The 53,527-nt window shown below is 69.6% G+C and carries 64 protein-coding genes (1 of these 64 cut by a window edge); 29 read left to right on the top strand and 35 right to left on the bottom strand.

What is annotated here, in order from left to right; translation table 11 throughout:
- The 4 genes in view from ABGA98_RS39325 to ABGA98_RS39310 are tightly spaced (at most 55 nt apart) and all read left to right on the top strand, a layout consistent with a single transcriptional unit that may run on beyond the window.
- Window positions 1–124, top strand: the 3' portion of a protein-coding gene (locus ABGA98_RS39325; protein WP_347623553.1) for a DUF58 domain-containing protein. The gene continues 761 nt to the left of window position 1, outside the view; 124 of the gene's 885 nt are visible here — the last part of the coding sequence; its start codon lies beyond the left edge, outside the window; its stop codon occupies window positions 122–124.
- A gap of 43 nt (window positions 125–167) precedes the next feature.
- Window positions 168–1,118: a VWA domain-containing protein gene (locus ABGA98_RS39320; protein ID WP_347623552.1), complete on the top strand. Its 951-nt coding sequence runs from the start codon at window positions 168–170 to the stop codon at window positions 1,116–1,118.
- Window positions 1,119–2,177, top strand: a complete 1,059-nt coding sequence (locus tag ABGA98_RS39315; protein ID WP_347623551.1) for a VWA domain-containing protein — start codon at window positions 1,119–1,121, stop codon at window positions 2,175–2,177.
- A 55-nt stretch (window positions 2,178–2,232) separates the two neighbouring features.
- Window positions 2,233–2,859: a hypothetical protein gene (locus ABGA98_RS39310; RefSeq protein ID WP_347623550.1), complete on the top strand. Its 627-nt coding sequence runs from the start codon at window positions 2,233–2,235 to the stop codon at window positions 2,857–2,859.
- 72 nt (window positions 2,860–2,931) lie between these two features.
- Here ABGA98_RS39310 and ABGA98_RS39305 read toward each other — a convergent pair whose 3' ends face one another.
- Together ABGA98_RS39305 and ABGA98_RS39300 are read right to left on the bottom strand one after the other, a co-directional pair.
- Complete coding sequence (locus tag ABGA98_RS39305) at window positions 2,932–3,336, bottom strand: RNA-binding S4 domain-containing protein (protein ID WP_347623549.1); 405 nt, start codon at window positions 3,334–3,336, stop codon at window positions 2,932–2,934.
- A 38-nt stretch (window positions 3,337–3,374) separates the two neighbouring features.
- Window positions 3,375–4,058 carry a DUF899 family protein gene (locus tag ABGA98_RS39300; RefSeq protein WP_347623548.1) on the bottom strand — a complete coding sequence of 228 codons (684 nt, stop codon included), beginning with the start codon at window positions 4,056–4,058 and terminating at the stop codon, window positions 3,375–3,377.
- A gap of 203 nt (window positions 4,059–4,261) precedes the next feature.
- Between ABGA98_RS39300 and ABGA98_RS39295 the strand changes: the two genes are divergently transcribed.
- Together ABGA98_RS39295 and ABGA98_RS39290 are read left to right on the top strand one after the other, a co-directional pair.
- Complete coding sequence (locus tag ABGA98_RS39295) at window positions 4,262–5,680, top strand: FAD-dependent oxidoreductase (RefSeq protein ID WP_347623547.1); 1,419 nt, start codon at window positions 4,262–4,264, stop codon at window positions 5,678–5,680.
- The gene (locus ABGA98_RS39290; protein ID WP_347623546.1) at window positions 5,677–6,981 is read left to right on the top strand and encodes an MFS transporter; all 1,305 of its coding nucleotides are present in this window, start codon (window positions 5,677–5,679) and stop codon (window positions 6,979–6,981) included. Before ABGA98_RS39295 ends, ABGA98_RS39290 begins: the two co-directional genes overlap by 4 nt.
- Here ABGA98_RS39290 and ABGA98_RS39285 read toward each other — a convergent pair.
- Window positions 6,947–7,930 (bottom strand): sugar-binding domain-containing protein, encoded by a 984-nt coding sequence (locus ABGA98_RS39285; protein WP_347623545.1) that lies wholly within the window; start codon window positions 7,928–7,930, stop codon window positions 6,947–6,949. The two genes, ABGA98_RS39290 and ABGA98_RS39285, sit on opposite strands and share 35 nt — an antisense overlap.
- A 111-nt stretch (window positions 7,931–8,041) precedes the next feature.
- On the opposite strand from ABGA98_RS39285, the gene ABGA98_RS39280 reads away from it, so the two are divergent.
- Complete coding sequence (locus ABGA98_RS39280; RefSeq protein ID WP_347623544.1) at window positions 8,042–8,752, top strand: TetR/AcrR family transcriptional regulator; 711 nt, start codon at window positions 8,042–8,044, stop codon at window positions 8,750–8,752.
- A gap of 13 nt (window positions 8,753–8,765) precedes the next feature.
- Here ABGA98_RS39280 and ABGA98_RS39275 read toward each other — a convergent pair whose 3' ends face one another.
- Both ABGA98_RS39275 and ABGA98_RS39270 read right to left on the bottom strand, forming a co-directional pair.
- Window positions 8,766–9,629 carry an NmrA family NAD(P)-binding protein gene (locus ABGA98_RS39275; RefSeq protein WP_347623543.1) on the bottom strand — a complete coding sequence of 288 codons (864 nt, stop codon included), beginning with the start codon at window positions 9,627–9,629 and terminating at the stop codon, window positions 8,766–8,768.
- Between the two features lie 109 nt (window positions 9,630–9,738).
- Complete coding sequence (locus ABGA98_RS39270; protein WP_347623542.1) at window positions 9,739–10,614, bottom strand: helix-turn-helix transcriptional regulator; 876 nt, start codon at window positions 10,612–10,614, stop codon at window positions 9,739–9,741.
- A 179-nt stretch (window positions 10,615–10,793) separates the two neighbouring features.
- On the opposite strand from ABGA98_RS39270, the gene ABGA98_RS39265 reads away from it, so the two are divergent.
- From ABGA98_RS39265 to ABGA98_RS39250, 4 genes are all read left to right on the top strand, one after another.
- Window positions 10,794–11,837 (top strand): alcohol dehydrogenase, encoded by a 1,044-nt coding sequence (locus tag ABGA98_RS39265; protein ID WP_347623541.1) that lies wholly within the window; start codon window positions 10,794–10,796, stop codon window positions 11,835–11,837.
- A 550-nt stretch (window positions 11,838–12,387) separates the two neighbouring features.
- Entirely contained in the window at window positions 12,388–13,509 is a 1,122-nt protein-coding gene (locus tag ABGA98_RS39260) for an XRE family transcriptional regulator (protein ID WP_347623540.1), read from the top strand.
- Window positions 13,506–14,042, top strand: coding sequence for a hypothetical protein (locus ABGA98_RS39255; RefSeq protein ID WP_347623539.1), 537 nt, complete (start codon window positions 13,506–13,508; stop codon window positions 14,040–14,042). The genes ABGA98_RS39260 and ABGA98_RS39255 overlap by 4 nt, the downstream gene beginning before the upstream one ends.
- Window positions 14,043–14,537: 495 nt before the next feature.
- Window positions 14,538–14,777, top strand: coding sequence for a hypothetical protein (locus tag ABGA98_RS39250; protein ID WP_347623538.1), 240 nt, complete (start codon window positions 14,538–14,540; stop codon window positions 14,775–14,777).
- 95 nt (window positions 14,778–14,872) lie between these two features.
- Here ABGA98_RS39250 and ABGA98_RS39245 read toward each other — a convergent pair whose 3' ends face one another.
- From ABGA98_RS39245 to ABGA98_RS39230, 4 genes are all read right to left on the bottom strand, one after another.
- The gene (locus ABGA98_RS39245) at window positions 14,873–15,607 is read right to left on the bottom strand and encodes a dienelactone hydrolase family protein (protein ID WP_347623537.1); all 735 of its coding nucleotides are present in this window, start codon (window positions 15,605–15,607) and stop codon (window positions 14,873–14,875) included.
- Between the two features lie 37 nt (window positions 15,608–15,644).
- Window positions 15,645–16,352, bottom strand: a complete 708-nt coding sequence (locus ABGA98_RS39240; RefSeq protein WP_347623536.1) for a hypothetical protein — start codon at window positions 16,350–16,352, stop codon at window positions 15,645–15,647.
- A gap of 47 nt (window positions 16,353–16,399) precedes the next feature.
- The gene (locus ABGA98_RS39235) at window positions 16,400–16,801 is read right to left on the bottom strand and encodes a peptidase inhibitor family I36 protein (protein WP_347623535.1); all 402 of its coding nucleotides are present in this window, start codon (window positions 16,799–16,801) and stop codon (window positions 16,400–16,402) included.
- A 96-nt stretch (window positions 16,802–16,897) separates the two neighbouring features.
- Window positions 16,898–17,269, bottom strand: a complete 372-nt coding sequence (locus tag ABGA98_RS39230; RefSeq protein ID WP_347623534.1) for a hypothetical protein — start codon at window positions 17,267–17,269, stop codon at window positions 16,898–16,900.
- Window positions 17,270–17,443: 174 nt separating this feature from the next.
- Here ABGA98_RS39230 and ABGA98_RS39225 point away from each other — a divergent pair, with 174 nt between their 5' ends.
- Window positions 17,444–18,277 (top strand): helix-turn-helix transcriptional regulator, encoded by an 834-nt coding sequence (locus ABGA98_RS39225; protein ID WP_347623533.1) that lies wholly within the window; start codon window positions 17,444–17,446, stop codon window positions 18,275–18,277.
- Window positions 18,278–18,308: 31 nt separating this feature from the next.
- Here ABGA98_RS39225 and ABGA98_RS39220 read toward each other — a convergent pair whose 3' ends face one another.
- A complete protein-coding gene (locus tag ABGA98_RS39220) occupies window positions 18,309–19,271 on the bottom strand; it encodes a zinc-binding dehydrogenase (protein WP_347623532.1) in 963 nt (320 codons plus the stop codon).
- Between the two features lie 75 nt (window positions 19,272–19,346).
- Window positions 19,347–19,889 (bottom strand): PadR family transcriptional regulator, encoded by a 543-nt coding sequence (locus ABGA98_RS39215; protein WP_347623531.1) that lies wholly within the window; start codon window positions 19,887–19,889, stop codon window positions 19,347–19,349.
- Window positions 19,890–19,994: 105 nt separating this feature from the next.
- Here ABGA98_RS39215 and ABGA98_RS39210 point away from each other — a divergent pair, with 105 nt between their 5' ends.
- From ABGA98_RS39210 to ABGA98_RS39195, 4 genes are all read left to right on the top strand, one after another.
- Window positions 19,995–20,825 carry an SDR family NAD(P)-dependent oxidoreductase gene (locus tag ABGA98_RS39210; RefSeq protein WP_347623530.1) on the top strand — a complete coding sequence of 277 codons (831 nt, stop codon included), beginning with the start codon at window positions 19,995–19,997 and terminating at the stop codon, window positions 20,823–20,825.
- Window positions 20,822–21,646 carry an SDR family NAD(P)-dependent oxidoreductase gene (locus ABGA98_RS39205; protein ID WP_347623529.1) on the top strand — a complete coding sequence of 275 codons (825 nt, stop codon included), beginning with the start codon at window positions 20,822–20,824 and terminating at the stop codon, window positions 21,644–21,646. The genes ABGA98_RS39210 and ABGA98_RS39205 overlap by 4 nt, the downstream gene beginning before the upstream one ends.
- A gap of 288 nt (window positions 21,647–21,934) precedes the next feature.
- Window positions 21,935–22,204, top strand: a complete 270-nt coding sequence (locus ABGA98_RS39200) for a hypothetical protein (RefSeq protein WP_347623528.1) — start codon at window positions 21,935–21,937, stop codon at window positions 22,202–22,204.
- A 174-nt stretch (window positions 22,205–22,378) separates the two neighbouring features.
- Entirely contained in the window at window positions 22,379–23,035 is a 657-nt protein-coding gene (locus tag ABGA98_RS39195; RefSeq protein ID WP_347623527.1) for a DUF2071 domain-containing protein, read from the top strand.
- Here the strand turns inward: ABGA98_RS39195 and ABGA98_RS39190 are convergent.
- Window positions 23,010–23,993: a helix-turn-helix domain-containing protein gene (locus ABGA98_RS39190; protein ID WP_347623526.1), complete on the bottom strand. Its 984-nt coding sequence runs from the start codon at window positions 23,991–23,993 to the stop codon at window positions 23,010–23,012. The two genes, ABGA98_RS39195 and ABGA98_RS39190, sit on opposite strands and share 26 nt — an antisense overlap.
- A gap of 101 nt (window positions 23,994–24,094) precedes the next feature.
- Between ABGA98_RS39190 and ABGA98_RS39185 the strand changes: the two genes are divergently transcribed.
- Window positions 24,095–25,129, top strand: coding sequence for a saccharopine dehydrogenase NADP-binding domain-containing protein (locus ABGA98_RS39185; protein ID WP_347623525.1), 1,035 nt, complete (start codon window positions 24,095–24,097; stop codon window positions 25,127–25,129).
- Between the two features lie 132 nt (window positions 25,130–25,261).
- Window positions 25,262–25,687, top strand: a complete 426-nt coding sequence (locus ABGA98_RS39180) for a hypothetical protein (protein ID WP_347623524.1) — start codon at window positions 25,262–25,264, stop codon at window positions 25,685–25,687.
- Between the two features lie 51 nt (window positions 25,688–25,738).
- Here the strand turns inward: ABGA98_RS39180 and ABGA98_RS39175 are convergent, their stop codons facing one another.
- The 3 genes from ABGA98_RS39175 to ABGA98_RS39165 all read right to left on the bottom strand — a co-directional run bounded on the left by ABGA98_RS39175 (window position 25,739) and on the right by ABGA98_RS39165 (window position 27,803).
- Window positions 25,739–26,359, bottom strand: coding sequence for a hypothetical protein (locus ABGA98_RS39175; RefSeq protein WP_347623523.1), 621 nt, complete (start codon window positions 26,357–26,359; stop codon window positions 25,739–25,741).
- 61 nt (window positions 26,360–26,420) lie between these two features.
- Entirely contained in the window at window positions 26,421–27,263 is an 843-nt protein-coding gene (locus ABGA98_RS39170) for an NAD(P)H-binding protein (protein WP_347623522.1), read from the bottom strand.
- A gap of 72 nt (window positions 27,264–27,335) precedes the next feature.
- Complete coding sequence (locus tag ABGA98_RS39165) at window positions 27,336–27,803, bottom strand: TIGR03618 family F420-dependent PPOX class oxidoreductase (RefSeq protein WP_347623521.1); 468 nt, start codon at window positions 27,801–27,803, stop codon at window positions 27,336–27,338.
- A gap of 17 nt (window positions 27,804–27,820) precedes the next feature.
- Here ABGA98_RS39165 and ABGA98_RS39160 point away from each other — a divergent pair, with 17 nt between their 5' ends.
- Complete coding sequence (locus tag ABGA98_RS39160; RefSeq protein ID WP_347623520.1) at window positions 27,821–28,177, top strand: helix-turn-helix domain-containing protein; 357 nt, start codon at window positions 27,821–27,823, stop codon at window positions 28,175–28,177.
- Between the two features lie 12 nt (window positions 28,178–28,189).
- On the opposite strand, the gene ABGA98_RS39155 is transcribed toward ABGA98_RS39160, so the two are convergent.
- Together ABGA98_RS39155 and ABGA98_RS39150 are read right to left on the bottom strand one after the other, a co-directional pair.
- Window positions 28,190–28,645, bottom strand: a complete 456-nt coding sequence (locus ABGA98_RS39155; protein WP_347623519.1) for a MarR family transcriptional regulator — start codon at window positions 28,643–28,645, stop codon at window positions 28,190–28,192.
- Window positions 28,632–29,384, bottom strand: a complete 753-nt coding sequence (locus ABGA98_RS39150; RefSeq protein ID WP_347623518.1) for an alpha/beta hydrolase — start codon at window positions 29,382–29,384, stop codon at window positions 28,632–28,634. The genes ABGA98_RS39155 and ABGA98_RS39150 overlap by 14 nt, the downstream gene beginning before the upstream one ends.
- 27 nt (window positions 29,385–29,411) lie before the next feature.
- Here ABGA98_RS39150 and ABGA98_RS39145 point away from each other — a divergent pair, with 27 nt between their 5' ends.
- The gene (locus ABGA98_RS39145) at window positions 29,412–29,594 is read left to right on the top strand and encodes a hypothetical protein (protein WP_347623517.1); all 183 of its coding nucleotides are present in this window, start codon (window positions 29,412–29,414) and stop codon (window positions 29,592–29,594) included.
- Window positions 29,595–29,625: 31 nt separating this feature from the next.
- Window positions 29,626–30,066: a hypothetical protein gene (locus tag ABGA98_RS39140; RefSeq protein WP_347623516.1), complete on the top strand. Its 441-nt coding sequence runs from the start codon at window positions 29,626–29,628 to the stop codon at window positions 30,064–30,066.
- A gap of 42 nt (window positions 30,067–30,108) precedes the next feature.
- Here ABGA98_RS39140 and ABGA98_RS39135 read toward each other — a convergent pair whose 3' ends face one another.
- Window positions 30,109–31,170, bottom strand: a complete 1,062-nt coding sequence (locus ABGA98_RS39135; protein WP_347623515.1) for a Glu/Leu/Phe/Val dehydrogenase dimerization domain-containing protein — start codon at window positions 31,168–31,170, stop codon at window positions 30,109–30,111.
- A gap of 103 nt (window positions 31,171–31,273) precedes the next feature.
- Window positions 31,274–32,707, bottom strand: a complete 1,434-nt coding sequence (locus ABGA98_RS39130; protein WP_347623514.1) for a protein kinase — start codon at window positions 32,705–32,707, stop codon at window positions 31,274–31,276.
- Between the two features lie 162 nt (window positions 32,708–32,869).
- On the opposite strand from ABGA98_RS39130, the gene ABGA98_RS39125 reads away from it, so the two are divergent.
- The 3 genes from ABGA98_RS39125 to ABGA98_RS39115 all read left to right on the top strand — a co-directional run bounded on the left by ABGA98_RS39125 (window position 32,870) and on the right by ABGA98_RS39115 (window position 35,045).
- Window positions 32,870–33,259, top strand: a complete 390-nt coding sequence (locus ABGA98_RS39125; protein ID WP_347623513.1) for a hypothetical protein — start codon at window positions 32,870–32,872, stop codon at window positions 33,257–33,259.
- 207 nt (window positions 33,260–33,466) lie between these two features.
- Window positions 33,467–34,261, top strand: a complete 795-nt coding sequence (locus tag ABGA98_RS39120) for an SDR family oxidoreductase (RefSeq protein ID WP_347623512.1) — start codon at window positions 33,467–33,469, stop codon at window positions 34,259–34,261.
- Window positions 34,262–34,316: 55 nt separating this feature from the next.
- Complete coding sequence (locus ABGA98_RS39115; protein WP_347623511.1) at window positions 34,317–35,045, top strand: SDR family oxidoreductase; 729 nt, start codon at window positions 34,317–34,319, stop codon at window positions 35,043–35,045.
- Between the two features lie 14 nt (window positions 35,046–35,059).
- Here the strand turns inward: ABGA98_RS39115 and ABGA98_RS39110 are convergent, their stop codons facing one another.
- The 6 genes from ABGA98_RS39110 to ABGA98_RS39085 form a co-directional block, all read right to left on the bottom strand.
- Window positions 35,060–35,959 (bottom strand): LysR family transcriptional regulator, encoded by a 900-nt coding sequence (locus ABGA98_RS39110; protein WP_347623510.1) that lies wholly within the window; start codon window positions 35,957–35,959, stop codon window positions 35,060–35,062.
- Window positions 35,960–36,063: 104 nt separating this feature from the next.
- Complete coding sequence (locus ABGA98_RS39105; protein ID WP_347623509.1) at window positions 36,064–36,390, bottom strand: DUF1048 domain-containing protein; 327 nt, start codon at window positions 36,388–36,390, stop codon at window positions 36,064–36,066.
- Between the two features lies 1 nt (window position 36,391).
- Complete coding sequence (locus tag ABGA98_RS39100; protein ID WP_347623508.1) at window positions 36,392–36,748, bottom strand: DUF1048 domain-containing protein; 357 nt, start codon at window positions 36,746–36,748, stop codon at window positions 36,392–36,394.
- Window positions 36,745–37,071: a PadR family transcriptional regulator gene (locus tag ABGA98_RS39095; protein ID WP_347623507.1), complete on the bottom strand. Its 327-nt coding sequence runs from the start codon at window positions 37,069–37,071 to the stop codon at window positions 36,745–36,747. Before ABGA98_RS39095 ends, ABGA98_RS39100 begins: the two co-directional genes overlap by 4 nt.
- 165 nt (window positions 37,072–37,236) lie before the next feature.
- Window positions 37,237–37,998, bottom strand: a complete 762-nt coding sequence (locus ABGA98_RS39090; protein ID WP_347623506.1) for an ABC transporter permease — start codon at window positions 37,996–37,998, stop codon at window positions 37,237–37,239.
- 10 nt (window positions 37,999–38,008) lie between these two features.
- Window positions 38,009–38,773 (bottom strand): ATP-binding cassette domain-containing protein, encoded by a 765-nt coding sequence (locus ABGA98_RS39085; RefSeq protein ID WP_347623505.1) that lies wholly within the window; start codon window positions 38,771–38,773, stop codon window positions 38,009–38,011.
- Between the two features lie 158 nt (window positions 38,774–38,931).
- On the opposite strand from ABGA98_RS39085, the gene ABGA98_RS39080 reads away from it, so the two are divergent.
- Complete coding sequence (locus ABGA98_RS39080) at window positions 38,932–39,102, top strand: hypothetical protein (RefSeq protein WP_347623504.1); 171 nt, start codon at window positions 38,932–38,934, stop codon at window positions 39,100–39,102.
- Between the two features lie 314 nt (window positions 39,103–39,416).
- Here ABGA98_RS39080 and ABGA98_RS39075 read toward each other — a convergent pair whose 3' ends face one another.
- Both ABGA98_RS39075 and ABGA98_RS39070 read right to left on the bottom strand, forming a co-directional pair.
- Entirely contained in the window at window positions 39,417–39,815 is a 399-nt protein-coding gene (locus ABGA98_RS39075) for a VOC family protein (protein ID WP_347623503.1), read from the bottom strand.
- 212 nt (window positions 39,816–40,027) lie between these two features.
- Window positions 40,028–40,486 (bottom strand): N-acetyltransferase, encoded by a 459-nt coding sequence (locus tag ABGA98_RS39070; RefSeq protein WP_347623502.1) that lies wholly within the window; start codon window positions 40,484–40,486, stop codon window positions 40,028–40,030.
- A gap of 82 nt (window positions 40,487–40,568) precedes the next feature.
- On the opposite strand from ABGA98_RS39070, the gene ABGA98_RS39065 reads away from it, so the two are divergent.
- On the top strand, window positions 40,569–40,787 hold the full coding sequence (locus tag ABGA98_RS39065; protein ID WP_347623501.1) for a hypothetical protein: 219 nt from the start codon (window positions 40,569–40,571) through the stop codon (window positions 40,785–40,787).
- Window positions 40,788–40,836: 49 nt separating this feature from the next.
- Here the strand turns inward: ABGA98_RS39065 and ABGA98_RS39060 are convergent, their stop codons facing one another.
- From ABGA98_RS39060 to ABGA98_RS39040, 5 genes are all read right to left on the bottom strand, one after another.
- Complete coding sequence (locus tag ABGA98_RS39060; RefSeq protein WP_347623500.1) at window positions 40,837–41,610, bottom strand: ZIP family zinc transporter; 774 nt, start codon at window positions 41,608–41,610, stop codon at window positions 40,837–40,839.
- 242 nt (window positions 41,611–41,852) lie between these two features.
- Window positions 41,853–43,238, bottom strand: a complete 1,386-nt coding sequence (locus ABGA98_RS39055; RefSeq protein ID WP_347623499.1) for a cytochrome b N-terminal domain-containing protein — start codon at window positions 43,236–43,238, stop codon at window positions 41,853–41,855.
- 252 nt (window positions 43,239–43,490) lie between these two features.
- Window positions 43,491–44,117 (bottom strand): peptide chain release factor H, encoded by a 627-nt coding sequence (gene prfH / locus ABGA98_RS39050; protein WP_347623498.1) that lies wholly within the window; start codon window positions 44,115–44,117, stop codon window positions 43,491–43,493.
- Window positions 44,114–45,283, bottom strand: coding sequence for an RNA ligase RtcB family protein (locus ABGA98_RS39045; protein WP_347623497.1), 1,170 nt, complete (start codon window positions 45,281–45,283; stop codon window positions 44,114–44,116). Before ABGA98_RS39045 ends, prfH begins: the two co-directional genes overlap by 4 nt.
- A 374-nt stretch (window positions 45,284–45,657) precedes the next feature.
- Window positions 45,658–46,155, bottom strand: a complete 498-nt coding sequence (locus ABGA98_RS39040; RefSeq protein WP_347623496.1) for an Lrp/AsnC family transcriptional regulator — start codon at window positions 46,153–46,155, stop codon at window positions 45,658–45,660.
- Between the two features lie 98 nt (window positions 46,156–46,253).
- Between ABGA98_RS39040 and ABGA98_RS39035 the strand changes: the two genes are divergently transcribed.
- Window positions 46,254–47,474, top strand: a complete 1,221-nt coding sequence (locus ABGA98_RS39035) for an aminotransferase class I/II-fold pyridoxal phosphate-dependent enzyme (protein WP_347623495.1) — start codon at window positions 46,254–46,256, stop codon at window positions 47,472–47,474.
- Between the two features lie 47 nt (window positions 47,475–47,521).
- Here the strand turns inward: ABGA98_RS39035 and ABGA98_RS39030 are convergent, their stop codons facing one another.
- A complete protein-coding gene (locus ABGA98_RS39030) occupies window positions 47,522–47,752 on the bottom strand; it encodes a hypothetical protein (protein WP_347623494.1) in 231 nt (76 codons plus the stop codon).
- Window positions 47,753–48,931: 1,179 nt separating this feature from the next.
- Here ABGA98_RS39030 and ABGA98_RS39025 point away from each other — a divergent pair.
- Both ABGA98_RS39025 and ABGA98_RS39020 read left to right on the top strand, forming a co-directional pair.
- Window positions 48,932–50,011: a hypothetical protein gene (locus ABGA98_RS39025; protein ID WP_347623493.1), complete on the top strand. Its 1,080-nt coding sequence runs from the start codon at window positions 48,932–48,934 to the stop codon at window positions 50,009–50,011.
- Window positions 50,012–50,137: 126 nt separating this feature from the next.
- Window positions 50,138–50,326: a hypothetical protein gene (locus tag ABGA98_RS39020; RefSeq protein ID WP_347623492.1), complete on the top strand. Its 189-nt coding sequence runs from the start codon at window positions 50,138–50,140 to the stop codon at window positions 50,324–50,326.
- 85 nt (window positions 50,327–50,411) lie between these two features.
- On the opposite strand, the gene ABGA98_RS39015 is transcribed toward ABGA98_RS39020, so the two are convergent.
- On the bottom strand, window positions 50,412–50,714 hold the full coding sequence (locus ABGA98_RS39015) for a dienelactone hydrolase family protein (RefSeq protein WP_347623491.1): 303 nt from the start codon (window positions 50,712–50,714) through the stop codon (window positions 50,412–50,414).
- A gap of 501 nt (window positions 50,715–51,215) precedes the next feature.
- Entirely contained in the window at window positions 51,216–52,622 is a 1,407-nt protein-coding gene (locus ABGA98_RS39010) for an OmpA family protein (RefSeq protein ID WP_347623490.1), read from the bottom strand.
- Window positions 52,623–53,527: the final 905 nt, after the last annotated feature.

The following is a 53,527-nucleotide window of genomic DNA, read 5'->3' as shown; positions in this document are numbered from 1 at the left end:
CGACGCCCGGCTCGCGGCCGGCATGCGCCGGGCCGGGGTGCCCGTGCACCGCGTCGACACCGACCGTGACCTGGCCGAGGCGCTCGTCGAGGTCGTCGCCCGGACCCGGGACCGGCGGACATGACCGAGGCCGCCGGGCGGCGCACGATGTCGGGGAAGGAGACCTCATGACCCTGTCCTCCCCGCTGCTGCTGGCCGTCGGGCTGCTCGTGACGGCGGCGCTCGCCTGGGCGGCCGTCGTCTCGGCGCGCCGGCGGACGGCGGCGCTGGCCGCGGCCGGGGTCGCCGTGACGGGCGGCCGGCGGGCGTACCTCGGAGCCGGGCTGACGATCGCCGGCGTCGGCGTGCTCGCGATCGCCACCGCCGGACCGGCGGCCATGGTGCCGGTGCCGCGCACCGCGGGCACCGTCATCCTCGCCATCGACGTCTCCAACAGCATGGGCGCCGGCGACGTCGCGCCCAACCGGCTGGCGGCCGCGCAGCGGGCGGCCCGCGCGTTCGTGGCGGCACAGCCCGACAGCGTCGACATCGGCGTCGTCGCGTTCGAGCGGGGCGCGCTCACCACCGCGAGGCCCGACGCCGACCACTCCGTCGCGCTCAAGGCCATCGACCGTCTCAGACTCACGGGTGGCACCTCGCTGGGCGCGGCCATCACGGCGGGGCTGTCGGCGATCACCGGCAAGCAGGTGGCCGTCGGCCGCGACGGCGAAACGCCCGACATCGGCTACTGGCCGTCGGCGACGATCGTGCTGTTCTCCGACGGCCAGAACCAGGGCGGCGACGTCGAACGCGCCGCCGAGGTGGCCCAGCGGGCGGGCGTGCACGTCCACACCGTCGGGGTCGGGACCACGGCCGGGGCGACGGTGCAGGTCGACGGCTACCACCTGCAGACCTCGCTGGAGGAGGAACCCCTCACCGTGATCGCGCAGACCACCGGCGGCGCCTACCATCCAGCCTCCGACACCGCGCGGCTCGACGGGATCGCCGACACGATCGATCTCCGGCTCACCGTCTCCGACGAGCCGCTGCCTCTCGCCGGCGGGCTGATCGGGCTCGCCCTCGTGCTGCTCACCGCGGGAGCGGCGCTCACGGTGCTCCGGTCAGGACGGGTGATCTGAATGGTGTTCTCGTGGCCGTGGGCGCTGCTGTCCGTACTGATCATCCCGCTGATCTTCGCCATCCGGTGGTGGGCGCGGCGGCGCCGGCGGCGGGCCGCCGTGCGGGTCACCTCGATCGCGCTCGTACGCAGCGCACTGCCCGGCCGTACCCGCTGGACGCGGAAGATCCCGCCGGTGTTGTTCGTCGCCGGGCTCGTGCTGCTCGTGGTCGGCGCCGCGCGGCCGCAGGCGTCGGTGCCGGTGCCGCAGACGTCGGCGACGATCCTGCTGGCGCTCGACACCTCCGGCTCCATGTGCTCCACGGACGTCGACCCCAACCGCATCACCGCCGCGAAGAAGGCCGCCGCGGAGTTCATCGAGTCGCAGCGGGGCGGGCCGCGCATCGGCCTCGTCACCTTCGCCGGCAGCGCGGGCCTGCTCGTGCCGCCAACCGACGACACGGAGTCGCTGGTCGAGGCGCTGGACGGCCTCACCGTGGGCCGCGGCACCGCGATCGGGCAGGCCATGCTGACCTCGATCGACGCGATCGCGGAGGTCGACCCGTCGGTCGCGCCCACCGGAGCGAACCCGCCCGGCGGCGGGTCAGGGTACGCCGGCGCCGCGATCGTCGTGCTCACCGACGGCGCCAACACCCAGGGCGTCGACCCGCAGACCGCCGCGCAGGAAGCGGCGTTGCGCCGCGTCCGCGTCTTCCCCATCGGCTTCGGCAGCACCGACCCGGCCCCGATGGTCTGCGAGAACACGCAGTTCGACGGCCGCGGCTGGGGCAGCTGGGGCGGCTTCAGCGGACGCGGCGGGTTCGACAGGGGCCGCAACATCCGCATGATCGACGAGCCCGCGCTCAAGCGGATCGCCGAGACCACCGGCGGCACCTACCACCGCGCCGAGAACGCCGACCAGCTCCAAAGCGCCCTCGACGCCCTGCCCGGCACCTTCACCGTCGTCACCCAGCGGGTCGACACGGCCGCCGGCTTCGCCGCCGGCGGCGCCGTCCTCATCACCGCGGCCCTGTCCCTCTCCCTCTGGTGGAACCGCCCCCGGCGCTCGGTTGCAACTTAGGTTGCCTAGCAGTCTGGGACATCATTGTTGAGGTCGCCAAGGAGCAGGAGGAGCAGTGAGCGGGCGCGACACTTACACCATCACCGCGAGTAGGAGCGATGACTGGTGGGCTCTGACCGTCTCCGGACCCGGCCTCAAGCGCGGCTATCCCACACAGGTGAAGCGCTTGGAGCAAGCGGAGGAGATGGCGCGTGACCTGGTGGCCACCATGCTGGATGTGGACGTCTCCGAGATCGACGCCGACTTCGACCTGACCGTGGCCGACGATGAAGTCGCCACAGAGTTGGAAGCCACGCTCTTGACGCGTCTCGCGGCGAGGATCGTCAGAATGAAGGCCGCCGAAGCAACGCAAGCGACAGTGGCTGATCTGGCGCGGAGAGGTTACGTTCACCGCGACATCGGCTACCTGCTGGGCATGTCACATCAGGCCGTCGGGAAGCTGTTGAACGAGACGGAGAAGGAAGAGGTCACCTCCCCCGACGCGACCGACACACCTTCCCCGGCACCGTCCTGCGAGGAGATATCTGATCGGCTGCCCATGACACGCGACACGGAAGCGTTGCTGGCGTCTTATCTGCTCGGGGCAGCCGCAGACGACCCCATGGACCGCAACCTGGACAGACTGAGGGTGCTCGGTGAGCAACTGCGCCACGGCAGACGGCGGAGGCTTACAGACGCCTGATCGCAGAGCTTCTGGGGTGGCATGGCGATCGACAAGGCCGCTGATTGCGCCTGCGCCGGCTGACCAGGTCCGTCACTCGCGGCGGCCCCGCCCCTCTGGCGCCTGGCGGCCGAGGAGCTTCTCGATGCTGCGGCGCTCGCGCTTCGTGGGGCGGCCCGCCCCACGAGCGCGTACGGCCACCGTCACGGTCTCCTCGCGGGGAGGCGGCGGGGGGCTCTTGTCGACGTAGCACTCGGCTGCCACGGGGGCGCCGACGCGCTTGGTGATGATCCGGGAGACGACCACGATGCGTTCGCGGCCCTCGTGCCGCACCCGGATCTCGTCACCGACGCGGACGGCGTGCGCGGGCTTGACCCGCACCCCGTTGACCCGGACGTGACCACCCCGGCAGGCGTCGGACGCGATCGACCGCGTCCTGGTCAGCCGCACCGACCAGATCCAGCTGTCCACCCGGGCACTCACCTGCTCGCCTGCCACCCCGACACTCTACTGAGCCGGGCGGCACCGCAGCATGCTCAGGCGGGGCCGTAGCGGGCGGCGATGTCCTGGGAGCCGGGCCACCGGCTGTAGGTGGGCGACTGGGGCCAGCCGTCGGGCGAGTCCTGCCACTCCTCCTGCCGCCCGTACGGCAGCAGGTCGATCAGCGCGAACGTGTGGCTGAGCTGCTCGGTGCCCCTGCCGTTGGTGTGCCAGGTGCGGTAGACGGTGTCGCCGTCGCGCAGGAACACGTTGACGGCGAAGCCTCCGCCGGGCGGCGCGCCGACGTCGGCGCCGAACGGGCTGTTCGCGGTGGAGTACCAGGTCATCGTGTTCCCGACCCGCCGCTTGTAGGCGAGTGCCTCGTCGATGGGGCCCTGGGTGACGACGACGAACCGGGCGTCGTAGTCGTCCAGGAACTCCGTACGGGTGAACTGCGAGGTGAAACCCGTGCAGCCCGGGCACTGCCATTCCTCGCCCGGGAACCACATGTGGTTGTAGACGATCAGCTGCCGCTTGCCGTCGAAGACGTCCGCCAGCCGGACCGGTCCGTCCTCTCCTTCGAGGACGTAGTCGGGCATCTCCACCATGGGCAGGCGGCGGCGCTGGGCAGCGATGGCGTCGAGTTCCCTGGTCGCGGCCTTCTCCCGGGCACGCAGCGCGTCGAGCTCCCGCTGCCAGGTGCCGGCGTCGACGACGGGTGGGAGTGCTTTCTCACTCATGGTCCCTCACTGGTCATGTGCGTGGTTGTGCGTGTTCAGGAGATAGACCTGCCCCGGGCGCGGAACTCATCGCCGGCCGGGGCAATCAGACGTGCATCGCGTGCAAAACGTGCGTCGTGCACGTTCGTGCAGATCCGTTGACCATCCGTTCACGCGCAGGTCACAGTGGCGCGACACCCCGAGCACCGGAACAAGGAGTGCCTGTGACCACCCTCCACTACACGCGCGACATCCCGATCAGCGATGCCACCGACGTCCTCGTCGTGGGCGGCGGGCCCGCGGGTCTCGCGGCCGCGATCGCGGCCGCGCGGGCCGGGGCGTCCGTACGGATCGTCGAGCGGTTCGGCTTCCTCGGCGGCAACCTGACCGCCGGGCTGGTCGGCCCGTGCATGACGTCGTTCTCGCTGGACGGGAGCACGCAGCTGATCCGCGGCGTCTTCGACGAGTTCGTCCGCAGGATGGAGGCCACCGGTGGAGCGGTCCACCCTTCGCGCACCAGGGCGGGCAGCCAGTACTCAGGGTTCATGGTGTTCGGGCACGAAGCCGTGACGCCGTTCGACCCCGAGGTCGCCAAGCAGGTGGCGATGGAGATGTGCCTGGAGGCCGGGGTCGAGCTGCTGCTGCACAGCTTCGTCGCCGACACCGTGGTGGCGGACGGGCGGGTCACCGGCGTCGTCGTCGCGAACAAGAGCGGCCTGGCCGTGGTGCCCGCCACGGTCACCGTGGACTGCTCGGGCGACGGCGACGTGGCGGCACGCGGGGGCGCCGCCTACGCGTACGGCCGGCCGGGGGACGGCGAGGTGCAGCCGATGACGGTGTTCTTCCGGGTGTCGAACGTCGACGACGCCAAGGTCCAGGCCTACCAGGACGCGCACCCTGACGAGCTATTCCCCTTCCAGGGCGTCGTCGAGCGGGCCCGGCGGGAGGGCCGGTTCCCGATCCCGCGCCGTGGGGTCCAGATGTTCAAGACGCTGGAGCCGGGCGTCTGGCGGGTCAACACGACGCGGGTGCTCGGCATGAACGGCACCGACGTCGGCGACCTGACCCGCGCCGAGGTGCTCGGCCGGCGGCAGGTGAGGCAGCTGATGACGTTCTTCCACGAGAACCTGCCAGGCCTGGAGGAGGCCAAGCTGCTCGACACCGCCGCCACGGTCGGCGTGCGCGAGAGCAGACGTATCGTGGGCGAATACGTCCTGACCTTGGAGGATCTCGTCGACGGGAGGCATTTCGACGACGTCATCGCCGTGGCCGGCTACCCGGTCGACATCCACAGCCCGGTCAGCGGCGACGGGCCGTTCGAGGACGGCATCCCGCCGACCGCCAACATCTACGAGATCCCGTTCCGCAGCCTGCTCCCGGCGGAGCTCGACGGCGTGCTCGTGGCGGGCCGGTGCATCTCCGCGACCCACGAGGCGCTGGCAGCGGTGCGGGTGATGCCGCCGTCGTTCGCGATGGGCGAGGCCGCCGGGCTGGGCGCGGCGATGGCGGTCGCCGCCGGTGTCGCGCCGCGGCGGGTCGACGTGCCGGAGCTCCAGCAGCGGCTGCTCGACCAGGGCGCCTACCTCGGCCCGCGCGCCGAGCGGCTCCCGGCCGCGAGCGGCCGGTCGGGAGGCGAGCGATGATCCGCCGGGTGGTCTCCGCGAGCACGATCGGGACCGCGCTCGAATGGTACGACTTCATGTTGTACGGCACCGCCGCCGCGCTCGTGTTCGGCAAGGTGTTCTTCCCCGAAGGCGACCCGCTCGCGGCGACGCTGGCCTCGCTCGGCACGTTCGCGGTCGGTTTCTTCGCCCGCCCCATCGGCGGCCTGCTCTTCGGCCACCTCGGCGACCGTCACGGACGCCGGTTCGTGCTCGTCGTGACGTTGACGGTGATGGCCGTCTCCTCGACGGCGATCGGCCTGATCCCCGACTACGGTTCGATCGGCGTCGCCGCCCCGGTGCTGCTGGTCCTGCTGCGGGTCACGCAGGGGCTCGGCGCCGGCGCGGAGTACGCGGGCGGCGCGCTGATGGCCGCCGAGCACGCGCCCCCGGGCCGTCGCGGGCTGTTCGCCGCGATCCCGCCCACGGGCAACGCGCTCGGCGTCATCCTCGCCGCCCTGGTGTTCACCCCGTTCACGTGGCTGCCCGAGGACGCGTTCCTCAGCTGGGGCTGGCGTGTGCCGTTCCTCGTCAGCATCCTGATCCTGCCCGTCGGCCTCTACATCAGGTCACGGGTCGACGAGACGCCGGCGTTCACGGAGACCGTCGAGGCCGGCGACCGGAGCAGGGCGCCCCTCGTCGCGGTGTTGCGGGAGGCGCCGGGCTCGCTGGTGAAGAGCTTCCTGGTCAGCGTCGGGCCGAACGTCGCGACGTACATACCGAGCGTCTACGCGCTGTCGTACGTGACCGACAACGTCGGCCTGGCGGCGGCGGTCGCCACCGGCGGCCTGCTCGTTGCCAACACGATCAAGCTCGTCACCCTGCCGCTGTCCGGCGCGCTGTCCGACAGGTTGGGGCGCAAGCCGGTGTTCATCGCCGGGGCCACGCTGTGCGCGGTCGCCGCGTTCCCGTTCTTCTGGTTGCTCGACACCGGCAACACGATGCTGGTCTGGCTCGCCATGGTCGTCGTGCTGACGTTCGCGAACGACCTGATGCTGGGCTCGCAGGCGTCGATGTTGCCGGAGCAGTTCCCGACCAAGATGCGGTTCACCGGGGTGGCGGCAGCCAGGGAGCTGGCCGCCGCCGCGGCGGGTGGCACCCTGCCGTTCATCGCGGCCTTCCTGACCGCGCGCACGCAGGGCACGTGGGCGATCTCGGCGCTGATGGTCGTCATGTGCGCCATCGCGGTCGCCGGCGCGCTCGGGGTCAGGGACGGCCGCAGCGTACCCTTCAGCAGCGGAAGCGGCGTCAGGGATACCGCTCCAGCAGAACGTGGGCGGTGATCTCGTCGACGACGAGCTCGGTGACGTAACCGCCGGTGAGGGCCGCGTGCAGGGCGTCCACCTTGTGGTCGCCCGACACCGCGCAGATCCGGTGCTTGATCTGGCGGAAATGGTCGAGGTCCGGCCCGCTCGTCCTGGCGTTGAACCTGACGCCGTCGTGTGACCCGTCCGGCCGGTAGAACGAGGTGGCGATGTCGCCCACGGCGCCGTCCTCCGCGAGCGAGGCGAAGTCGTCCTCGTCGAGGAAATAGCCGCTCAGGTAGGGGCTGCTGGGCATCCCGTCGGTCACCGTGCCCAGGCTGAACAGCGCCGCGTCGGCGCTCTGCTGCAGCTCGACGACCCAGCGCACGCTCCGCTCGCGCAGCAGCAGCTCCCTGGTGTGCGCCGAGTCGAAGAACAGCGGCACGGGAAACTGCTGGACGTAGGCGCCGAACGCCGCCCCGAAGGCGGACAACATGGCGCCCGCGTAGTGCATGCCCGTCGTACGGGCGTTGCCGAGACCGTTCAGCTGCACGATCTGGCAGTTGGTGGTCTCCTTGGGCACCAGGCACCGGCTGATCGCGTTGACCATCGTGCCCCACGACACGCCGATGATCATGTCGGAGTCGAAGACGGAGGTGAGCAGCCGGGCCGTGTGGACGGCGCACCGTTCGAGCCGCTCCACCGTCGACGCGGTCGTGGGCACCGGCACCACGTGCGCCTGCACGTCGTAGCGGCCGGTGAGCTCCGCCTCGCTCCGCGTCGAGCGGGTGCGGGGCGGCATCACGCGGATCTCGACCAGGCCCACGTCGCGCGCGTAGGCGAGCAACCTGGACACGGTCGAGCGTGAGGCGCCGAGCTCCCTGGCGATCGTGTCCATCGTGACGCCGTGCAGGTAGTACTTCCGCGCCGCCCACAGCGCGTCCTCCACGCGGTGGTCGACCGAGGGGCGTTCACCTTCGACGGACATACGGCCTTCCTACAGCGGCGGGCCGCCGACCGGCAAGCGTCGCTCCAGGTGAGAGGGCTCACGCGGAGCAGCGCTGAACCATCGATACGTTCTGAGCGGTATCGTTGCCCCATGTCGAGGAGCACCGTGCCGGAGGGGCGCGAGCTGACCCGCCAGCGGGTGGTCGAGGCCGCGGCCGGCCTCCTGGCCCGCGAGGGACGCGAAGCGGTCACCACCCGCGCGGTCGCCGCGGCGGCCGGGGTGCAGCCCCCCGCGATCTACCGCCACTTCCACGACATGGACGGCCTGCTCGACGCGGTGGCCGAGCACGGCTACGCCGCGTTCGTCGAGGCCAAGCGCGCCGTCCCCGCCCCCGACGACCCGGTCGAGGACCTGCGGGCGGGCTGGGACCTCGCCGTCGAGTTCGGGCTCACCAACCCGGCGCTCTACGCCATGATGTACGGCGAGCCCCGGCGCGGCACCGACTCGCCCGCCCACAAGGCCGGCATGGAGTTGCTCCTCGGGCGCATCCGCCGCATCGCCGCCGCGGGCCGGCTCCGCGTCGACGAACCGCTTGCCGCCGCCCTCATCCACGCCACCGCCCGCGGGGCCGTGCTCACCTGGCTGTCACTCCCCGAGGACCGGCGCGACCCGGCCCTGCTGACCGCCATGCGCGAGTCCATGGTCACCGCCGTCACGACGGAGAAGCCGGCCGTACGCGACCCCGGCCCCGCCGGCGCGGCCAGGGCGTTGCGCGCCGCGCTGCCGCAGCAGAGCACGCTCAGCGAGGCGGAGCAGCACCTCCTCGGCGAGTGGCTCGACCGCCTGGCCGCCGACGGGTAGGCCTCTTCGCCGTTCAGGCGCCGGGCAGGTGCTTGCGCACGACGGAGCTCAGCGGGGTGGGTTCGTGGCCCAGCAGGCCGGCGAGGGCCGGGTCGACGGCGGCGAACTCGCCGGCGCGGGCGGCGACGAAGATGTCGATCAGGTGGCCCGCGTACTCGTCGGGCACGCCGTGCTCCGTCAGCTGCCGCTGGAACCGGTCGTCGGGAGTGACGGCCCTGGTGACGGCACGGCCCGTCACGTCGCCCGCGATGGCGGCGATGTCGTCGAAGGTGAGCGCCTGGGCCGCGGTGAGCGGGGGAGTGGGGCCGTCGAAGCGGCCCTCGTCGGCCAGGATGGCGGCGGCCGCGTCGGCGAGGTCTTCATGGGCGGTCCAGCTGACCGGCCCGTCCGCGGGGAGCACGATCTGGTCGGAGTGCATGGCCTGGCTGAGGAAGCGCACCACGGTGGAGGCGTAGAAGCCGTTGCGCAGCGAGGTGAACGGCACGCCGCACGCGCGCAGCGCCTCCTCGGTCGCGGCGTGGTCGCGGCAGGGCTGGAAGCGCGAGGAGGCGCCGGCGGCCATGTGGCTGGTGTAGAGGACGCGGCGGGCGCCCGCCGCGACGGCCGCGTCGATCGCGGCGCGGTGCCGGCGTACGGCCTCGTCGCCCATCGCGTCGATCGAGACGATCAGCACCTGGGTGGCGCCCTCGAAGGCGTGGGAGAGGCCGCCGGGTTCGGCGAAGTCGCCGTGCCGCACGCGGACTCCCCGGTCGGCGAAGGCCCGGGCCTTGCCGGGGTCGCGGACGCTGACGCCGACCTGGGCGGCGGGGACGCGGGTGAGCAGCCGCTCGACGATCTGGCGCCCGAGCAGTCCGGTGGCGCCGGTCACGATGATCATGTCGCACTCCAGTGATCTGTTCCGATGGAAACGCTGGAATCGTATCACTGATAATATCAATGGAATCAACAGTTGTTATCGCTGGTACCGGCGTGGGCCCGCGGACGGTTCAACGTGGTTCCGCCGACGGTGAGGAGGGCTGAGGAGCGGCGGGGGCGGTCAAGCTGCTCAGCAGGCGAAGCGCGTCGGCGGTGGGGGAGCCGGGCTCGACGTTGTAGACGCACAACGTCTGGTCGGGGTCGCCGGGAGGCTGGAGGGTCTCGTACGAGAAGCAGAGCTCCCCGACCTCCGGGTGGTGGTAGCGCTTGGTGCCGTACGTGCGGCGCAGGACGCGGTGGTCGTTCCACCAGGTGGTGAACTCGGGGCAGCGCAGGGTGAGCTCGCCCACGAGATCGGCCAGCCGCCGGTCGTTCGGGTAGCGGCCCGCCTCGAAGCGGAGCATGGCGACGGTCTCGGCGGCGATCTGCGCCCAGTCACCCACGCGGTCGCGGGCGACCGGGTCGAGCAGGTAGTAGCGGGCGAGGTTGCGCTGCGTGGCGGGCAGGGCCTCGAAGTCGGTCAGCACCTCGCGCGCCAGCCGGTTGGCGGCCAGGATGTCGGTACGCCGGCCGACCACGAACGCGGGCACGTGCTCCAGCGTCTGGAGCATGAGATGGAGCCCCGGCCGCACCCGCTGCGGAGCCGACGGCGCGCGGCGCGCGGACGCGGGCCGGGCCAGCAGGTCGACGAGGTGCTCGCGTTCGGCCGGGTCCAGCTGGAGGGCGCGCGCCAGAGCCTCGACGACCTCCGGGGACGGCGTGCCGGCGCGGCCCTGTTCGAGCCGGGTGTAATACTCGGTGCTCATCCCGGCGAGGCGGGCGACCTCGTCGCGGCGCAGCCCCGGCACCCGCCGGGCACGACCGTCCTCCGGCAACCCCGCCCGCTCCGGGCTGATCCGGGCGCGCCGGGAGCGCAGGAAATCGGCGAGTTCGCTCCTTCTGTCCATAGCACCATTGTCCTTTCGCCGCGTGGGGGAACGCCCGCGCCCGGGTGGCCCTGTCCGTACCTGCCTTGCCGGTACCTGCCCGCGCAGGGCCTGGTCAGAGCCGTTTCCGAGGGCTGTGAGGTGATGTGCTGGGTATGGGCCCGACGGGGTCCGGTTCAGCCTTTCCGAAGGGGTTCATCATGTCCACGGAGACTTACGCCAGACCGCTGACCGTACGAGCCGCCCAGGTCACCGAACCCGGCGGCGGGTTCAGCGTGGTCGAGCGCGAGCTGCCCGAGCCGCAGCCGGGCCACGTACGGCTGACGGTCGAGGCGTGCGGCGTCTGCCGATCCGACGCGGGGTTCGTCAACGCGGGCTTTCCCAACGTGACGTTCCCGCTGGTCACCGGACACGAGATCGCCGGACGCGTCGAAGCCCTCGGCGACGGTGTCGACAACTGGAACGTCGGCGACCGGGTGGCGGTCGGCTGGTTCGGCGGCAACTGCGGCACCTGCCCGGCCTGCCGCCGGGGCGACTTCATCCACTGCGTCCGCATGCAGGTCCCCGGCTGGACCTACCCCGGCGGTTACGCCGAGGGCGTGGTCGTACCCGTGTCCGCGCTGGCCCGCATCCCCGACGAGCTGAGCGCCGCGGAAGCCGCGCCCATGGGCTGCGCCGGCGTGACCACGTTCAACGCGCTGCGGCACAGCGCGGCAGGTCCAGGCGACCTCGTCGCCGTACTCGGCCTGGGCGGGCTCGGCCACCTCGGTGTGCAGTTCGCCGGCAAGCTCGGGTTCGAGACCGTGGCCGTCGCGCGGGGCGCCTCCAAAGCCGAGGCGGCCAAGAACTTCGGCGCCCACCACTACATCGACAGCACCGCCGGCGACGTGGCCGAGCAACTGCAGGCTTTGGGCGGGGCGAAGGTCGTACTCGCCACCGCGGCCAGCTCGGAGGCCATGAGCGACGCCATCGACGGGCTCGGCGACAACGGCGAACTCATCGTGCTCGGTGCCACCCCCGAACCCATCCAGGTCAGCCCGTTCCAGCTCATCTCATCCAGCAGAACCATCCACGGCCACCCGTCCGGCACGGCACGAGACGTCGAGGAAACCTTGCACTTCGCCGCCCTGACCGGCGTCCGCGCCATGATCGAAACCCGCCCTCTGGACGACGTCGCGGCCGCCTACGACCGCATGATGTCCGGCGACGCCCGCTACCGCATGGTCCTCACCACCGGCAAGTAACCACCGCCTGGAGTCCGGTGGGGAAGTGGCAAGCACACCGGCTCGCCGCTTCTCCACCGGTCGCCCACCTCCAGGGGGGTACGCCGCCACCAAGGCCGCGGTGGAGGCCATGCCCCTGATGCTTTGCGGGCGAGACACCGAGCGCAGGGGCGATCACCCACTGCTCGACTCCACACGTGCCAGGATGAGCGGGGCGCTGGCCGTCCACGGCGAGACAGGAATCGCCAAGTGCACGCTGCTCGACGACGCAGTCGAGTCGGCGGCGATCGACACACTGTCCGGAAGCCAGGGCGCGGCAGCCCGTGAACCTGAGACACGTGCATTGAGAGCGAGAGTACGAACAGCCCGATAGCTGTGTTGACCTGCTTGAACACCCCGCATGGCTTGTGCGGATTGCTTGATCGTCCCGCACATGTCCCGCGCTCGCACAGCGGGCAACCTACGGCATGGCGCGGGAAACTGATCGACAGCTCTCCGCCGCTGTTCTGGAAATTTTGGTGCGGCCGTTCCACTGCTCGTCACTCTCCGCAGCATGTGCGATAATAGCACCATGGCTGATGAGCAGGGATGGCTTGAGGTTGGCACACGCGTTGCTGAAGCTCGTAGAGGTCGCGGGTACAGCCAAGATGACCTTGCCGCCGAGCTAGGTGTGGACCGAACCGCGATCACGAAGATCGAGGCAGGCCGTAGGCAGGTGAATTCGCTTGAACTTGTCCGCTTGTCGGAAGTTCTCGAACGGCCTCTTCAGTGGTTCGTATCCCTTCCACCCGCAGCCGTCATCAGTCGGCGCGCGGCAGTTGCCGGCCAACGTGGCGATCAAAACAGTGATCTAGCCATCGAGGACATCGCTCGCGATCTAGCGGTCCTGGCCGGCGTTCGTGTGCTGACTCCGAGCGAAGCCAAAGGCTCTCTAAGTGCAATCGCGCCGGGAAGCAACGCAGACTGGTCTGTTGAACTAGCCGCATCTGAAGCAAGATCTCTTCTGGGTGTTGGTTCCTATGAACCCCTGCATGAACTAGCTGGTCTCGTTGAGCGCGTGGGATTGTTCCCTTACTCTCTGTCTTTGGGGGAGAAGTCAGCTGACGGCGCCTATGTCGAGGTGGAAGGACTAGGGGTAGCGCTGATCAATGGAGAAATTGATGCGGGTCGCAGGCGTTCCACTCTTGCTCATGAGCTGGGACATCACCTTTTTGGGGATGCGTACTCAGTAGATTGGGGCGTTGGAACTGACTCCATTGAATCGGCAATCGACTCCTTTGCCATCAATCTTCTCTTTCCCCGCACAGGCGTAGCCCAGCGGTGGGCTGAACTTCGGGACGGCTCCGAGCTACGTCAAGCAGCTATCATCATTAGTGCAGAGTATCGGGTAAGCTGGACCGCCGCCTTGCGGCAGCTGCGACAATTCGAGCTGATTTCAAAGGATGAATACAAGTCTCTCGATTCGCGTTCTCCCACTCGAGCGGACTATCTTGAATGCAATCTGCGCGTGATTGAAGAGCTGCAGCCGCCCTACGTCCCAACGGGAGTATCGGCAGCTGCTATTCGCGCTTATCGAAGCTACAGGCTGTCTGCGGAGCGTGTAACAGAGATGCTACGCGGTGAGATTCAGATAGATGACCTTCCGGTCCGTGACGAGATACCACTCGAGGCACTTCGAGGCGAACTGCGGTGAACCTTGGACGCCTGGTACTTGACAGTTCGCCACTGAACTATTTCGCTCGGTCCAATCAACTTGAAGTTCTAGCTAAGCTCGTCGCCGGCAGCGAATGCCTCATCACAAAGGCGGTTGAAGAAGAACTGCTTCGAGGAGGTGCTAAATATGCCCAACTTTACCAAGCGTCAGCTCAACCTTGGATAAGGGTAATGGACGAGAGCGCGTTGGATTATCTGAAGCTATTCTCCGAATATCATGGCCGCCTTGGTCGTGGTTCTCGTAACATTGGGGAAGCCGCGACGCTGGCTTACGCTGAATTCCACAATATCGTGGCGGTGATTGATGACCGGGTGGGGCGTCGTCATGGGATGGAGCGCAACGTTAAGGTGGTGGGCACCCTTGACCTGCTATGTGAGGGCGTTCGAGGGGGATGTGTAACCATGGGGGAAGCTGCTGAAGTAGTGGATCTGCTGCGCGACCATGAAGCATTTCTTCCCTGCGACGGCATCGGCTTCGTGGAATGGGCGCGTGCAGAGGGATTACTGGAGTAGAATCGTGCGTCCATTGCCGCTGAGATTCGGCCCTAGGCGGACTGTGAAGGCATTCTGCAGCGCAAGCTCAATTCAAGCGACTTGATCCTCTGCCCCAGCTGTCGCAGATAACCTTCTGCGTCTGATTGGCAGCTTTTTTGCTAGCGCAAGCACAGTCGCTGCGCAAACGCCGCCCGCCGGCCCGACCATCTTGAGCCGCGGTTCATCGCGCCCGCACTGCTCATCGACCACCGCCCCACCGTCGTCGAACTCCGCCATCGAGTCGGCGACTGGGAGGGAGACCTGATCACCGGCCGGCTGAACCAATCCGCGATCGCCACCCTCGTCGACCGCAGAAGCCGTTACCTACGCCCGGTCCCACTGCGACCCGCGACGACGCGCAGGCAGTGCGCGACGGCCTGAACGCTGTCCTCGCCAACCTGCCACCGGCCGTGCGGGTGACACCAAGGAAGCCCTATACGCCGACCTTGGCCTCCCAGCCCCCGGCGAGCGCTCTTGAAACGTCTCCTCCACATCGATCTCGCCCTACGCCATATCCTGCGCCAGGCGGCGCCCGGCTTGCGCGTCGCCGTAGCAGACGCCCTGCTCGACCTGGTCGACGATCCCGAGCCGCTCGGAGCCACGCGATACGGCGGAATTCCCGACGCGTTCGAGCTCCGCACCGATACCTTCCGCCTGGTTTACACGCGCGGCCCTGATCACGTCTCGGTCTGGGTGCTGGAGATCAACACCTGACAGGCAGCGGAAGGTCCTGAGGGTCGTGCGAGCCGGATTGCCGGTACGGGCGGAGCGCAGCGTCAGCCTTACCTGGTGAACAGTCAGCGCCGAGGTTACTGCCGATCGGCGACGTGCCTGTCGAAGAAGGACAGGGTGCGCTGCCAGGCGTCGTCCGCCGCCGGGCGCACGAGACCGTGACGGAGCGGGAACAGCGCGAGGCGCGCGATCGGGTGGTGGCCGTCGGTCATGAAAGAGTGACCGGCCTCAGGGTAGATCGTGACATCGTGGTCGATTTCGAGTGCCCGCAGGTGCTCCCGCAACCGTTCGCCGTGCGAGCGGAAGCCCCTGTCGCGGCCGCCGTAGGAGGCCACGACCGGGCAGACCGAGGCCAGTTCCTCCTTGCGGCGTGGCACCGCGCCGTAGTTCACCGCCGCCGCCCGCACACCGGGTGGCGCTCCGGCCGCGTAGGCCAGGGCGAAGCCCGCGCCCATGCAGAACCCGACCACGCCGAGCCTGCTGCCGTCGACCTCTTCGCGGCCCGCCAGCCATCGCCGGGTCGCGTCGATGTCGGCGGTGGGGCCGTCGAGCCTTCCCGTCGCGAGCTGGTGCATGACCCGGGCCAGGCACCTGACTCTGGAGCCGTGGCTGTAGAGGTCGGGCAGTACCGCGACGTACCCGTGTTCGCCGAACAGCCGTGCCACCTCCAGCATGTCCGGTTCGACGCCGTAGATCTCGTGCACGACCACGACTCCGGGCCATCCCTGCGTGGGTGCGGACCCTTCCGGCATCGCCACCGCCGCTGCCAATGAGCTGCCGTCCGGCAGCGGGATGCGCACGTTCTGCGTCATGGGGACTCCCGTGATCGGACGAGGGGACGTTCGCCGCTTACGTTCGTACCTTCTCGCTCCTGCGGGCCGTGAGCTGCTCGGCGTTGCGCAACAGGCGGTCCCGGGCCTGCTTCAACGCGGTGAACTTCGCCGGAAAGCGGTCGACCAGCTCCTCCTGGAACCGGGTCTCGGCCGCGGACCTGACGGCGACGTAGCCGGTGGTCCGCTTGCACCGGGCGTCGCTGACCGCAGCCGCGCGTTCCCTGGGGGAACTCGCGGCGGAGTCGAGCCGCCACGCCGGATCCTGTAAGGCCGCGAGCGGGTCGGGGTAGGTGAATCCATGCGTTCTCATGCACCTGCTCCACGCCCGGGTCACCGCCACGACGGCCGGGTCGCTCTCGGAACGCACGACCGAGCCGGCGTCCAGCGCCGACAGCCACGCGAAATCCGCTTCCGGGACCCCGTCCCACAGCCGATCGTCTGCCTCGCGCGAGCACGCATGGCCGGCTGCGGTGGTCGGCGACGGGCGCACGAGCGGGCCGGGCACGTGGTAGCCGTGGCGTTCGGCATCCCCGACGTCCGTGATGCCGTACCGGCGCATGTTCCGCTCCAGCCGCACGCCTGAAGCCGGTTTCGAGCGCCGATCCGCGGCACCCGTGCAGAGGCCCCGTGCGGCCTGTATCACCGCCGCGTCGGACGGGGTCAGCCGGTAGCCGTCGAAGGGCAGGGCGAAGCCCGGCGCTGGGGCGCTTCGCGAGAGAACCATCAACGCGAGCGCGCCCAGAACGACGCCGGGCCACCGCTTGACCGCCACTAGCAATTGAACCTGACCGAGCTGGCCCGGTTGTCGCCGATCCCTTCGCGGCTGAGATTCGGCCGCTCCTGCCCCTTGAGGATGAACGTCGTGGCCGCGCCCGAATAGCCGGGGTGCTGGTAGAGGGTGACCACACAGTTGGTGTAGTTCTTGACCGAGCTGGCCTCGTTGTCCATTCCGTCGCTGGTGGCCCTGCCCTCGCGGTCGAGCCAGACGTTGTTCCGGAAATCCTGGTCGGAGGCGTAGAAATTTCTCCAGTGATCGGTGTTCCCGGTGTTGTAGTTCGTGTTCTCATACAGGCAGAACGCCGTGTTCGCGCAGCTTCCGCCGGGACCGGCGCTGGCCGGCGCCGGGCCCGTCACGGCGAAGGTCACTGCCGCGGCGGCGGCTCCCAGAATCACCCTGCTCCAGTTCCGAAGTGACACATTTCCCCCAGGTTGGCATTCGTGCGTGCTTCACGATCGTCAATGTGGCGAAGCGCCGTCAGACTTCCGATCTCAGCCGCAGCCGAGCGTGATCCTTGTCAGGGTGCTCGCGAGCCCGATGTGGAATTTCTTCTTGCCCTTGGTGCCGCCATTGGTCGCCAGGCACTTCTTGAAGTTTCCGCCGATCGAGTTCTTGATGTGCAATTTCGCATACATCTTGTGGCTGCAATGGTTGTTGAAATAGACCGTGACGCTGCTCCGCCCGTCCCCCCACGAGTAATTGCTCTTCGCCTTCTTGGGAGCCTTGCACGCGAGACTGGTGCGGTACGGGGATTGCGCCCTGGCCTGGCTTGAGGCGTCGAGGGCGGCGGCCTGGGCGGTCCCACCGGACAGCGTGCCGACGACCGCAGCCGTCGCGACCATTGCCTTCACTGCCTTCTTCACTCTCGATTTCCTCTCGCAAGCGGGGTAGCGACGATGATCAGCCCTCATTCTCTGAGGAGGATCGAGAGAAGTCGTTGACTTTGGGTCCACAGGCATTGACGTTCGGTCGCTGGTCCGCCCGGCTGGGGTTCGCTGACGAGGATCGGCACGGGCCCGGTCGATTACGGTGAGGCTGTGGCTCCCCATCAGCATCGCCGTGAGCAGCTCAAAGAATTCCTGCGGGCCAAGCGGGAGGCGCTCTCGCCGGCCGCGGCCGGCTTGCCCGAGGGCGGGCGCCGCCGTACTCCCGGACTGCGCAGGGAAGAGGTGGCCGTGCTCGCCGGGGTCGGGGTGTCCTGGTACACCTGGCTGGAGCAGGGGCGTGACATCAAGGTCTCGGACGCCGTACTGGACGCGGTCGCTCGCGCGTTGCGGCTTGCGGAAGCCGAGCAGCGCCACCTTTACGTTCTGGCCGGGTTGAACCCGCCGGAGCCTGCCGGGCGGCCGGGCGCGCCGGCGAGCGGGCAACTGCGCGCGGTGCTGGACGCCTGGATGCCCAATCCGGCACACGTGCTCGACCGGCACTACAACCTGGTGGCGGCGAACGACGCGTCCAGGTGGATCTTCGGATTCGACGACGACGTCGAGAACTGCATGGTCGCGTTCTTCACGCACGCTACCTACCGCAGCCGGTTCGCCGAATGGCACGAGTTCGCGCCGGACATGGTGGCCGACTTCCGCGTCGCCGCGGCACGCTATCCGGACGATCCGGTGTTCGGGCGGATCGCCGGGGAGTTGTCGGCGGCGAGCCCGGAGTTCGCCGAGCTCTGGGCACGTGCGGATGTCGGCTCCAGATACCAGGGGATCAAGGCGATCAGCCACCCCGAGGCCGGTGACCTCACCTTCGAATACAGCCTGTTCCGGCTGCCGGATCGCGCGGACCTCAACGTGGTGCTGCACACCCCTCACCCGGACACCGACACCAAGGAGAGGGTGGAGCGCCTGTCGCTGTCAGCCAGGACCAGCTGACCCCGCCGCGTCATGATTGTGTAGGGAAGGCTCAGCCGCGTTCGACTTCGAGGACGAGCTTTCCTGTGGTGCCGCCGGACTCGATGCGCCGGTGCGCCTGCGCAGCCTGCTCCAGCGGCAGCGTCTCGGTCCGTACCCGCAGTTCCCCGTTCGCGGCCGCGGTCACCGCCCGGTGCAGCGCCCGGCCTGCCTCCTGGGGGAACGCGGCGGCGAAGGCGGCGAGGTTGAACCCGGCAACCGTCTTGTTGGCGAGCCACAGTTCGTTGGCCGAGATCCCGACGTCCTCGGCGCCGGACGCGTTGCCCAGCACCACCAGCCGGCCCATGGGCGCCAGCAGGTCCAGTCCGGTACGGCGTGCCGTACCGCCGATCATGTCGACCACGACGTCGAACCGGCCTGATTCGGCCACCTCGTCGCGCAGGACGACCTCGTCGTACCCGAACTCCTTGGCGGCCTGGACCTTGGCGGGGTCGCCGACGGTGCCCACTACGCGGCCCGCGCCGAGCAGTCGCGCGGCCTGGCCGAGTTGGCTGCCCACGCCGCCGGCTGCGGCGTGGATCAGTACGCTTTCGCCCGGTTCGAGGCGGGCGACCCGGTCGAGTACGAGAAACGCTGTGGTGCTGTTGGACGGGAGCGAGGCCGCGGTCCCCAGCCCCAGGTCGTGTCCGTCCAGGGGAACCACCAGGTCGGCGGAGGTGGTCACCACCTCGGCGTATCCGCCGCTGTCGACGATCGTCAGCGCGGCGACCGGCTGGCCTGCGCGCAGCCCTTCGACGCCGGGGCCGAGGGCTCGGATGTGGCCGGACACCTCGATGCCGGGGACGAACGGGAGCGGGACGTCCACCACGCCCCGCCGGTAGAGGATCTCGGCGAAGTTGGCGCCGGCGTAGGCCACGTCGATGGAGACCTGCCCAGGCCCGGGCTCGGGAACCTCGACCTCGTCGAGACGGAGGACGTCGGCGGCGCCGAATTCGGGAATCGTGATTGCCTTCATGCCGTCCATCGTGCGGTGGACGACTCCGAACCGGGCAGTGTCAGCTCATCCTGGGTGTGTCACCACCAGCATGGGTCAACGTCTGCGCTGCCCGGCGAGGGGATCCTCGTCTCGTGCCCATTCGGCCCACTCCGCCAGCGCGCCGTACAGCCGGATCGCCGCCTCGATGGCGATCCGGAGCGAGTGGGTCTGCGGACCGTCGCCGAAGTCGCCGCGGTCCTTGGCCTCAGCGTAGGCTTGGTATTTCTCCAGCTCGCCGCGGTAGTAGGCAGCTTCACGATCAAGGTGAGCGCGCAGGTCGGCGGGCTCCATCAGCCAGAAGAACGCCGAGCGCAGCAGAGGCTGGAGCCGCATGGTGTGGTCGACCTCGCCATCGGTCAGCCATTGCCTGACCGCGGCGAGACCGGCATCGGTGATCCGATAGGCCTTGCGGCGCCGCGGTCCCTCGCTCTCGACCTCGATGAGGCCCTCGCCCGCCATCCTGTTGAGCTCGGAGTAGATTTTCGGGTGCTGGGCCGGCCAGACTGAGCCGAGCATCTCCTGAAACCGTCGGGCCAGGTCATAGCCGCTGGCGGGCCCTTCGGCGAGCAGGCCGAGCAGGCCGTATCGCAACGACATCGGCGGCCCCCCCTTTCCGGAACCCATCTTGACATGTTCCCGGGGACATGTGCACGCTCTCATATGTACCTAAGGACATGTCCTAGTGGACTTATGGAGGCCGGCATGCCCCATGCAGTACTCGTCACCGGCGCGACCGGCGGAATCGGCCGGGCGATCGTCAAGGCGCTCTCCGGATACACGGTCTTGGCCGGAGTCCGGCACAAGAGCGACGCGCTGAACGGCGTCCGGCAGGTCGTCATGGACGTCGCCGATCCCGACAGCGTCGCCGCCGCGGCCAAGGAGATCACCAGGGAGGTAGGCGACCACGGCCTGTACGCTGTGGTCAACAACGCCGGCGTGATCGTCCAAGGCCCTCTTGAACTGGTTCCGCCCGGCGAACTGCGCCGCCAGTTCGAGGTCAACACCCTCGGCCCGGCCTACGTCACCCAGGCGTTCCTGCCGTTGCTGCGGCTCGGCCGTGGCAGGGTCATCAACATCAGCGCCTCGACCGCGCGGGTACCCGTACCGCTGCTGTCCGCGCTGTCCGGGAGCAAGGCCGCGCTCGCCGCGATGTCGGCCGCGCTCCGCCTGGAACTGGCCGCCTGGAACATCCCCGTCATCGTCGTCGAACCTGGCAGCACCGCCACCGAGATCTTCGCCAAGGCCGAAAAGAACGCCAGTGCGGTTCTCGCGCTGGCTGACCCGGAACGGGTGGCCCGCTATGCCCGCCACCTGGCCGCGGCTGCCAAAGCTCAGGCCGGCCTGCGTCCCGCGCCTCCGGAAGCGGCCGCCGCAACCGTGCTCGACGCGCTTCGGTCGGCCAAACCGCGACGCCACTACGTCGTCCCCGGCGATGCCCGCATCGCCGGCCTGCTCCAGCGACTTCCTGCCGGTCTGCGCGAATACCTGCTCGCCCGCACCCTCGGCCTGACCAAGATCGGCACGCAGGCATGAGGACGATCGTGCTGGTAGGGGCCACTTCCGGGCTCGGCAGGCTCGCCGCCCGCCGGCTCGCCGCTGCGGGTCACCGGATGGTGCTGATCGGCCGTAACCCCGATCGCGCCGCGAGCTTGGCCCGCGAACTGCCTGCCGCCACGGTCATCACCGCCGACGTCGCCACCGGCGCCGGAGTCGCGCGAGCGGCCGAGCAGGTGGCGGAAACGGTCGACCTGGTCGACACGCTGGTCAACAACGCCGGCGTGATGGTACCCGAGCGTCGCATCACCGCCGAGGGCATGGAACTGAATTTCGCGGTCCACCACCTGGCGCCCTACTCCCTGACCTCCCATCTCCTGCCCCTGCTGAGGAAGGGCCTCGGCCGGGTGATCAACGTCAACTCCGAAGGACACCGAGCACCCTTACGCGGGCCGGGCCCAGTCGAGCTGGACTTCGAGGACCTGCAGAGCAGCAAGGTCTACGATCCGTTCCTGGTCTACAGCCGCACCAAACTGGCCAATTTGCTGTTCACCTATGAGCTGCATCGCCGCCACCCCGAGCTGACCGTGGCCGCCCTGCACCCGGGAATGGTCCGCACCGATCTCGGCCGCGACTTCCCCCTCGCCCTCCGGCTGCTCGGCAGCGTGATGGCCGGGTCCACCGCGAGCGGCGCCGACCCCGTCGTACGGCTCGCCGCGGACGAGGAGATAAACGCGGGAACCTACTACAACCGGTTCACCCCGGTCACGTCCTCACCCGCATCACTCAACCGGGCGGTCTCCGAGCGTCTCTGGGCGGAAACCGCCCGGCTGCGCGGCCCTTTCGGCCAGAGCGGGTGAGGGGCGGACTCAGGTGCGGGACGCGTTCCACCCTCACCCGACTTCAGCCTGCCCGTGATGTACCACTATTGGTTCCGGATGACGTGCATCCACCAGCGCTACCGGCCGGAGCAGGTGCAGGCCGGTGGCGGCGTGTTGAAGCGTAAGTAAGGCAGGCTTTCTCCTTCCATGGTGACTCCTCGACCCCTGATGCTCGCGCTCGCGTGCACAACTCTGATCGCAACAGGATGTGCCGCGTCCACGTGGCGGGACGTACGCGTCGCGACCCTGTCGCCGGACGGTAGAACGTTGACCGTCGAGCTGATCTTCGGTGCGCCCGACGAGACGGGCCGGCCGTGCGAGCGGGTGACGGACACTGAGGTGGCTGAATCGCCTTCTCGTGTGGTCGTCGGGGTTGAAGTGGATGCTTCCTGCCGCCGTAGCTGGCCCTGGGAGCAGGGGTTGACCAATATGGTTGGACGGGCTCATTTCGTGCAGCTCCAGCTGGCGGAGCCGCTGGGCGAACGGACCGTCGTCAACACGAGCAATGAGCCCGTCATGGTCAGCCAGGAGCGGTGAGACGGGTCACCCCGGTCTCGGTGCTGGAGATCAACACCTGACCGCGGGCAGCGGGAACGCCCTGCGGGGCGTGCGAGGCGGATTGCCGGTACGGGCGGAGGGCAGGGGTGCGGGATGCGTGCTCCGTCCTCGCCCCACGTCAGCCGGCCCGTGATGTACCACCGTTGGTCCCGGATGACGTTCATCCACTGGCGCTACCGGCCGGAGCAGGTGCAGGCTCTCCTGCCGGCGCAGCTCGCGGTCGAGACGTTCGACGGGGCGGCCTGGGTGGGGCTCACGCCGTTCCTCATGCGCGACGTCCGGGTGCCGGGTATGCCTGCGCTGCCGTGGTTGTCCACGTTCCCGGAGACGAACGTACGGACGTATGCGCGCGACGCTCGGGGACGTACGGGCGTCTGGTTCTTCTCGCTGGACGCCGGGCGGCTGCCGGCCGCGCTCGGCGGGCGGGTCGGCTACTGGCTGCCCTACTGCTGGTCTGACATGTCCGTGGACGCGAAGAACGGGCACACGCGCTACCGGTGCCGCCGGCGCTGGCCCGGGCCGGGTGGCGCGCGGTGTGACGTGGAGGTGGAAATCGGTCTGCCGCTGGCGGAGCGCGAGCGTGACGAGCTCGCGTACTTCCTGACCGCCCGCTTCCGGCTGTTCAGCCTCGTGGGCGGACGGCTGGCGGCGGCGCCGGTGGAGCACCCGCCGTGGCCGCTGCACCACGCCTCCCTGCACGGCCTGGACCAGGACCTGGTGCGGGCCGGCGGGCTGCCCGCCCCCGAGGGACGGCCCGTTCTCCTCGCCTCCCCGGGGGTGCCGGTCAGGGTGGGGATGTGGAGCTGGTGACCGTGCGGGCCGGCGCGCGGAACGTGCGGCGGTAGGCGTCGGGCGGCACGCCGAGCGTGCGCTGGAAGTGGCGGCGCAGGGTCGTCGCCGTGCCCATGCCCGCGGCCGAGGCGATGGTTTCGACGCTGTCGTCCGTGGTCTCCAGCAGTTCCTGCGCGCGGCGGATGCGCTGCATCAGCAGCCACTGCAGCGGGGTGGTGCCGACCGTCGAGCGGAAGTGGCGGGTCAGGTGGCGTGCGCTCATGTTCGCCTGGCGGGCCAGGTCCTCCACGGTGAGGGGCTGGTCCAGCCGACGCATCACCCAGGGGAACAGCTCGGCCAGGGGATGGCCGTCCTGGTCGGGCACCGGCGTGGTGACGAACTGGGCCTGCCCGCCGGCCCGGTGGGGCGGCACGACGAGGCGGCGGGCGACCACGTTGGCGACCGCCGACCCGTGGTCACGGCGTACCAGGTGCAGGCACAGGTCCATCGCGGCGGCCTTGCCCGCGGAGGTCAGCACGTTGCCGTTGTCGACGTAGAGCACGTCCGGGTCGACCTCCACCAGAGGATGGCGCGCGGCCAGCTGCTCGGTGTGGGCCCAGTGCGTGGTCGCGCGCAGCCCGTCCAGCAGGCCGGCGGCGGCGAGCACGAACGCCCCCGTGCACAGGGAGACCACCCGCGCGCCCGCCTCGTGGGCCGCGCGCACCGCCCCGACCAGGTCGGCCGGCGGGTCCTCGCCGGCGTCCGCCAGGGCGGGAACGATCACGGTGGCGGAGCGGGCCAGCTCGTCGAGCCCGTGGTCCGGCTCCACCAGGAACCGGCCGGCCCGTACGGCGTGCGTGCCGCACACCCTGAGGTCGTACCAGGGGGGCGGCAGGGCGTCCGGGGCGGAGCCGAACACCTCGCAGGCCAGGGCCAGCTCGAAGTGGAGCATCCCGTCGGTGGCGGCGACCGCGACGGAGCGCGGGTCTGGACTCATGTCGGGAATTGTACGGGTCATGTCGTTCCGGACACTGGTCCCGATGGGCCGGTGAGGCGAGGATTCCGGAGGCGGATCACTTCGAGCACGTGGGAGCAGGCATGGGATCGGGTCGGAACGTGGCGGTGTACGGCGCCTACGGGCACACCGGGCGGTTCGTCGTCGCGGAGTTGCGCGAGCGCGGGTACGTACCGCTGCTCCTCGGCCGCGACCGGGACAAGCTGCTGGCGATGGGGCAGCCGTCCCTGACGCGGCAGGCGACGGTCGGCGACCCGGGCTCGCTCGACCGTGCGCTGGACGGCGCGGCCATCGTGATCAACTGCGCCGGGCCCTTCGCCTCGACCGCCGCCCCGCTGGTCGAGGCGGCGTTGCGGGCCGGCATCCCGTACGTCGACGTGGCGGCCGAGATCGAGGCGAACGCCGACACGTTCGCACATTTCGCGCAGCCCGCCCGGGACGCGGGCATCGTGGTGGTCCCGGCGATGGCCTTCTACGGCGGTCTCGGCGACCTGCTGGTCACCACCGCGATGGGCGACTGGACGGCGGCGGACGAGGTGCACGTCGCCTACGGCCTGAGCAGCTGGCACCCCACCGCGGGAACGCTCGCCGCCGGCGTGGTCTCGGGGGAAAGGCGGGGCGGCCGCCGGGTCCGCTACACCGGCGGGCGGCTGGAGTACCACGACGACACGCTGCCGACCCTGGAGTGGCGGTTCCCGGCTCCGCTCGGTCCCCAGAGCGTCATCGGGGAGTTCACCATGGCCGACGTCGTCACCGTCCCCAGCCATCTGGCCGTCCCGGAGGTGCGTACGTACATGACCGCCAGGGCGGCCGCGGACCTGTCCGCTCCAGACGCCTCGCCACCGGCCGCCGTCGACGAGCGCGGCCGGTCCGCGCAGACCTTCCTCGTCGACGTCGCCGTCCGTTCCGGCGGCGCGGAACGCCGCATCTCCGCCGCCGGACAGGACATCTACGCCATTACCGCGCCGCTCGCGGTGGAGGCCGCCGACCGCATCCTCACCGGCCGGACCAGGACCACCGGCGTCGCCTCCGCGGGGGCGGCCTTCGACGCCCCCGGCTTCCTGAGCGCCCTGTCCCCGCACCTCTCGCTGCAGGTCCCGCTCGACTCACCCGCCTGACCGGGCGCCGCATGCCGGGATCCGGACGGTGCCCGGTGGCCGATCCCGCTCGTGACGTGGCCGCATCTGTGATGCGTGTCAGCGGCATTCGTGGTCTCATGTCGTGAACATTGATCGATTGAAGGGACTTTCGTGCGCACACGCAAGCTGGCAACCCTGCTGGCCGGCGCCACCATCGCGGCCTCCGCGACGATGGTGGCGGGCGCCGCCCCGGCAGGCGCGGCCGGACCCTGCGGTAGCAGCTACGCCCGGGTCGGCGTCTACGCCATTCACCACAAAGTAGACGGGAGCCGTACGGGCACGCTGGAGGTGTACTACAGCTCCAGCACCGGCAAGAACTGCGCCCTGACCTACGGCTACGGCAAGTACGCCAATACCAAGAGCTGGAAGGGCGTCATCATCTCGCGAGGCGACGGCAGCGGGGAAGACGCGGACGCCGGCGAGTTCACGTACTACGCCGGCCCGGTGTACGTCTCCGCGCCCAACCAGTGCATTGACGTCGAGGGGATCGTGCCGGCCTGGAATTCGCGCAAGCTCAACAACGTGCACTGCGGCTGAACCCATCGCGACGGACGTGTCGGCTGACCTGCCACCTTCGCACGTGGCAGGTCACCGGGGAGTGCCCGGGGCGAGCGAGCCGAGTTCGGCTGCTCGCCGCAGGTCCTTGGGGCGGCCGATGGCGCGGCGCATCCGGATCAGATCGTCCAGGGAGGCGTAGCGGACGACCAGGCCGTCCGGGCCGGTCGCGGTGATCGCGCGGTCGAGGACGTCCCGGACGCGGAGGCCGCCCCAGGGGAGCGCCGGGGTGCAGCAGTCGCCGCCGGCTGTAGGCGAGGTGAACTGCACCTTGGGGCGGAGGAAGGACTCCGGCCGCGTCGGTACGGGGCCGCCGGCTTCGTCGGAGAGCCGGGCCCCGACGGAGGCGAAGGCGGCAGCCAGGGCCGGGGCGTGAGCCGGGGCGCCGTCCCAGAGCAGGTCCAGATCGCCGGTCAGCTCGGTGGATCCGTGCATGATGCCGGCGACCTGCCCGATCACCACGATGTGGACGCCGTGGTGGTGGAGGGCTTCGAGCAGCGGAAAGGGGTCGAACCCGAGGGCGCCGTCCGTGCCGATCGTGCCGACGTCGTCGTCGGCGTCCTGGTGGCCGAGGCCGGTGCCCGCCCGGCCCAGGGCCAGCTCGCGGGTGCGGTGGGCGGCGGTGCGGAGTCGTTCGAGCGGTTCGTCGATCATCTGGTTCATGCAACACCCGGCCGCGCTCACGGCGCACGTGGATTTCCGCCGGGCCGCTCCCTCACGACCACACGCCGGTTCGCGCGGTGTCGCGCGCCCAGTCGGTGAAGTCGCGCGGTTCCCGGCCGAGCACCTCCCGCACGCCGTCGGAAAGGTATTCGGAGCGGTGGTTGCGGATCACCGCGAACAGGTCACGCAGGGCCTCGGCCTCGGCCCGGGACGCGCCGTACCCGATCAGCTCGGCGACGTGCTCCTCGGGTTCGAGGGCGACGTACCGGATCTGCCGGCCGGTCGCGGCGGAGAGCTCGGCCGCGACCTCGGCCAGGGTGAGGGTACGCGGGCCGGACAGCGAGTACGTCTTGCCCGCGTGCTTCTCGTCCAGCAGCGCGGTCACCATCACGTCGGCGATGTCCTCGGTGTCGATCCACGCCTCGGCGCCGTCGCCGGCCGGCAACCGGAGCTCGCCGGCCATCACCTGGCCGTGCATGAAGTCCTCGCTGAAGTTCTGCATGAACCAGGCGGGCCGGACGATGGTCCAGGCGGCGCCGCTGTCCTTGACGGCGTTCTCCAGGTCGAGCTGGGCGTCGTAGACGGCGAAGTCGCGGCCGGGGCCGCCGACGCCGCGGCCGGACAACAACACCACCCGGCGCAGGCCGTCCGCCGCCGCCTGCCGGACGAACCGTCCGGCCTGCGCGAGCCCCGGCGGATCGACCGGCGGGGCCAGGTAGGCCGTGTCGGTCCCGGCCGCCGCCGGGGTCCAGGTGCTTTCGTCGTACCAGTCGAACCGCTGCTCGCTCGATCGGGAGGCGAGCCGGATCGGGACGCCGCGCGCCCGCAGCCGCCCGGCGACGTGGCGGCCGGTCTTGCCCGTGCCGCCCAGGATGAGGATCGGTGTCGTTGTCATGATTCGAGTTCACCGCGAAAGGATGAGACGCACCATGGCTGGGAAGCGCATTTCCATGTTCGAGCGTCTCAGCTACGGTGACCAGGGGCCGACGCCGGACACGTGGTCCACCTGGATCCGGCCGATGAGCGCCGTCGTGGACTCGCGGTTCGCGAAGGGGTAGCGGGTGCCGAGGTAGCGCTGGGCCTGCCGGTCCATGAAGGTCGCGAACCGATCCGGGATGCCGGGGCCTTCGAAGGTCACGGTGCCACGGACGACCAGGTGCTGCCGCAGGCCGTGCTCCGTATCCCGGTCATCCTCGATCAGCACCGTGACGCGCGGGTCGCGCCGCAGGTTGCGGACCTTCACACGGTGTTGCTCGACGCCGAACGCCAGGTGATCGCCGTCCTTGGAGATCCACATGAGGCTGACCTGGGGCGATCCGTCGGCATTTATGGTGACAAATGTGGCACACCGATCGGCTTCGAGAAGTCGATCGGCGGCCGGCGAGAGCTTCTGCGTCGTCATGAAGCGCACGATAGCCAGCCCGATGGGAACCAATAAGTATCTTAGGAACCGTGGGTGACTTTGACGGGCCGGGGGATGTGTTCCTGGCCGACTGCCCGGCCCGCCTGGCGGTGGAGGTGATCGCCGACAAGTGGTCGGTCGTCGTGCTGTACGCGCTCAGCCGCGGGCCGCGCCGGCACGGTGAGCTGGTCGAGCTGATCGGCGGCATCTCGAAGAAGATGCTGACCCAGACCCTGCGGCGGCTGCAGAACTACGGGCTGGTCGGCCGGCGGGCCTACGCCGAGGTGCCGCCACGGGTCGAGTACGAGCTGACCGACCTCGGCGAGACGTTGATCGACCCGATAGCGATCCTGACCCGATGGGCCGAGCACCACGGCGACGCGATCCTGGCCGCGCAGCCCGAGTGACGATGACGCGGGTCAGCGGTGGGCGCGGCGGGCCAGGGCCTGGCCGGCGGGCAGGTCGGAGACGAACGCCCTGAGGAAGGCGAAGACCTGCCCGAGCTCGCGGCCTTCGGCTGCGGCGTCGATCGACTGGTAGAGCCGCTCCTCGATCTCCGCGATCTGCCGTACGAGCTCGCGTCCTTCTTCGGTGAGCGACAGGTCGATGTGGCGGCGGTCGTGGGCCGCCACGTCACGTCTGACCAGGCCGAGGGCGACCAGGCGATCGACGAGCCTGCTCGGGCTGTTGCCGCTCTCGCAGACCAGGAGCTCGCCGAGGCCGTTGAGCGAAAGCGGGCCGTGCTCCTGCAGGACGCGGATCACCTCGGCCTGGGAGGGGGTGATGCCGAGCGGCCGCAGGGCCTGGCCGAGCATCCGGTTGCCCTCGCGCTGCGCGGCCAGGATCAGGTAGCGGAGCTCCTCAGCGGGCCGCATGGGTCAGCTCGCTGCCGCGGGTCGTTTCGGTCAGGAACGTCTCGACGGCTCGCGCGTAGGTTTCGGGATGCGTGAAGCGGAACATGTGCCCGGTCCGGTCCAGCACGATCTCGCGGGATCCGGCGATCCCGGTGCGCAGGGTCCGCGCCGCCTGCTCGCCGATCAGCTTGTCGTGCGACGGCGTGATGATCAGGGTGGGGACGCGTACCCTGTCAAGACGGCCGGTGTAGTCGGCGGTGAGCGCCGCGCTGACGCGGGCGCCGAATGACGTGGCCGGGGTGTTGTCCAGGAACAACCGGCGGCTGTCGGCCTCGCTCCAGGGGATCTGGCCCGCACGGTCGTGGGGTGAGGCCAGCCGGTGGGCGTGCGCGCGCAGCGCCAGCTGCCGGTAGGGGACGCCGCGCAGCCTGCCCATGACCCGCATGGCGCTCTTCCAGATCGGGGAGGAGACGGGGTTGGCCGCGAAGCCGCCCGACATCACCAGGGCGCGCAGGCCGGCCGGCCTGCGGACGGCCAGCGCCAGCGCGATGTTGGCCCCGAAGGAGTCGCCGACCAGCACGTAGTCGTCCAGGTCCGCGACGTGGGCCGCGGCGGCGTCGGCGTAGGCCTCCATGTCGGCCACGCCTTCGGGGAGCCTGAAGGTGCGCCGCGGGCGATGGGCCAGTGGGGTGAGCTGCGCCAGATCCCACGGGGCGCCGGAGAAGCAGGGGATGAAGACCAGGGTCGGTTCGTTTGCCATGCCGATAGATTACACGACATATATGTCGTGTCAACTAATGCGAACCGGAGCAGCGCCCCGCCCCCTCCCGGCACGGTGGTCACCGTCGAACAGCCGATCACGCTGGGCGAACGGCCCGCGGAGACGGTCGCGTTCATCGCCTCGCTGCGCGACCACCCGGATGATCGGCGACGGCGGGGCGCTGAGCTCGGCAGCCGGAAACCAGATTGATCGCATCCCCCGGCGATGCCACCATCCTCGGATGGAGGAAGACGAGCTGCAGTGGATCCACGAGAACGTCAGCCTGGCCATCGACCAGCTGGGGCCGCTGAGCGACGTGGACTTCGGCCTCAACCAGGAGTCGGTCGAGTGGGTCGAAGGCTTCATCGAGCGCCAGCGTTCCCGGCCCGGCTTCGACCCGGAACAGATCGACGGGCTGGTCGGCGTGCTCGGTTCGTTCCTCGGCGCCTGCGTCGCCGCCGCCACGGGCGGCCACTGGCGCAGGACGGACGATGACGCGTGGGGCGTGCTCCTTCCCGACGGCAGCACGGCCTTCCCCTTCACGAAGGTGCGTAAGCAGTTCCGTGACGGGGTGGAGGAAGGCGAATCGATCGCTGGCTTCTACCGGGTCGCGGTCGGCTTCGTCGCCACGGGAAAGTTGCGGGAGGCACGCGAGCGAAGGGCTGGCCCGGACGCGACGTGACCGCTCGGACCGGGCATCCCCCGCACAAAAGGGTACGAGTGGTCACCGGCCCGGTTCGGGGGCGAGGGGAGGGCCGGCGGCGAGGTCGGGTGTGTCGCGCCAGGTGGCGAGGAATTCCTCCGCCACGGCGCACGACCCCGCGTACGGGCCGCCGGGATGTTCCAGCGCTCTGCCGGTGAGCCGGCCGACCCGCTCTTCCACCAGGTCCCGCGCCGAGGCGGCGCCGGAAACCGAGCCGGCGCGTTCGGCGAGGTAGCCGATCGTAGCGCCGGCCCCGCAGACGAAGTCCGCCAGCGGCACCACGTCCCGCTCCGCAAGGGTGCGCAGCCCGGCCTCGGTGTAGGGCACATTCGCCGCCGGAGCGACCAGGCGGGCGCGTACCCCGGCCGCGCGTTCGGCCGTCAGGGTGCCGGTCCGCGCGCCGGGCACCAGCACGTCCGCGGCCACCTCGTACAGGGCCTCGGCGGGCCGCACCGGCAGGCCGAGCAGACGCACACAGGCGTCGCCGTGCTCGGCGCGCAGCTCTTCGAGGGCGGCCACGTCCAGCCCGGCGGGGTCGGTGACGCACCCGTGCAAAGTCGAGAGGGCGACGAGGCGCGCGCCCCGCCGCGCGGCCTCCCGTACGACGGCGCCACCCACCTTGCCGAACCCCTCCACCGCGAGCGTGCGCCCGGCCAGCCCGCCGAGCGCCGTCTCCGCGGCGACGACCACGCCCAAGCCCGTCACCATGGTGTCCACCAGCTCGCCGCCGACCTCCTGGTGCATCACCGAGCCGGTACGGTAACCGGGCAACGAGGCGAAGTCCTCCGTGCGCGTCCCCAGATCCGAGGCCGTGAGGAAGGCGCCCTTCTCGACCAGCGGGGTGATCTCCTGGCAGTAACGGGCCAGGGCGGCCGTCCGGTGCTGGGGCTCGGCCCGCAGCACCGCCTTGGCGCCGCCGATCCGCTCGCCGAGCACGGCCAGCTTGTACGTCATCGCCCGCGCCAGCAGCCCGGCCTCGCCCCGGGTGACGTCAGGGGCGAGCCGGGTGCCGCCCGCGGACGTCGGGCAGTCCAGGTCGAAGGCGATGCATCCGTCCACCGAGGCCAGTTCCACGATCCTCATGCGCACTCCTCACGTCGTCCGACCGGCGCCCGGGCAGGCGATGGCCGCGCCTGACGACCAATCTCGACGCGAATCGCATCCATGTCCACCGGGGCTCACTTCGTCACCGGAAGCCGTCAGGGCAGAGGAAAGTCCGGATTCTTGCGGGCGCGTTCGCGAGGAGCGCCGGCTGGTCCTCCCGCGAGCAGAAGTTGCTGCCGATCTGCCCGTCGAGGAACCGGGTGGCGTTCCGCTTGGCGATGAGGTCGATGCCGCCGACTGAGGGGGAGTCGAGTTCGGCCGCGACCCAGGGACCCGAGCACTGCTTGCGCGCGACCACGGCATCCCCGGGCAGGCTGCCGCCGTTGAGCGCGGCGACCTGCCGGAGGATCGAGGCGTCGGACGCGCAGGGAACGGCGGCGTCAGTGCGGCGCGTGCTCGCTCTCTTCGTCGGGGTGGAGGTCTTCCTCTTGGGCGGTTCGGTCGTGCTGGGGGCATCCTCGGGCGACTCGCTCGCCGTCGACGTCTCGGCTGAGGGTTCCGGCTCCGGGCTTTCCTCGTACGTGGACGCGGGGGAGTCGCTCGGGCTCCGCAGCGCCTCGGGCGTTCCCCGCTGGCTCGTCGCGAACACCGTTCCCGCGGCCGCGACCGCCGCGACGGCGACGGCGGCCGACCACAGGGGCACTATGAGGCGCCTTCCACGCGGGTGCGGTGGCGGCGGCAGGGGCTTGGTGCCCGACGTGAGCGCGGTGAGCTGGTCGAGCAGTTCGTACGCGGTGGGCCGGGCGGCACGATCCTTGGCGAGCGCGCCGCGTACGAGGTCACGGAGCGGCGCGGGCACCTCGGACAGATCCGGTTCGACGCTCATGACCCGGTAGGCGAGCACGTCGGGAGCTCCGGTGCCGAACGGCGGGCGGCCGGTCGCGGCGTAGACCATCAGCGCGCCCCAGGCGAAGACGTCGGCGGCGGTGTCCGCCTCGTCGCCCCGGTACTGCTCGGGGCTGATCCAGCCGGGCGTCCCGATCAGCGCGCCGGTGCCCGTGAGCCCGCTCTCGTCGAGGGCCCGGGCGATGCCGAAGTCCAGGACCTTCGCGCCGGAGGCGGAGAGGATGACGTTGCCGGGCTTGAGGTCGCGGTGCACGATGCCGGCCCGGTGGATGTCGGTGAGCGCCTCGGCGATGTCCAGGCCGAACGGGAGGAGTTCGTCCGGGCGCAGCCGGGCGTGCTCCTGGACGTAGGTGCTGAGCGTCGGGCCGGGGACGAACTCGGTGGCCAGCCAGGGAGGCATCGCCGCGGTGTCGGCGGCCAGCACGGAGACCGTGCAACGCCCGCGTACCCGGGACAGCAGGTCGACCTCGCGGACGAAACGCGCCAGGAACTGCGGATCGGCGGCTAATCCCGGATGGATGACCTTGACCGCGGCCCGGGCGCCGTCGGCCGCGATCCCGGCGTAGACGACCCCCATGCCACCGGCGCCCATCCGGCCCGCGATCCGGTAGGGGCCGATCGGCTCGTGATCGTCCATCGCCAGAGGGCCGAAGCCGCCGGGGTCGCTCATCGTGCTCCGCTCGCCGGACCAACGCAACAGCAGCGATCTTATTAAGCCCGGCCTCCTGTGGCGCTGATCACACCCGGTGTGTGGATTCGTCCACAGTTGATCGCCGCGGGTCTCCGTAATGTCCCTGTCACCGGATCACACCGACACGGGGAGGAACCCGAAATGCGTAAGACCTTTGCGATCGCCGCTCTGGCCGGTTCGATGGCCGTCACCGGCCTGGCCCTGACCCCGGCCGCCGCCCAGGCGACCACGCACACCGCGACGAACTGGGGGAAGGTCTTCTCCAGCGACGGCAAGGCGTACACGTTCGGCAAGACGTGGAAGTCCGGCGGCAAGGTGTTCACGAAGTGGTACGGCGTGGACAAGGCCGGCGGCAAGAAGGGCTGGGTCTGGTTCGAGGTCTACCAGGGCGGCCACTGGAAGAGGTTCACCAAGGCGTGGGACGGCAAGGTCGCCGGCGCCTGGCAGGGTCACGGGATCACGAAGGCCTACACGTTCACCTGCTGGGCCGGCAAGTTCGACAACTGCGGCAAGAAGTACCGCATCTACTGAGCACTCGCGTGGATCTGTGCGCCGCGCTCCCGGCAGGCGGCGCCATAGGAATCGCCTATGGCGCCTGCTGACATTTCGTCTTTGCCTCTCGTTCTTTTCCGGACGTAGCGTGAAACAGCTCGACGACGGGCTCACCGCGATTACTCCCGATAAACGCGATTTTCTTTCCGTCGAGCGGACTGACACGTGAACGAGAGGACCGTTGACATGACCGTGGTGGAGAACGGCTCGGATACGCGAGAACTCGCGGGAAAACGAGCCCTGGTCACGGGTGGCACTCGCGGGATCGGCGCGGCCGTCGTACGCCATCTCCTTGACGCGGGCGCCGAGGTGCTCACGACCGCCAGGTCGGCGACGGGCACCGTGCCGGAGGGCGCCGCCTTCGTGGCGGCCGACGTGCGGACCCGCGCCGGAGCGCAGGCGCTCGCCGAGGCCGCGCAGGAGGTGCTCGGCGGGGTGGACGTCGTGGTGCACAACGCGGGCGGGGCGCAGCCGTACGAGGGCAGCTCGGCCATCCCCGACGAGGAGTGGCAGGACGCGCTGGACCTGAACTACCTGGCGTCGGTACGGCTGGACGCGCTGCTGGTCCCGGGGATGCGGGAACGGCGTTTCGGCCGGATCGTGCACATCTCCTCGGCCGCGTTCCTCTCGCCGGAGGTGACACTGTTCCTGCACTACGCGGCGGCGAAGGCGGCGCTGGTGACCTACAGCCGGGGGCTGGCCCTGGAGCTGGCCCCGTCCGGGATCCGGGTCAACACCGTGTCTCCCGGCAGGGTCGCCACCCCCGGTGGCGAACAGACGCGGCAGCGGTGGGCGGAGGTGGCCGCGCGCATGGGCGCGGCGCCGGACCAGAACGACACTGACGGCCCCACCGTGCCGCTGGGGCGCGATGGCCGGCCCGACGACATCGCCCACGCGGTGCTGTTTCTCGTTTCCGACCGGGCGAGCTGGCTGACCGGGAGGAATCTCATCGTGGACGGCGGGGAATTCCCCATGGGTTGACGTCCATCGCATTTCTGGACGCCATTCAACAAAGCTTCATGAAAGGCCTTGGGGCATGGAATTGCAGGGTAAGAGCGCACTGGTCACGGGCGGCACTTCTGGCATCGGCCTGGCAACCGCTCGCTTGCTGGCCCGCGCGGGCGCCGACGTCGTCATCACCGGCCGCGATGTCCAGCGCGGAGAGAACGCCGAGCACGCCGCGCGGGAGGACGGCGCCGTCCGGTTCGTCCCGGCGGACATGGCCGACCTGGACGCGGTCGCCGCACTCGGCCGCCAGAACGGTCCGGTCGACATCCTCGTCAACAACGCCGCCGCCTTCCCTCCCTCGCTCACCGTCGAACAGAGCGTGGCGGAGTACGAGCGCATCTTCGACACCAACGTGCGCGGTGCCTACTTCCTGGTCGCCGCGCTCGTGCCGGCCATGCTGGAGAAGGGGGAGGGCAGCATCGTCAACGTCACCTCACTCGCGGCGACCAGGGCCTTCGTCGGCGCCTCGGTCTACAGCGCGTCCAAAGCCGCGCTGGCCGCGCTGACCCGTACGTGGGCGTTGGAGTTCGCCGGCGGCGGCGTACGCGTCAACAGCGTCTCTCCCGGCCCGACCCGTACCGAAGGGGTGCTGGCCGAATACGGCCCGGAGGGCAACGAGGGCCTGGCCAAGAGCATGGGGATCAGGACGGCCGGCCCACAGGAGATCGCCGAGGCGATCTACTTCCTGGCCTCTCCTCGCGCCGGCTACATCACCGGCACCACGCTCCACGTCGACGCCGGCGGAGCCGTCATCTAGCGGGCGCCGGCCCGTCAGGGCACCGGTGAGACGGAAGCGGACCTGTGCCAGGTCTCCTGCCGCAGCAGGTCGAGCAGAGCGAGCTCCGCGGGGCCCGCGCCGTGCCGGAGCCCGGCGATGACGGGTTGCGACACGACCGGGGACACCGGGCGCGTGAGGTGCTCGTAGTCGTGCGGCACCGCGGAGGCCGGGACGAGCGTCACCCCCAGCCCGTGGGCGGCCCAGCGCACGGCCGTGCCCGTCTGGGACACGCGGGCGACCGTGGCCGGGGTCAGCTCGTTGTCGCGCAGCACGTCCTGCGTCACGCAGTCGAGCGTGCTCTCGCGGTCGAACCGCACCCACGGCTCCCCTCCCAGCTCGCGCAGCTCGACCCGGTCGTCGGCGAGCAGCCGGTGCCCGGCTCCCAGCACCACGACGAACTCCTCGTCGCCGAGGTGGTGGGCGACGGCGTTGCCCTCGTCGCACGTGGCGGCCACCAGGACGAGGTCCAGCACGCCCCGGCGCCCCAGCCGCTCCATCTCGGCGGGGTTGGGCTCCTCGAAGACGGTGACCTCCAGCCGCGGGAAGCGGCGGCGCAACTCGCTCAACGCGCTCGGCAGCTGCCGCGTGCCCAGGCCCATCTGCGCGGCGACCAGCAGCTCGCCCACCAGCTCGTCGGCACCGGCCCGCGCCGTCGCCCGCGCCCGCCGCGACGCGTTCACCGCGACCTCCGCCTCCCGCAGGAAGGCGCGGCCGACCACGGTGGGCACCAGCCCGGTCGGCGTGCGGGTGAACAACTGCACGCCGAGCTCCCGCTCAAGGCCGCGGATCTGCTGGGACACCGACGGCTGGGCGACGCGCAGCAGCTCCGCCGCCGCCGTCACCGAGCCCTCCTCGGCGACGGCCAGGGCGTACTCGTACTGGCGAAGGCTCATCGGCTACCGTCCTCGGCCCACTCGTTGTAATCAAGTAATCGTCAGAGTGCAACAGGGGCGCGGCGAACTCGACTGATCGCTCCGCTGGCCGGCGCGAAGGGGTGTCACTTCTCGACCGTGCCGGTTTTCCCGGTGATGGACTCCTGATACATGTCCGCGTAGGTGCGCGAGTCCTTGATCAGATCGTCGCAGAAGGCGGCGATGTCGTTGCCGATGAGTTCCAGGACTCCCTTGCCGGACGCGACGCCCTCCTCAAAGAAGTCGACGATCCCCGGGAGCAGGGACCCGTCGGTCAGGCCAACTGGTCCGACCTTGAAGTAGTACCTCTGCATCTCCTTGTAGACGATCTGGTAGTCCGGTGGGAGCGCCTTGACCCGCGCCATGTGCGCCCGCCACTGCTTCTTGCCCTCGATGATGTCCTGGATGCCCACGTCAGCCTCCTAGCCGACCCAATTTCTTCGCGACGTTCCTGTTCAACTGCTCGCGCCAACGGTCGCGATAGCTCCGGCCCCCTGCTCCGCCGGCCAGCGCCGCGCAGAAGCCCTCGATGTCGTCACCCAGCACCTCGTGGATGCTCTGCCCCTCGGACGCCGTCTCTTCGAGCAACCCCAGGGCACCGTCGAGAATCGGCGTGAGGTTTCGACCTGTGAAGTCCGAGTAGAGGTAAAGATGGCCCTTGATCTTTTCCCACGCCGTCCGGTAGTCGGCCGGCAATTTGTCGGCCCGGACGTCGAACGCCTTCCATTCCCTGGTGAGATCGCTGCCTGTCATGGTCTCCCAGAAATTCATCTCCCGCCCTTCCTGAGCTTGTCGATCCGTGATGTGATGTACTCCCATTTCGCCCAGAACGTTGCGAGTTCTTCGCGCCCCGCGTCGTTGAGTGCATAGAACTTGCGCGGCGGGCCAAGCCCGGACGGTCGTTTCGTCACCTGGACGAGCCCGTTCTTCTCCAGTCGCAGCAGGATGGTGTAGACCGTCCCCTCGACGACGTCGGCGAAGCCGAGTTCGTTCAGCCGGCGCGTGATGGCGTATCCGTAGGTCTCCTCGCTGCCGATGATTTCGAGCACGCAGCCCTCGAGCGTGCCCTTCAGCATCTCCGTCAGATTGTCCATCGCGGGTCCTCTTCCGCACCCCTGGTACTAAGTGTTACAAAGTAGTGCTTCAACGGTAGCACAAGGGAGTCGCCGCAGTTCGAGCCGGTGCTTCGCCGACCACCGTGCCCGGTTCCGACCCGTTGTCGCGGCACGCTTCGTCCTGGCAGGCATCCACGCCGTTCCCTAGGAGATCTTGCGGCGGTAGGTGTTCATGGCGAAGACGTACGCGACGAGGAGGATGCCGAAGCACCAGGCCAGGGCGATCCAGACGTCGTTGCCGACGGGCTGCTCGGCGAACAGGGCGCGGATGGCGTTGACGATCGAGGTCACCGGCTGGTTCTCGGCGAAGACGCGCACCACGGTGGGCATGGTGTCGGTGGGTACGAACGCCGAGCTGAGGAACGGCAGGAAGATCAGCGGGTAGGAGAACGCGCTCGCGCCCTCCATGGTCTTGGCCGACAGGCCGGGGATGACGGCGATCCAGGTCAGCGCCAGGGTGAACAGGACCAGGATGCCCGCCACCGACAGCCACGCGAGCACCCCCGCCCCGGAGCGGAAGCCCATGAGCAGGGCGACGAGCATCACGACCACGAGGGAGACCAGGTTGGCGACCAGTGAGGTCAGCACGTGTGCCCACAACACCGACGACCGCGCGGTCGGCATGGACTGGAAGCGTTCGAAGATGCCGCCCTTCATGTCCATGAACAGCCGGTAGGCGGTGTAGGCGATGCCGGAGGCGACCGTGATGAGCAGGATGCCGGGCAGCATGTAGTTCACATACGAGTCCGACCCTGTTCTGATCGCGCCGCCGAACACGTAGACGAACATCAGCATCATGGCGATCGGCATGATCGCGGTCGTGATGATGGTGTCGGGGCTGCGGGTGATGTGGCGCAGGGAACGTCCCAGCAGGACGGAGGTGTCGCCGAAGAAATGTTTGCTCATCGTGGTTTCCTTAGGCCTTCGTGCCGACGAGGGTGAGGAAGACGTCCTCCAGGGTCGGCTGCTTCTCGACGTATTCGACCTTGGCGGGCGGGAGCAGCTGCTTGAGCTCGGCCAGGGTGCCGTTGACGATGATCCGGCCCTCGTGCAGGATCGCGATCCGGTCGGCGAGTTGTTCGGCCTCGTCCAGGTACTGCGTGGTGAGCAGCACCGTCGTGCCCTGGGCGGCGAGCTTCTTGACGGCCTGCCACACCTCGATTCGCGCCTGCGGGTCGAGCCCGGTCGTCGGCTCGTCGAGGAAGATGACCGGCGGGTCGCCGATGAGGCTCATCGCGATGTCCAGGCGGCGGCGCATGCCCCCGGAGTACGTCGACGCCTTCCGCCCGCCCGCCTCCGTCAGGGAGAACTGCTGGAGCAGGTCGTCGGCGATCTTGCCCGGGTTCCTCAGGTGCCGCAGCCGGGCGACCAGCACGAGGTTCTCCCGCCCGCTGAGGATCTCGTCCACGGCGGCGAACTGGCCGGTGAGGCTGATGGACTCGCGCACGTCCGCGGCCTGCTTGACGACGTCGAAGCCGTTCACGGTGGCTGTGCCGGCGTCGGGCTTGAGCAGCGTGGACAGGATCTTCACGGCCGTGGTCTTGCCGGCGCCGTTCGAGCCGAGCAGGGCGAAGATGCTGCCGCGCGCCACGGTGAAGTCCACGCCGCGCAGCACGGTGAGGTCCTTGTACGACTTCTCCAGGCCCTGCACCTGGATCGCTGGGGCTTGCTGTTTCGTCATCACTTGGTCCTGTCGTCTCTTCCGGGGTTCTCTCCGGCGGCCACGTCGGCTACTCGGTATCGCTAGCTACTGGTACAAAGTAACACCGACTACTGGTACCTAGCAACACCGACTACTTGGTGCTGGTCATGTGAGCGCGAGCGGCCTGACCGCTGTTCGTGAGCGAGTCCGCCATCGCTGAGGCGGCGGAGACCGGCTGCGCCGGCCCGCCGGAGAATTCGATCGCCGCCGACGAGGCGGAAGTGTCCGCGACCGCGGAACGAGTTGCCGATCTGTTCACGGCATCAACCATCACCGGAAGCGCTGACACCACACCGTTGCCGTGCTGACACGACCGCTGACGCGACATCTCCGCGTTCACCGACGATCCCGCCCTCGCCCGTGACCTGCTGGACGCGGCCACGCCCCTTCTGAACGGTCAGCGCGGCACCGAACACCGTACGCAAGCACCGGAAGCCGGATCGGCGGTCAGCTCCGGCGCCCGCTCGTCTGCCCGCCGCGCCTCTTCCCGGCGGCCCAGATCGCGCAGCACATCGGCCCGGGTGGCGTGCTGGAGCGGTACCCGCTCCAGCACGCCACCCGGCACCAGCCGCCCCCCGTCATCGCATCGGGCCGCACCACGGGCCCGATGCGGCCGGTGTGGTCAGCCGGCCGGGAGCGCGGCGTACAGGTCGATGCCGTTCCCGTCCGGGTCGGCCACCGTCGCGTACCGCATGCCCCAGAACGCGTCGAACGGCTCGGCGATCCCTCGGTATCCGGCCTCGGCCAGCTCGGCGTACTTGGCGTCCACCCCGGCCGGGGTCTCGAACTCGAAGCACAGCAGCGTGCGCGGCCCGCCGGTCGGCGCGCTCCAGCCGGGCAGGAACGGGGTGCGGAAGCCCTCGGTGTCCAGCATGACGTGCAGCCCGTTCGGCAGGTCGCAGCCGGCGTGCTCGGGAGAGTGCTCGTCGAGCTTGAACTCCAGGCCCAGGCGGGCGTAGAAGGCGATCGACGCGTCCATGTCGGACACCACGATGTCGATGGTGCTCAGGGTGGGATTCATGTGCGTTCCTTCGGTTCGGTCGCTGGCAGGTCCTCCAAGCGGTCGCGCTGCCGCGTGACGGCCTGGCTCTCACCTCACAGACGATCGACCAGGCTCTCGATACGACATGGGCGCCGGAGAATTCGCGTAACCGCCGCAGCGGCTCAAGGCGGGCGCGGACGGGCACCCCATGACCCGCGGGCGCCGACCACCACAAGCACGTCCGATGTGTCTCAGCGCGGGTCGTAGCCGAGCCTGTCGAAGGGCCACTGCGTGGACAACCAGGCTGTCACGGCTTCGTACAGGGGCACGTCCAGTTCGGCCCGGTCGGCCCGGACCCAGGAGGACACGTCAGCGTCGTGGTCGTCGCTGCGGGAGGGGTAGATGTAGACGCATCCGATCACCTCGTCGCCGGCCGCGTCCAGGACGGTGTAGGTGAATCCGCGACGCTGCGCGAAGTCGTCGGCGTGGCGTTTCAGGTCGGCGAGGTTCGCCTCCAGGGTCATGCCGTCCAGGGGAGGCCACTTTCCGTCCGGGAAGCCGGGGGTCGCGCGGATGTGCTCGATGCTGCTGGTCCAGGCGGCGTGGTCGGCGGCGTTGTGCTGGGGTCCCAGGGGTTCCAGGCGGAACTGCGGGGTGACCAGGTGGAGGGGAACGACGAAGTCGTCGGGGACGAAGGCACGGTCGTTCATGGGGCCGAGCCTAGAGCTCGTGTTCGTCAGGCGCCCCCGCTCCCCACAGCGCATCGACGTGCCCCGCCTTCCCGACGACGTCGTGGTGCTCATCGACGCCCTCGAGCCCGGCGAGAACCTGGTCCTCATGCGTGACGGCGCATCGGTCGCGACGATCGCCAGCACCATCGACGTGGTCCAAGGCGCCGTCGTCGATCGCGACACGCCGGACGAGAGCAACGATCAAGCACCGATCGACTACGCGGGCGTGACCGTGCAGATCGCACCGGCCGCGGAGCCGGCGGATCCAGACGACGAATGACCAGGTGCGGGCCTGCACGGACGCCCCCAACAGCCGCCCGCCCCGCGCGTCAGGTGCCGGCCTTGGACACGGCGAACGCGAGCAGGAACCCGGCCAGCGTGATGAGGCCGGTCAGCAGGTGTGAGGACTCGAACGCCTCGGGGATCATGGTGTCGGCGATCATGGTGAGGATCGCTCCGCCGGCCAGCGCGATGATGCCTGCCAGCACGGCCGCGGGCGCCTGTCCCAGGAGCGCGTACCCGGCCAGCGAGGACAGGCCGCTGACCCCGGCGATCCCGATCCACAGCCCGAACACGTACGTCCTGGATCGCCCGGCCCGGCGCATGCCGGCCGCGCTGGACAGGCCCTCGGGCACGTTGCTGATGAACACCGCCGCCACCGTCAACATGCTCACCGCGCCCCCGCCGAGCAGGCTCGCGCCGATGACCAGCGACTCCGGCACCCCGTCGAGCACCGCGCCCAGCGCGATCGCCGTCCCCGACCCCTCCTGCTGCGAAGGGTGCCGGTCACCGGAGCGCTTGCGATGCCTGGCTCCACGCCGCGCCAGCAGGACGTTGCAGACGGTGTAGAGGACCGCGCCGGACACGGCCCCCACCACCGCGGGTGCCAGCCCCGCGCGGCGGTGCGCCTCTTCGATCAGCTCGTACGACACCGCGGACATCAGCACCCCGGCGCCGAACGCCATCACCGACGCGATCAGCCGTTGCGGCATGCGGACCGTGTACCCGGCCAGCGCTCCCAGCACGAGCGCGAACCCGGCCAGCAGCCCCCACCCGCCCGCCTGCAACCACTCCGGCATGATCAGCGCTTGCCCTCCCGCCACCCCCTCCAAACGGGCGCCTCTCCTCGTTGCGCCGGCGCCACCGGTCCCCGCGTCGTCCTGCCACGGAAGACCTGACAGCGCGACAGCCGGTGCCTTCGACGCGGGGTGCGCCGCGATCTACAACTGGCTGGACCGGGGAGGCCTGCGCCGTCGGGGTCGACGGTGGCCACGTCATCCCGCTGCGCCGGGGTGACCGGGCCGCGTCCAGCCCGATCACCCCGGCCGCGCATGGAACCCTCTGCCTATGCTGACCGGCTCAACTCCCGGTCACGATCACGCTCTTGCCGCACCGGCGCCATCCGCTCGTGGAACCCGCCGTCCGGGGATCGGGTGATGATCCCGGTCTCCATGCCGTGCTCGGCCACGTCACGGTCCGACTTCTGGAGTGCGAGGCAGATCCACCGGGTGACGACGAAGGCGACGACGGGCCCGATGACCACGGCGTACCGGAACAAGATCGTCACGGCGTTGAGAGAGAGCTGGAACTGGTGGGCGAGCTGATCGTTGGCCGCGGCTGCCCACAGCAGGCCGTAGAACGTGATCGCGGCGGCGGCGATGGCCGTCTTCACGGGCGTGTCGCGCGACCGGTCGAGCAGGTTCCGCGCGGGTGTCTCACGGGCGATGCGGCGCGCGCTCTCAGGCCGACCCAGTGCGTCGCGGCGGCCGCGTCGCGCGAGGAGAAGGCGCTCGGCAAGCGGATACGTGGCCAGCGCGGTGAAGAAGACCCCGGGTACCACCACCGTGGGAACGAGGACTGCGAGGCTGAGCGTGTAGTCCCCGAGAGTGAGCTCCCACGCGGGCATGATCCGCAGGGCGCCGTCAAGGAACCCCATGTACCAGTCGGGCACCGAGCCCGCCGAGATCTGCGTCGGCTTGGCCGGACCGTACAGCCAGATCGGGGCGATCTGGAACCCGAACCCGAGGATGATCAGCATGCCGAACGTCGCGACCGCCATCAGCGGGCGGGCGCTTCGCCGCGCCGGCAGCGAGGCGACGAACCGCGAGTGGCCGTGCCGCCGCACCAGCAGTTCACGGGCGATCAGCAGAACGGCAATGACGGCCGAGAGCAGCAGGTGCCCGACGTACATGACCGGAATGACTGTGTCGCCGGGAAAGCCGGAGCCGAACAGCAGTGACGTCAGCCATGTGCCCACCACAGGGATGGACTGCACAACCGACATGATCAGCCACAGGCTCCCGCCTGACAGCATGTCGTCGGGCAGGACGTTGCCGGTCTCGCCCGCGAACATGCCCAGCGCCAGCAGCGCCACCCAGATCAGCCACTGCTGGATACGCGGGCGGCGGAACGCGCCTGTGAGGAACATGCGCAGCAACTGCAACACGACGGCCGCCACGAAGACGAGCGCCGACCAGTGGTGCATCTGGCGGACGAGCAGCCCGCCGCGCACCTCCAGGCTCAGGTGCATGGTCGAGTCGAACGCCCTGCTGACGAGGAGCCCGCGCAGCGGGCCGTAGGAACCGTCATAGGTCACCTGGGACATGCCGGGGTCGTAGAACAGCATGAGCATCGCCCCGGTCACCAGCAAAACGACGAACGACCAGACGGCGATTTCCGCGAACATGAACGACCAGTGGGAGAACTGGAACGAGCGGCGTATGGTCGGCAACGAACGCATCTTGGGCCCCCTAACTTGCCTACACACAAGACGCGATCGGGCCGGCAGATGTGACGTCGATAAGAGCCTTCGCGACCGTGAGTCCCGTCACTACGGAGGGCCAGAACAAGGGGCGGTCGCGCGTGACGGGTGCCAGCCACAGCCCGACGATTGCATCGATCACCCGGCCGTGGTGTCGTGCCGGTTCTTGCGGGTGTGGAGGCGCCTTCCGCGCGGCGTAGGCGTCCGGGAGCGGCACGCCGTTCAGGCATGCTTCGACGGTTCTGGGCGTTCGATGCGGGTGGGGTTGCCGCGTACGAGGTCGTCATGGATGCGCCAGCGGGCGGTGGTGGCGGCCCGCTCCGCCGCCTGGTCGCCGTGTTCGATGCGCTCCCGCAGCAGCCGCAGGGCGATGCGGCGGTTGAGGCTGAACTGCCGCTCGGTGTCGACCACGACGACGGTCCCCGTCGGCCGGTGGGTCGCCCGTACGGCCGTGCTGGCCTTGTTGCGGTGCTGGCCACCGGGGCCGCCGGTGCGGCAGGCGACGATGTCGACGTCCGCTTCGTCGAACGTCGTGCGCGGGGTGTCGACCTGGCACGGTCGGGCGATGACGTACCAGTTCTTCCGGCCGGTCCTGGGCCGGTAGGGGCTGGGGGCCTGCCAGCACAGGGTTCCGCTCCAAGAGGCGGCGAACGTCTCGGCGTCGTCACCCGCGATCCGGATGAGGGCCGATCGGTAGGTGCCGGGCCGGTCACCGGGGACGGTCTGCGCCCGATGGGTCTCCAGCTTCTGCCTGGCGGCGTCGGCTTCCAGGCGGTGCAGCAGCTGGGCCAGCGCCCAGGCGCACTCCTGCGGGCCGCGCCCGGCCGACAGGAGCAGGTGGACGCTCACGGCCGCCCCCGCTTGCGGCGCTGGTCCCGGCGGTCCCTCCGGGGCGTGGACGCGAGGTCGGGTGTCTTGTACGTGACCAAGGGGATCGTGGTGGCGATGGGCGTGGCCAGGTCATGCTCGACGAGGTCGGCGATGACCTGCTCGATGCGCTTGTAGGCCGTCGGCGCCTCCTCGAAGAGCAGCTGGCGGTCGCCGCACACCACCAGCGACCCCACAGGCGTACGGCGCAGCTCCTCGACCGTGTGCTTGGCCCGGCCCCGGCGCAGGGCGTCGGCCCGCGACATCTTGCGGCCCGCGCCGTGTGCCACGGAGTGGCCGGCGTCCGGCCCGGCGTGGCCGGCCACGAGGTAGGAAGGCGTGCCGCGCGTACCGGCGATGAGCACGTCGCGGCCGTCGCCCGGCGCCGCCCCCTTGCGGTGCAGGTAGCTCCCGTCGCGGATCTCGACCAGGTTGTGGCACTGGTCGACGATCGGCTCGGCGGGCTCGGTGCCCAGGGCGTGGGCGACCCGGGCGGCCAGCAGCCGCCGGTTGAGCGATCCCCAGCGGACGGCCTGGTCATGCTGTGCCAGGTAGGCGGCGGGATCGGGGGTGGGGCCCGCGCCGTGCACCTCGGTGTGCGCGCGCAGGATCCGCTCGCCGAGCCCTCGGGAACCGCTGTGGACGATGAGGACCAGGTCACCGGCGGCGAGCCCGAGCCGGCTCGCGTGGCCGGGCTCGAAGGCGGTCCCGATGCGCGCCAGCTCGACGAAGTGGTTGCCCCGGCCGACCGTCCCGAGGCCTTCGATGTGGCCTGCGGGGATATCGCCCTTCACCACGTCCCAGGCCGGGTCGTCGGCGTCCTGCTCGGGGTCGAGCGCGCGGTCGAGATCGGGGAACCGGGCGGCGAGCTTCTCGGGTACGGCGCGCCTGAGCTTGACGGGGAACACGGCGATGCCGCAACCGATGTCGGAGCCCACCAGGAACGGGTACAGGACGGTCGACGCCATGGCAGCGCCGATGGGGGCGCCCTTGCCGGGGTGCAGGTCCGGCATGGCGGCGACGTGGACCATGCCGTCGAGGGCGGCCACCTGGTGGCACTGCGCGACGGCATCGGACTCGATCCAGCTGGTGGGGGAGGCGAACACGGTGACGGTGGCCGGTCCGACGGCGGGGGGTTGCTGAGACAAAGACGCTCTCTTCACTGAACAGGGTGCGGGCAGGCGGCATCACGGCGCGAGCCGGCGCCGTGGCATCTCGGAGCAGGGGTGGTGTCCGTCAAAGCCTCATGAACACCACGTTCCCTGAGCCCGCCACGCGGAGCAAACGATTTTCGGCCGTACGGGCCTGCACGCCTGCACGCTCCCACTCGGCGGCGGCGCGAGGAGCAGCAGGCACAAGCGCGCGCTGCATGGTCGGGCGGATCACCGGGCGTTTCCTCGATCGGGACTGGTTCGCCTCGACTCGCGTCCTTTGCCCCATACCTCAAGAAGCCTGGGCCCCTTGAGCGGACACGAAAGACCTGGCTTCGATCGTCGTGCGCCCAGCAGGTGGGCGTCGACGTTCACAGATTCAGCACGCCGCGGCCTTCGCGTACCTCGAACACCAGTTGAGTCTCCGTCCGCTGCACCACCGGGTAGATGGTCACGTGTTCCAGGATGAGATCCCGGAGTTTCTCCGGGCTCTCAACGGCGACGTGCAGGAGGAAGTCGTCGACGCCGCCCACGTGGAGAACCGTCAGCGCCCCCGGCACCGCGACCAGCTTGTCGTACAGGTTGCGGACGTGCTCTCGGTTGTGGCTTCCCAGACGGACCTTGATGATCGCGTGGATCGGGTGGCCGAGCGCGCCGAGGTTGAGCCGGGCGTTGACGCTCGCGATGACACCCGACTGCCTCAGCGCGCGCACCCGGTACGCGCATGTGGACTCGGCGACCCCCACGCGGGCGGCGAGTGCGGCGTTGGTCATGCGGCCGTCCTCCACAAGCGCGGCGAGGATGGCCAGGTCGGTACCGTCGAGAGCTCCCGGAGCGGCTTGCGGTTTCTTCGACGACTGGTCGGGCATGAGGGCTCCTTTTGGTGAATCCTCATCGATCCTGGCGAACGGCACCGATTTCCGCAAAGTGCATTGAAATACTCTGTGGATTCGCTCATCGTTGCGGCATGATTTCGCCTCGGCTGCAGCTCGACTCCATCGCCGTCCACGCCGGCCGCGAGGACCTCGCCGAACTCGGCGTCCACGCGCTTCCCCTCGATCTGTCCTCGACCAATCCGCTGCCGGACATCGAGGCCGGGGGCCTCTCGTACGAGGCCATGGCCGGCGGGGGCACGCCGTACGCGGAGGGCGGAGCCGTCTACGGGCGGCTGTGGAACCCGACCGTGGCCCGATTCGAGTCGGCGCTGGCACGGATGGAGCACACCGAGGCTGCCGTGGCGTTCTCGTCGGGTATGGCGGCGACCACCGCGGCGATCCTCGCGACGACGCAGGAGACCGGCCACCGCCACATCGTGGCGGTCCGGCCACTTTACGGCGGGACCGATCACCTCTTGGCTTCCGGCGTACTCGGTGTCGAGGCGACGTACTGTACGGCGGAGGGCGTCGCCGCGGCCCTCCAGCCGGACACGGCGCTGATCATCCTGGAGACACCGGCCAACCCGACACTCGACCTGGTCGACATCCGCGCCGTCGCCGAGGCGGCCCACGGTGTTCCCGTTCTCGTGGACAACACGTTCGCGACCCCGATCCTGCAGAACCCCGCCGATTTCGGCGCCTCGATGGTGCTGCACAGCGCGACCAAGTATCTCGGGGGGCACGGCGACGTCATCGCCGGCGTCATCGCCTGCGACCAGAAGCAGGCAGCCGCGCTGCGCCGGGTCCGCGCCATCACGGGTGCCCTTCTCCACCCGCTTGGCGCCTACCTCCTGCACCGCGGGCTGGCCACGCTCCCGATACGGGTCCGGGCTCAGCAGGCGAACGCCCAGCGCGTCGCCGCTTGGCTGAGCACCCATCCGAGCGTCTCCCGTGTGCACTACCCCGGGATGGCGGGAGATCCGCAGGGACTTCTCCACCGGCAGATGAGGGGCACCGGGGCGATGATCTCGATCGACCTCCGCGGGGGTCTGGAGCAGGCCAGGCACCTCACATCGACGGTCCGCCTGTTCACCCACGCGGTGTCCCTTGGCGGTGTGGACTCGCTCATCCAGCATCCCGCGGCGCTGACGCACAGGCCCGTCGCCCCCGAGGCCCGCCCGCCCGCCGGCCTGGTCCGGCTTTCCATCGGGCTGGAGGACCACGAGGATCTCATGGCAGACCTCGACCAGGCCCTCGCCACGCGCCGTCCGGCTGCGGCGCATGCGGGCGCGTCACATCCGTACGCACCTTAGAACGTGACGGACGGCGCGTTCACTCCCCGTCCGTCACCGCGATCGGCTCAGCCGTCCTGCAGTGCCCGCCGCTCCGGTCGCGGGTCCGACACGGTGATCGTCGACAGGGACGGGGTGAGCTTGGCGCGGTAGCGGCGGATGCCGAGCCTGTGGTGCTCCAGCTCGGCGGCCATCAGGACGTCGGCGACGTTGACGCGGTCGGGTACCGTTTCGATGAGTGCCGCGACGAGGTGATCGTCGGCCAGAGGATGCTTGCGGACCCGGCGGAACTGCCACATGGGAGTCGGTTGCGCGGCACCGTATCCGCGGACGATCCACTCGTCGTGACCCGGTTCAGGATTGTTCGCCTCACGTTCTGCCTGGACGTTCAGCAGTCCCGTCTTGAGCTCCAGCGTGATCTTGGAGTTGCCGGTGGCGCCGGGGACGGTCCGCTCGCCCGGTTCGATCGCGCGGGCGATCGGAGACGGACCATCGCCGTCGGACGTGCGCAGCGACAGGCCGAGGGACGCCCGTACGAACTGCCCGCGGGTGTCCGGGGCCTCAGGGCGGAATGAGCAGACCAGTCTCCGCGCCTTGCCCTGGAAGTGGAAGAAGGCCTACGAATGTGGAAAGGCCATCTGGAAACACGCCGGCGACGCCATCAGCGCCTTCGAGAACTGGCTCGCTGTGAAGGACAAACTCAGGATCGCAGGACGATCGCGAGAAAACGCCCTTAAGGCTCTCGCAGCGGTATGCGGACGGAACAGCTTCGCCCCAGGGACCGAGGCCGTCATCAACGGCTGCCTCGGCGTGGTCGGACTGGCGGACCGTCACCGTGGACGTGCCCAACCCCGACCGTCGAGGCTTTCCAGGTCACCCCCTCCCAAGTGATTGATGGTGCCACCGTGGCCACCAGCCTGACCCGGCTCTACGAGCCAGCAAGGTGACGACGGGCCTCATCGCCTGCTTGCAAAAGCGGTGGTCGCGATCCTGGTTGCTTGCGTCGACCCGGGTGACGGAATGGCTCTCGAGAACGTCTTGAGGACATTGATCGTCACTCCTCGGGAAATCTCGAGCGTGAAGTCGGGCTGTGATGGTGGTCAGCGTCGGTTTCCCTCGGCGCTGACCCGGTGGTGGTGCGGTGTGGCGCCCGGTCATCCGGGGTTGTGTCGGGAGTTCTCCTTGGGCGAATCTTGCCGACCTGCTTATCCGGCCGGGCGCGCCGCCGCGCTTGGCGGACCAGCCCCGGCCCGGCGGTCTCGGTGAACTGTCGCGTCAGCTCGTCCTCAAGCAACTTCAGCATCTTCTACGGCCCGGGCGCCATGGCCAGCCGCTCGCGCTCGAACCGCGCGTCGGCCCGGCACCGGCGTACCCCCAGCAAGTTTCGCGGGCGTGTGTCCGCACCGACCGGAGGAGCGGTGCGTGTCACGTTTAGGGTGGTCCTTCGCAACGGGAGTCAGGAACGACGGGGGTTCGTAGTGCAGCGCGTCAGCCGACGGATCAGCACCATCGCCGGGGCGGGTGTTCTCACACTGCTCCTGGCCGGTTGTGGAGGCGCCGGCACCAGCGAGAGCGTCAGCGGCGAGAAGCCGAAGGCGGCGGACAAGCCGGCGTCCCCCGGTACACCGCTGACGCTCGACACCGCACCGCGACGAGTGAACTACACCGACCGCGACAAGAAGGTGTACAAGCTGACGCTCCACCCGACCCTGCTCAAGCGTGGCTCGGTGGACGACCTCGACGGGGTGCGGCTCGACGACGACATGCGCGGGATGGTGCCGCACTATCTCACCGTGTCGATCACCAACGCCGGGTCCGGTACGGTCGAGCCCGCCATGGCCGTCAGGAACTTCCGCCTGGCGCTCGCCGACGGCACCGCGGGCAACGCCGTCTCGTTCTTCAGCGGCAACCCGTTGGCCTCGCCCGGCACCGGCCCGCTGGAGACGTGCATCGGCACGAAGGCCCCGAAAACCCTGACGGCCGGCCAGGCGGCGACCGAGTGCCGGGTCGTGATGCTGCCCGAGGACGCCAAGCCCGCCACCGTCTCCTACAGCGACGAGTCCGTCACCAGGACGTGGAAGGTGGAGGGCGGCGAGATCGGCGGTGGCGTGCTGGCCGCGGGCAAGCCGGCCAAGGTGACGTGGAAGGACACGCGGGACAACGACGTGCCGCTGACCGTCACGCTGAAGAGCGTGCGCAAGGCCGGCGCCGGCGCGCTCGCCGACTACAAGCTGAACGCCAGGCAGAAGGCCGCCACCGTGTACTTCGTCACGCTCTCGTACCGCAACAACGGCACGTCCAAGCTGTACCCGGGCATGGACAGCGCGGTGTTCCTGCGTACCGAGAGCGGACAGACCCTGCGCAAGCTCACCCTCATCGCGATCGGCAGCAACGGCCCCAAGGGCTGCCCATCCTCCGCGCCCTACGGCATGGTGCAGCCCGGCAGGAGCGTCCAGCAGTGCGGCGTGTACCTCGTCGACCAGGGCGACAAGCCCGTCACCGTCACCTTCTCCTCCACCGCCGAGGGAGCCGAGCCCGTGACCTGGAAGGCCTCCTGAGGCACGGGTGCCACGCCGGCGCCCGTTCCTCGGGCTCCGGTCCGAGCGTCCTGCTGACAGATGTCATAAGACGCCGATGATCTCCGCCCCTACTCCGGCCGCGGCCCCCGCGGGAGTATTTGAGCCATGACGAACACGAAGAACTCCCCCAACTGGACTCTCGGCCTCTCCTGCGGCCTGGCCATCGGCATGGGGTTCGCCGCAGCCTTGACCGACATCCTCCTGGGCGTCTCGCTGTCCCTGTGCTTCGGCGTGGCACTGTCGTACGCGCTCGGATCCCGGCAGCCGGAGTCCCCCGCAGCCCCTCGTCCGTGAACCGGAGCGAGCCCATGGCTGCTCAGGTGACCCTGATGCGGGTCGCCGAGGACCCGGGAAAGGCGAGCGAGGCGTTCGGCGACGGTCAGGAACCCCCGAGCCGCCGGCCGGCGACGTGCCGGTCGAAGAAGGACAGGGTGCGCCGCCAGGCGTCGTCCGCCGCCGGCCGTACGAGACCGTGACGGAGCGGGAACAGCGCGAGGCTGGCGATCAGGTGGTGGCCGTCGGTCATGAACGAGTGACCGGCCTCCAGATAGATCGTGGCGTCGTGGTCGACGCCGAGCGCCCGCAGCCGCTCCCGCCGGTGCTCGCCGGGCAGCCGGATGGCCACCCATAAGATCTTCTTGTGCACGTCGATCCCGGCCACCGCCGGGTGGGCGACCTCCATTGCGCCTCCGTGCTCTGCCCCCGAGGATGGATGAGGTGCGTCGTCCGCGGAACCCGCGACAACATCGAGATGCTGTGACACGCGCTCGTAGCGGCAATCCGGGGTACCTACCGGGCAGGCTCCAGCGTCAGTCTTTAGAACGGCCTCGCAGGTCCAAGCGAGTACGACGTCAGCCGGGCGACGCACCCCAAGTTTCACTTATCCGAGGGCGCCACGAAGTGGCATGGGGTCTTTAGAAGTCAGGCAATCCAATGCCGCGTTCCTGCAGCTCAAGCGCATGATTCGACGGGATGGTGTCTCTGCTCCGGCGCGTATTCGGCATGATCTTGCGGAACCGTAATAAAGCAACGTACCGGTTGGGTCACGGACCAGCGCACGCCCGCACTCCGGCGGGTGACGTCCTGGGGTGATACCCCGGCTCGTATGGTGCGCAGCTACCGTTCGGGCATGGCGTTGGCGCTCGGCGGTTCTTGACCACTGCCGCGCAAGCCTGGCGTGGGCTCAGGAGATCGGTACGTCGGCGACGGGCTCGAACCCGGGAATCTGTACGGTGACGTGGGAAAGGTCGGCGGGTGGCTTGAACATCGCCCACAGCGTGTACTGCTCGCCCTTCTCCACCGTGTATTCGTCCAGCCCGGTGCGCAGCAGGTTGGGGCCGACAGTGACGCGGGCTTCTGCGTCACGCACGGCCCGGTATCGCTGGTCGCCGGAGGCCAGGGCGATTGCGCTGGTGCTGGACTCGGCGTAGACACCGCTGTAGTCATGGGAGGAAGTCCAGACGTTGAGCGAGGTATCGTCCTGGTTGCGTACTGTCCAGGTGAGCAGGACGTAGCCGCCTGCGTCACGCCGGAGTTCGTTGATGTCCACTTCGGCCTGCCGGGGCCAGTTGTTCTTCTCGATCGCCGGCGGGGCTCCTGCCGGTGCCGTCGCGATGACCGGCAGATCCTTGCTTGTGGTGGCGGGCTGCGGCGTGGCCGTTCGAGGGGCTCCGGAGGCGGAGGGGCCGGGATCGGCGGCGGGGCGGTCGAAGCCGACGGTGACGCGGCGGTTGAGGCGACGGCCTGCCGCGTTGTCGTTCTTGGCGATGGGACGATGGGAGCCGTAACCGCGCGCCTCGTACGCCAGGCCGTCACGGGTGACCAGATCGCGCAGTGCCGCTTCGACGCTGCGCGCGCGCTTGGCGGACAGCGGGTCGTTGATGGCGTCGCTACCGGTGTTGTCGGCATGGCCCTCGATGGTGACGGTGTCGTCGTCGGACCGGTCGATCTCGCTTGCGACCTCTTTGAGTACAGCCCGAGCGCGCGGGGTGAGTTCGGCCTTGTTCACCGCGAACAACACATCAGCTGATAGCCGCAGGGAGAGCCGTTCGCCGTCGTCGTCACGGGCTTTGGCCGTGTCGTCCACCTGGCTCACGAGGCGGAGCACCTGCGGCTCGGTCGCCCTCTCCGAGATGGGGTCGACGGGCTCGTCGTCGCCGTCCGTCACCTTCAACCGCTCGGGCGGCGCGTTCCCGATGGGGACGTCGAGGAACGGGGGAACCGGGCCGAACAGCACGTCCGCGCTCGTCACGCCGGCGGGCGGAGCGGGGAACACGGCCACGAGTTCTTTCGTGCCGTGCGCCTCGACCTTTGGCCAGCCGCGCGTACACAGGCACGAGTCGTCGCCGTACCCCAGGGGGTAGGCGCGGGTGCCGGTCACGTGGTCGAGGAGCGAGACGCCGCCGATGGAGTCGCTGTGCAACCGAGGGCTGTGCCACGGTACGGCCAGCGTCCCGCCGAACTCGTACGGCCGGTCGGTGTCATTGCGCACCCGCCAGCGCGCGACCACGCGCTGCGGGGAAACGCGGTCCAGCGCCGTCAGTTCAACCACGGCGCCCTGGCCCTGCGGCAGCGCACGCACTCCCAGCACGCCGCCCCCAGGGCGTTCTTCGGACGGGGTCGATGCGTGGCTACTTCTTCCCGGCGCGATCCCCGGCGGAGGCGGCGAGGCGGGCTCGCCGCCACGGCGTTCCCCGGCGGCGCACCCGCTGGCCGCTAAGGCGAGCACCACCGCTCCCGCCGCGCACCTCACCGCTGTGCTCATCTGGCTGCCTTTCAGACGAGGAGCGTGCAGATCCACAATGGGTAGGACGTGCGCTCCGGAAGATTGGTTCAACTCAGGTCGATACGGGAGACGAGATCTGCTGGCCCGCAGATCGTGCGGCATGCTGATGGATGGCCGTGATGGGTAGGGCGACGGTCACCAATCGATACCGGCAGGCATTGATCAGGTCAGAATCGTGCTCGCAGCGTTGCGCCGTGACCACCGCCTGGCCGACGTGGCCGGCAACAACGTATCGCCCAGCACCGTGCATTGCTGGGTGTGGGAGGTCCTCCACCTGTCGACCGCGCAGGCATCACACCTGGCCACTGGCTCCAGGACGGCATCCCGCGGCCCTGAGCTCGCCAACCGGTGAGAACGTGCCTGATCGAGCATGCCCGTGACGAGCCCGCGACCGTTGCACTTCGTCAGCCGGCTCCCCTGGATGGTCGCGCGGCAGCCGCGCGAGAGATCGTCCATCACCTACGCGGCTCCTGACGGAAAGACGTTCACGACCGAGTACGCCACACTCGCGTTCTGCAGCTAATTGGGGTCCTGGGGCATGATCGAGCGTGAAGGTGCAGGTCGGCGGCATGGGGCCTAGCGAAAATCGCGAGAACGCCTAGTAACACGACTTCCACGAAACAGCAGTCACACGCAGTGCTTCAGCTGTTACGGTCTGGTGGCATGTTCGTCAGGAGCTCCGCCCGCAGGAACAAGGACGGCACGGTGGT

It is taken from the genome of Nonomuraea sp. B1E8 (genome assembly GCF_039871515.1).
Classification (GTDB): domain Bacteria; phylum Actinomycetota; class Actinomycetes; order Streptosporangiales; family Streptosporangiaceae; genus Nonomuraea.
The sequence above is the reverse complement of the archived record's forward strand: the minus strand, read 5'-3'. Positions and strand labels throughout refer to the sequence as shown.

What these genes read in the sequence shown, in the direction of transcription:
- ABGA98_RS39320 (WP_347623552.1), top strand. Translation starts at nt 168, where the DNA reads ATGACCCTGTCCTCCCCGCTGCTGCTGGCCGTCGGGCTGCTCGTGACG.
- ABGA98_RS39315 (WP_347623551.1), top strand. Translation starts at nt 1,119, where the DNA reads ATGGTGTTCTCGTGGCCGTGGGCGCTGCTGTCCGTACTGATCATCCCG.
- ABGA98_RS39300 (WP_347623548.1), bottom strand. Translation starts at nt 4,058, where the DNA reads ATGAGTGAGAAAGCACTCCCACCCGTCGTCGACGCCGGCACCTGGCAG.
- ABGA98_RS39290 (WP_347623546.1), top strand. Translation starts at nt 5,677, where the DNA reads ATGATCCGCCGGGTGGTCTCCGCGAGCACGATCGGGACCGCGCTCGAA.
- ABGA98_RS39285 (WP_347623545.1), bottom strand. Translation starts at nt 7,930, where the DNA reads ATGTCCGTCGAAGGTGAACGCCCCTCGGTCGACCACCGCGTGGAGGAC.
- ABGA98_RS39280 (WP_347623544.1), top strand. Translation starts at nt 8,042, where the DNA reads ATGTCGAGGAGCACCGTGCCGGAGGGGCGCGAGCTGACCCGCCAGCGG.
- ABGA98_RS39275 (WP_347623543.1), bottom strand. Translation starts at nt 9,629, where the DNA reads ATGATCATCGTGACCGGCGCCACCGGACTGCTCGGGCGCCAGATCGTC.
- ABGA98_RS39270 (WP_347623542.1), bottom strand. Translation starts at nt 10,614, where the DNA reads ATGGACAGAAGGAGCGAACTCGCCGATTTCCTGCGCTCCCGGCGCGCC.
- ABGA98_RS39265 (WP_347623541.1), top strand. Translation starts at nt 10,794, where the DNA reads ATGTCCACGGAGACTTACGCCAGACCGCTGACCGTACGAGCCGCCCAG.
- ABGA98_RS39260 (WP_347623540.1), top strand. Translation starts at nt 12,388, where the DNA reads ATGGCTGATGAGCAGGGATGGCTTGAGGTTGGCACACGCGTTGCTGAA.
- ABGA98_RS39245 (WP_347623537.1), bottom strand. Translation starts at nt 15,607, where the DNA reads ATGACGCAGAACGTGCGCATCCCGCTGCCGGACGGCAGCTCATTGGCA.
- ABGA98_RS39240 (WP_347623536.1), bottom strand. Translation starts at nt 16,352, where the DNA reads ATGGTTCTCTCGCGAAGCGCCCCAGCGCCGGGCTTCGCCCTGCCCTTC.
- ABGA98_RS39220 (WP_347623532.1), bottom strand. Translation starts at nt 19,271, where the DNA reads ATGAAGGCAATCACGATTCCCGAATTCGGCGCCGCCGACGTCCTCCGT.
- ABGA98_RS39215 (WP_347623531.1), bottom strand. Translation starts at nt 19,889, where the DNA reads ATGTCGTTGCGATACGGCCTGCTCGGCCTGCTCGCCGAAGGGCCCGCC.
- ABGA98_RS39210 (WP_347623530.1), top strand. Translation starts at nt 19,995, where the DNA reads ATGCCCCATGCAGTACTCGTCACCGGCGCGACCGGCGGAATCGGCCGG.
- ABGA98_RS39205 (WP_347623529.1), top strand. Translation starts at nt 20,822, where the DNA reads ATGAGGACGATCGTGCTGGTAGGGGCCACTTCCGGGCTCGGCAGGCTC.
- ABGA98_RS39195 (WP_347623527.1), top strand. Translation starts at nt 22,379, where the DNA reads ATGACGTTCATCCACTGGCGCTACCGGCCGGAGCAGGTGCAGGCTCTC.
- ABGA98_RS39190 (WP_347623526.1), bottom strand. Translation starts at nt 23,993, where the DNA reads ATGAGTCCAGACCCGCGCTCCGTCGCGGTCGCCGCCACCGACGGGATG.
- ABGA98_RS39185 (WP_347623525.1), top strand. Translation starts at nt 24,095, where the DNA reads ATGGGATCGGGTCGGAACGTGGCGGTGTACGGCGCCTACGGGCACACC.
- ABGA98_RS39175 (WP_347623523.1), bottom strand. Translation starts at nt 26,359, where the DNA reads ATGATCGACGAACCGCTCGAACGACTCCGCACCGCCGCCCACCGCACC.
- ABGA98_RS39170 (WP_347623522.1), bottom strand. Translation starts at nt 27,263, where the DNA reads ATGACAACGACACCGATCCTCATCCTGGGCGGCACGGGCAAGACCGGC.
- ABGA98_RS39155 (WP_347623519.1), bottom strand. Translation starts at nt 28,645, where the DNA reads ATGCGGCCCGCTGAGGAGCTCCGCTACCTGATCCTGGCCGCGCAGCGC.
- ABGA98_RS39150 (WP_347623518.1), bottom strand. Translation starts at nt 29,384, where the DNA reads ATGGCAAACGAACCGACCCTGGTCTTCATCCCCTGCTTCTCCGGCGCC.
- ABGA98_RS39140 (WP_347623516.1), top strand. Translation starts at nt 29,626, where the DNA reads ATGGAGGAAGACGAGCTGCAGTGGATCCACGAGAACGTCAGCCTGGCC.
- ABGA98_RS39135 (WP_347623515.1), bottom strand. Translation starts at nt 31,170, where the DNA reads ATGAGGATCGTGGAACTGGCCTCGGTGGACGGATGCATCGCCTTCGAC.
- ABGA98_RS39130 (WP_347623514.1), bottom strand. Translation starts at nt 32,707, where the DNA reads ATGAGCGACCCCGGCGGCTTCGGCCCTCTGGCGATGGACGATCACGAG.
- ABGA98_RS39125 (WP_347623513.1), top strand. Translation starts at nt 32,870, where the DNA reads ATGCGTAAGACCTTTGCGATCGCCGCTCTGGCCGGTTCGATGGCCGTC.
- ABGA98_RS39120 (WP_347623512.1), top strand. Translation starts at nt 33,467, where the DNA reads ATGACCGTGGTGGAGAACGGCTCGGATACGCGAGAACTCGCGGGAAAA.
- ABGA98_RS39115 (WP_347623511.1), top strand. Translation starts at nt 34,317, where the DNA reads ATGGAATTGCAGGGTAAGAGCGCACTGGTCACGGGCGGCACTTCTGGC.
- ABGA98_RS39110 (WP_347623510.1), bottom strand. Translation starts at nt 35,959, where the DNA reads ATGAGCCTTCGCCAGTACGAGTACGCCCTGGCCGTCGCCGAGGAGGGC.
- ABGA98_RS39100 (WP_347623508.1), bottom strand. Translation starts at nt 36,748, where the DNA reads ATGAATTTCTGGGAGACCATGACAGGCAGCGATCTCACCAGGGAATGG.
- ABGA98_RS39095 (WP_347623507.1), bottom strand. Translation starts at nt 37,071, where the DNA reads ATGGACAATCTGACGGAGATGCTGAAGGGCACGCTCGAGGGCTGCGTG.
- ABGA98_RS39090 (WP_347623506.1), bottom strand. Translation starts at nt 37,998, where the DNA reads ATGAGCAAACATTTCTTCGGCGACACCTCCGTCCTGCTGGGACGTTCC.
- ABGA98_RS39085 (WP_347623505.1), bottom strand. Translation starts at nt 38,773, where the DNA reads ATGACGAAACAGCAAGCCCCAGCGATCCAGGTGCAGGGCCTGGAGAAG.
- ABGA98_RS39075 (WP_347623503.1), bottom strand. Translation starts at nt 39,815, where the DNA reads ATGAATCCCACCCTGAGCACCATCGACATCGTGGTGTCCGACATGGAC.
- ABGA98_RS39070 (WP_347623502.1), bottom strand. Translation starts at nt 40,486, where the DNA reads ATGAACGACCGTGCCTTCGTCCCCGACGACTTCGTCGTTCCCCTCCAC.
- ABGA98_RS39040 (WP_347623496.1), bottom strand. Translation starts at nt 46,155, where the DNA reads ATGCCCGACCAGTCGTCGAAGAAACCGCAAGCCGCTCCGGGAGCTCTC.
- ABGA98_RS39035 (WP_347623495.1), top strand. Translation starts at nt 46,254, where the DNA reads ATGATTTCGCCTCGGCTGCAGCTCGACTCCATCGCCGTCCACGCCGGC.
- ABGA98_RS39030 (WP_347623494.1), bottom strand. Translation starts at nt 47,752, where the DNA reads ATGTGGCAGTTCCGCCGGGTCCGCAAGCATCCTCTGGCCGACGATCAC.
- ABGA98_RS39020 (WP_347623492.1), top strand. Translation starts at nt 50,138, where the DNA reads ATGACGAACACGAAGAACTCCCCCAACTGGACTCTCGGCCTCTCCTGC.
- ABGA98_RS39015 (WP_347623491.1), bottom strand. Translation starts at nt 50,714, where the DNA reads ATGGAGGTCGCCCACCCGGCGGTGGCCGGGATCGACGTGCACAAGAAG.